This window comes from Microbacterium sp. Cr-K32 (genome assembly GCF_000708345.1).
GTDB classification, from domain to species: domain Bacteria; phylum Actinomycetota; class Actinomycetes; order Actinomycetales; family Microbacteriaceae; genus Microbacterium; species Microbacterium maritypicum_A.
Map to the genome: position 1 here is coordinate 1 of NZ_JARD01000005.1, position 48,026 is coordinate 48,026.

The 48,026-nt window shown below is 68.3% G+C and carries 46 protein-coding genes; 27 read left to right on the top strand and 19 right to left on the bottom strand.

Features of this window, described 5'->3' with window-relative positions:
* Together GZ64_RS19925 and GZ64_RS0100165 are read left to right on the top strand one after the other, a co-directional pair.
* Positions 1 to 565 (top strand): hypothetical protein (locus GZ64_RS19925; RefSeq protein ID WP_197020491.1); only part of this gene is annotated, 565 nt, incomplete at its 5' end.
* 1,407 nt (positions 566 to 1,972) lie between these two features.
* Entirely contained in the window at positions 1,973 to 2,320 is a 348-nt protein-coding gene (locus GZ64_RS0100165) for a hypothetical protein (protein WP_156040305.1), read from the top strand.
* A 519-nt stretch (positions 2,321 to 2,839) separates the two neighbouring features.
* On the opposite strand, the gene GZ64_RS0100175 is transcribed toward GZ64_RS0100165, so the two are convergent.
* A complete protein-coding gene (locus tag GZ64_RS0100175) occupies positions 2,840 to 3,556 on the bottom strand; it encodes a DUF4328 domain-containing protein (protein ID WP_081859621.1) in 717 nt (238 codons plus the stop codon).
* 210 nt (positions 3,557 to 3,766) lie between these two features.
* Between GZ64_RS0100175 and GZ64_RS0100180 the strand changes: the two genes are divergently transcribed.
* The 6 genes from GZ64_RS0100180 to GZ64_RS0100205 all read left to right on the top strand — a co-directional run bounded on the left by GZ64_RS0100180 (position 3,767) and on the right by GZ64_RS0100205 (position 9,035).
* Positions 3,767 to 5,203: a dihydrolipoyl dehydrogenase family protein gene (locus GZ64_RS0100180; RefSeq protein WP_029264714.1), complete on the top strand. Its 1,437-nt coding sequence runs from the start codon at positions 3,767 to 3,769 to the stop codon at positions 5,201 to 5,203.
* A 178-nt stretch (positions 5,204 to 5,381) separates the two neighbouring features.
* The gene (locus tag GZ64_RS0100185; protein ID WP_021200122.1) at positions 5,382 to 5,684 is read left to right on the top strand and encodes a DUF427 domain-containing protein; all 303 of its coding nucleotides are present in this window, start codon (positions 5,382 to 5,384) and stop codon (positions 5,682 to 5,684) included.
* An 80-nt stretch (positions 5,685 to 5,764) separates the two neighbouring features.
* Positions 5,765 to 6,637, top strand: a complete 873-nt coding sequence (locus GZ64_RS0100190; RefSeq protein WP_029264715.1) for an ABC transporter ATP-binding protein — start codon at positions 5,765 to 5,767, stop codon at positions 6,635 to 6,637.
* Complete coding sequence (locus GZ64_RS0100195) at positions 6,634 to 7,317, top strand: ABC transporter permease (RefSeq protein ID WP_021200124.1); 684 nt, start codon at positions 6,634 to 6,636, stop codon at positions 7,315 to 7,317. Before GZ64_RS0100190 ends, GZ64_RS0100195 begins: the two co-directional genes overlap by 4 nt.
* Positions 7,314 to 8,039 (top strand): ABC transporter permease, encoded by a 726-nt coding sequence (locus tag GZ64_RS0100200; RefSeq protein WP_029258814.1) that lies wholly within the window; start codon positions 7,314 to 7,316, stop codon positions 8,037 to 8,039. The genes GZ64_RS0100195 and GZ64_RS0100200 overlap by 4 nt, the downstream gene beginning before the upstream one ends.
* A gap of 81 nt (positions 8,040 to 8,120) precedes the next feature.
* Positions 8,121 to 9,035: an ABC transporter substrate-binding protein gene (locus GZ64_RS0100205; RefSeq protein ID WP_029264716.1), complete on the top strand. Its 915-nt coding sequence runs from the start codon at positions 8,121 to 8,123 to the stop codon at positions 9,033 to 9,035.
* Positions 9,036 to 9,098: 63 nt separating this feature from the next.
* Here GZ64_RS0100205 and GZ64_RS0100210 read toward each other — a convergent pair whose 3' ends face one another.
* Positions 9,099 to 10,316, bottom strand: a complete 1,218-nt coding sequence (locus tag GZ64_RS0100210) for an AI-2E family transporter (RefSeq protein WP_029258816.1) — start codon at positions 10,314 to 10,316, stop codon at positions 9,099 to 9,101.
* A gap of 62 nt (positions 10,317 to 10,378) precedes the next feature.
* On the opposite strand from GZ64_RS0100210, the gene GZ64_RS0100215 reads away from it, so the two are divergent.
* Positions 10,379 to 10,678, top strand: coding sequence for a chorismate mutase (locus GZ64_RS0100215; protein ID WP_021200128.1), 300 nt, complete (start codon positions 10,379 to 10,381; stop codon positions 10,676 to 10,678).
* Positions 10,679 to 10,842: 164 nt separating this feature from the next.
* Positions 10,843 to 12,009, top strand: a complete 1,167-nt coding sequence (locus GZ64_RS0100220) for an ROK family protein (protein WP_029264717.1) — start codon at positions 10,843 to 10,845, stop codon at positions 12,007 to 12,009.
* An 81-nt stretch (positions 12,010 to 12,090) separates the two neighbouring features.
* Here the strand turns inward: GZ64_RS0100220 and GZ64_RS0100225 are convergent, their stop codons facing one another.
* Genes GZ64_RS0100225 through GZ64_RS0100235 form a run of 3 tightly spaced genes read right to left on the bottom strand, consistent with a single transcriptional unit; the run spans position 12,091 to position 15,267 of the window.
* Positions 12,091 to 13,017 (bottom strand): carbohydrate ABC transporter permease, encoded by a 927-nt coding sequence (locus GZ64_RS0100225; RefSeq protein ID WP_021200130.1) that lies wholly within the window; start codon positions 13,015 to 13,017, stop codon positions 12,091 to 12,093.
* A 2-nt stretch (positions 13,018 to 13,019) separates the two neighbouring features.
* Complete coding sequence (locus tag GZ64_RS0100230; protein WP_029264718.1) at positions 13,020 to 13,991, bottom strand: carbohydrate ABC transporter permease; 972 nt, start codon at positions 13,989 to 13,991, stop codon at positions 13,020 to 13,022.
* A 31-nt stretch (positions 13,992 to 14,022) separates the two neighbouring features.
* Positions 14,023 to 15,267 carry an extracellular solute-binding protein gene (locus GZ64_RS0100235; protein WP_021200132.1) on the bottom strand — a complete coding sequence of 415 codons (1,245 nt, stop codon included), beginning with the start codon at positions 15,265 to 15,267 and terminating at the stop codon, positions 14,023 to 14,025.
* Between the two features lie 325 nt (positions 15,268 to 15,592).
* Here GZ64_RS0100235 and GZ64_RS0100240 point away from each other — a divergent pair, with 325 nt between their 5' ends.
* The 5 genes from GZ64_RS0100240 to GZ64_RS0100260 are packed head-to-tail and all read left to right on the top strand — an operon-like array spanning position 15,593 to position 20,074.
* Positions 15,593 to 16,489, top strand: coding sequence for an SIS domain-containing protein (locus GZ64_RS0100240; RefSeq protein ID WP_021200133.1), 897 nt, complete (start codon positions 15,593 to 15,595; stop codon positions 16,487 to 16,489).
* 24 nt (positions 16,490 to 16,513) lie between these two features.
* Positions 16,514 to 17,506, top strand: a complete 993-nt coding sequence (locus tag GZ64_RS0100245) for an ROK family protein (protein ID WP_081859622.1) — start codon at positions 16,514 to 16,516, stop codon at positions 17,504 to 17,506.
* A complete protein-coding gene (locus GZ64_RS0100250; protein WP_021200135.1) occupies positions 17,503 to 18,447 on the top strand; it encodes a 1-phosphofructokinase family hexose kinase in 945 nt (314 codons plus the stop codon). Before GZ64_RS0100245 ends, GZ64_RS0100250 begins: the two co-directional genes overlap by 4 nt.
* On the top strand, positions 18,444 to 19,298 hold the full coding sequence (locus GZ64_RS0100255; protein WP_029264720.1) for a class II fructose-bisphosphate aldolase: 855 nt from the start codon (positions 18,444 to 18,446) through the stop codon (positions 19,296 to 19,298). Before GZ64_RS0100250 ends, GZ64_RS0100255 begins: the two co-directional genes overlap by 4 nt.
* Positions 19,298 to 20,074: a DeoR/GlpR family DNA-binding transcription regulator gene (locus GZ64_RS0100260; RefSeq protein WP_029264721.1), complete on the top strand. Its 777-nt coding sequence runs from the start codon at positions 19,298 to 19,300 to the stop codon at positions 20,072 to 20,074. Before GZ64_RS0100255 ends, GZ64_RS0100260 begins: the two co-directional genes overlap by 1 nt.
* A gap of 253 nt (positions 20,075 to 20,327) precedes the next feature.
* Here the strand turns inward: GZ64_RS0100260 and GZ64_RS0100265 are convergent, their stop codons facing one another.
* The 4 genes from GZ64_RS0100265 to GZ64_RS0100280 form a co-directional block, all read right to left on the bottom strand.
* Positions 20,328 to 22,778 carry a CHAT domain-containing protein gene (locus GZ64_RS0100265; RefSeq protein WP_029264722.1) on the bottom strand — a complete coding sequence of 817 codons (2,451 nt, stop codon included), beginning with the start codon at positions 22,776 to 22,778 and terminating at the stop codon, positions 20,328 to 20,330.
* A gap of 143 nt (positions 22,779 to 22,921) precedes the next feature.
* The gene (locus GZ64_RS0100270) at positions 22,922 to 24,493 is read right to left on the bottom strand and encodes a S8 family peptidase (protein WP_021200139.1); all 1,572 of its coding nucleotides are present in this window, start codon (positions 24,491 to 24,493) and stop codon (positions 22,922 to 22,924) included.
* 57 nt (positions 24,494 to 24,550) lie between these two features.
* Positions 24,551 to 25,006: a hypothetical protein gene (locus tag GZ64_RS0100275; RefSeq protein ID WP_021200140.1), complete on the bottom strand. Its 456-nt coding sequence runs from the start codon at positions 25,004 to 25,006 to the stop codon at positions 24,551 to 24,553.
* The gene (locus GZ64_RS0100280) at positions 25,003 to 25,683 is read right to left on the bottom strand and encodes an RNA polymerase sigma factor (RefSeq protein WP_231479796.1); all 681 of its coding nucleotides are present in this window, start codon (positions 25,681 to 25,683) and stop codon (positions 25,003 to 25,005) included. The genes GZ64_RS0100275 and GZ64_RS0100280 overlap by 4 nt, the downstream gene beginning before the upstream one ends.
* Before the next feature lie 68 nt (positions 25,684 to 25,751).
* On the opposite strand from GZ64_RS0100280, the gene GZ64_RS0100285 reads away from it, so the two are divergent.
* Positions 25,752 to 25,970, top strand: coding sequence for an SCO4848 family membrane protein (locus GZ64_RS0100285; protein WP_029258825.1), 219 nt, complete (start codon positions 25,752 to 25,754; stop codon positions 25,968 to 25,970).
* A 33-nt stretch (positions 25,971 to 26,003) separates the two neighbouring features.
* Here the strand turns inward: GZ64_RS0100285 and GZ64_RS0100290 are convergent, their stop codons facing one another.
* Positions 26,004 to 27,317 (bottom strand): MFS transporter, encoded by a 1,314-nt coding sequence (locus GZ64_RS0100290; RefSeq protein WP_029258826.1) that lies wholly within the window; start codon positions 27,315 to 27,317, stop codon positions 26,004 to 26,006.
* Between the two features lie 74 nt (positions 27,318 to 27,391).
* On the opposite strand from GZ64_RS0100290, the gene GZ64_RS0100295 reads away from it, so the two are divergent.
* Positions 27,392 to 27,982: an ArsR/SmtB family transcription factor gene (locus GZ64_RS0100295; RefSeq protein ID WP_021200144.1), complete on the top strand. Its 591-nt coding sequence runs from the start codon at positions 27,392 to 27,394 to the stop codon at positions 27,980 to 27,982.
* A 14-nt stretch (positions 27,983 to 27,996) separates the two neighbouring features.
* Here GZ64_RS0100295 and GZ64_RS0100300 read toward each other — a convergent pair whose 3' ends face one another.
* The 7 genes from GZ64_RS0100300 to GZ64_RS0100330 all read right to left on the bottom strand — a co-directional run bounded on the left by GZ64_RS0100300 (position 27,997) and on the right by GZ64_RS0100330 (position 34,603).
* Positions 27,997 to 29,106, bottom strand: a complete 1,110-nt coding sequence (locus tag GZ64_RS0100300) for an FUSC family protein (protein ID WP_029264723.1) — start codon at positions 29,104 to 29,106, stop codon at positions 27,997 to 27,999.
* Positions 29,107 to 29,288: 182 nt separating this feature from the next.
* Positions 29,289 to 29,975 carry a hypothetical protein gene (locus GZ64_RS0100305; protein WP_021200146.1) on the bottom strand — a complete coding sequence of 229 codons (687 nt, stop codon included), beginning with the start codon at positions 29,973 to 29,975 and terminating at the stop codon, positions 29,289 to 29,291.
* Positions 29,975 to 30,889 carry an ABC transporter ATP-binding protein gene (locus tag GZ64_RS0100310; protein ID WP_029264724.1) on the bottom strand — a complete coding sequence of 305 codons (915 nt, stop codon included), beginning with the start codon at positions 30,887 to 30,889 and terminating at the stop codon, positions 29,975 to 29,977. Before GZ64_RS0100310 ends, GZ64_RS0100305 begins: the two co-directional genes overlap by 1 nt.
* Positions 30,886 to 31,275: a GntR family transcriptional regulator gene (locus tag GZ64_RS0100315; RefSeq protein WP_029264725.1), complete on the bottom strand. Its 390-nt coding sequence runs from the start codon at positions 31,273 to 31,275 to the stop codon at positions 30,886 to 30,888. Before GZ64_RS0100315 ends, GZ64_RS0100310 begins: the two co-directional genes overlap by 4 nt.
* Positions 31,276 to 31,462: 187 nt before the next feature.
* Entirely contained in the window at positions 31,463 to 31,978 is a 516-nt protein-coding gene (locus GZ64_RS0100320) for a GbsR/MarR family transcriptional regulator (protein ID WP_029264726.1), read from the bottom strand.
* 10 nt (positions 31,979 to 31,988) lie between these two features.
* Positions 31,989 to 33,611: an ABC transporter permease gene (locus GZ64_RS0100325; protein WP_029264727.1), complete on the bottom strand. Its 1,623-nt coding sequence runs from the start codon at positions 33,609 to 33,611 to the stop codon at positions 31,989 to 31,991.
* A complete protein-coding gene (locus GZ64_RS0100330) occupies positions 33,611 to 34,603 on the bottom strand; it encodes an ABC transporter ATP-binding protein (RefSeq protein ID WP_021200151.1) in 993 nt (330 codons plus the stop codon). Before GZ64_RS0100330 ends, GZ64_RS0100325 begins: the two co-directional genes overlap by 1 nt.
* Positions 34,604 to 34,693: 90 nt before the next feature.
* Between GZ64_RS0100330 and GZ64_RS0100335 the strand changes: the two genes are divergently transcribed.
* The 4 genes from GZ64_RS0100335 (at position 34,694) to GZ64_RS0100350 (ending at position 39,516) form a co-directional block, all read left to right on the top strand.
* Complete coding sequence (locus tag GZ64_RS0100335; protein WP_029264728.1) at positions 34,694 to 35,905, top strand: class I SAM-dependent methyltransferase; 1,212 nt, start codon at positions 34,694 to 34,696, stop codon at positions 35,903 to 35,905.
* Positions 35,906 to 36,258: 353 nt separating this feature from the next.
* On the top strand, positions 36,259 to 37,560 hold the full coding sequence (locus tag GZ64_RS0100340) for a quaternary amine ABC transporter ATP-binding protein (RefSeq protein WP_021200153.1): 1,302 nt from the start codon (positions 36,259 to 36,261) through the stop codon (positions 37,558 to 37,560).
* Positions 37,560 to 38,555: an ABC transporter permease gene (locus tag GZ64_RS0100345; RefSeq protein WP_029264729.1), complete on the top strand. Its 996-nt coding sequence runs from the start codon at positions 37,560 to 37,562 to the stop codon at positions 38,553 to 38,555. The genes GZ64_RS0100340 and GZ64_RS0100345 overlap by 1 nt, the downstream gene beginning before the upstream one ends.
* A 52-nt stretch (positions 38,556 to 38,607) precedes the next feature.
* Entirely contained in the window at positions 38,608 to 39,516 is a 909-nt protein-coding gene (locus tag GZ64_RS0100350) for a glycine betaine ABC transporter substrate-binding protein (RefSeq protein ID WP_021200155.1), read from the top strand.
* Between the two features lie 97 nt (positions 39,517 to 39,613).
* Here GZ64_RS0100350 and GZ64_RS0100355 read toward each other — a convergent pair whose 3' ends face one another.
* Entirely contained in the window at positions 39,614 to 40,501 is an 888-nt protein-coding gene (locus GZ64_RS0100355) for a MurR/RpiR family transcriptional regulator (protein ID WP_021200156.1), read from the bottom strand.
* Positions 40,502 to 40,604: 103 nt separating this feature from the next.
* On the opposite strand from GZ64_RS0100355, the gene GZ64_RS0100360 reads away from it, so the two are divergent.
* Genes GZ64_RS0100360 through GZ64_RS0100385 form a run of 6 tightly spaced genes read left to right on the top strand, consistent with a single transcriptional unit; the run spans position 40,605 to position 46,917 of the window.
* The gene (locus GZ64_RS0100360) at positions 40,605 to 41,789 is read left to right on the top strand and encodes a C45 family autoproteolytic acyltransferase/hydolase (protein WP_029264730.1); all 1,185 of its coding nucleotides are present in this window, start codon (positions 40,605 to 40,607) and stop codon (positions 41,787 to 41,789) included.
* A 34-nt stretch (positions 41,790 to 41,823) separates the two neighbouring features.
* On the top strand, positions 41,824 to 43,467 hold the full coding sequence (locus GZ64_RS0100365; RefSeq protein WP_029264731.1) for an ABC transporter substrate-binding protein: 1,644 nt from the start codon (positions 41,824 to 41,826) through the stop codon (positions 43,465 to 43,467).
* 5 nt (positions 43,468 to 43,472) lie between these two features.
* Complete coding sequence (locus GZ64_RS0100370; protein WP_029258835.1) at positions 43,473 to 44,423, top strand: ABC transporter permease; 951 nt, start codon at positions 43,473 to 43,475, stop codon at positions 44,421 to 44,423.
* Complete coding sequence (locus GZ64_RS0100375; protein WP_021200160.1) at positions 44,420 to 45,268, top strand: ABC transporter permease; 849 nt, start codon at positions 44,420 to 44,422, stop codon at positions 45,266 to 45,268. The genes GZ64_RS0100370 and GZ64_RS0100375 overlap by 4 nt, the downstream gene beginning before the upstream one ends.
* A 3-nt stretch (positions 45,269 to 45,271) precedes the next feature.
* Positions 45,272 to 46,066: an ABC transporter ATP-binding protein gene (locus GZ64_RS0100380; protein WP_036330879.1), complete on the top strand. Its 795-nt coding sequence runs from the start codon at positions 45,272 to 45,274 to the stop codon at positions 46,064 to 46,066.
* Positions 46,063 to 46,917 (top strand): ABC transporter ATP-binding protein, encoded by an 855-nt coding sequence (locus GZ64_RS0100385; RefSeq protein ID WP_051667784.1) that lies wholly within the window; start codon positions 46,063 to 46,065, stop codon positions 46,915 to 46,917. Before GZ64_RS0100380 ends, GZ64_RS0100385 begins: the two co-directional genes overlap by 4 nt.
* Before the next feature lie 6 nt (positions 46,918 to 46,923).
* Here GZ64_RS0100385 and GZ64_RS0100390 read toward each other — a convergent pair.
* The coding region (locus GZ64_RS0100390) for a sensor histidine kinase (protein WP_231479797.1) at positions 46,924 to 48,026 on the bottom strand (1,103 nt) is incomplete at its 5' end.

Genomic DNA, 48,026 nt, shown 5'->3' on the forward strand with positions numbered 1-48,026 from the left:
CGACCCGATCGAGGGTGGTGGGGCGAACGATTACTCCTGGCCCACCGACCCCGTCAACGGACACGACCTGACGGGAGAGAAGTGGTCGATCGAGAAGCCTGCGCAAGCCACGACGAAGGTGGCAAATCCGGCATCGAAGCAAAGCCGTCCCGTTCCACGCCCGACTAAACCCCTTCGTTGGGGCTACTTCATCCTGTCGAATTTCGGCGCAGCCATGAATGTGGCTGGTTTTGTGTCCGGGGCGATCAGCACGGGGCTCGCGGTCGCGGCGATAACCGTGAAGGCGCCGCCGCTCGCAGTGCCATTGCTCGGACTGGCATCGCTGGCTGGTTACGCCTCGACAGCATTTACGACAGTCGGTGTTCTGGCAGACTGCATTGCTCACAAATGGGACGCGATTTGTGGTCTTGGAGTTGCAGGCGCGGCAACGGCGGCTATCATCGGAATAGTCGGGGGTCCCGTAGGCGGAATCTTAGGCGGCGGAATATTCGGCACCATCACCGGGGGCGCAATGTTCCTGACCTCGTTACCTGGCGCGGCGAAGAGGCCTGAGATAGATTGGTAGTCTGGCGAGAGTATGAACATTTTGCAGAGTACCCCGTACGGGCCCACGACAACATTCGGACGCAATTTCGCGAGCGTCGGAGCGCTCATCCTAGGTGTGGGTTGCACAGCGCTTCCGGGGCTGCAGGGATCCCCCCTCCCAAGTGTGCTGTTCTTTGGTGCAATTGGGCTCTGCCTCGTTGGGTCGTTTTTCCTTCATGTCTATCGGTGGAGGAACGTCGTCAGGAAGGCTCATACTTCATCCACGGCAGCCGGTGCGCGCGGAGCTTTTGCCTTCATTCAGGCCAGGCGTGAGAGTTCAAGGGGACCGAGCAAGCGCACGCACTCGGGGTGGTTGCTGATTCTAGACGATCGAATTGCGGTTAGATCACAGCGTACGTCGAAGCGAAGTGAGGAGGTCGATATGTGCGCTGATATTCGTTTTAAAGATATTGAGAGCGTTTCCCGCAGTGAAACGACGAGCATCTCCTATACCGAACTTGCGATCACTACACATTCCGGAGATAGATGGCTTTTTATGCTCGCGCCGAGAAGCGGTTCTGGCTGGCACGGTCCGAGCGAAAAGGAAACCGAATTTGCTGCTACTCTTATCATGCAAGCGGTTAAAGCGCAGTAGCTTTTGCCGGAGCTCCGTGAGAGAGTATGCGGTTTATCGGTTCAGGACAAGCGCGTCGCGGATGATGTCGACTGTCGGAGCCGGTTTTCACCCCGGCCTTCAGGTGGTTCGACACAGCTAGAGGACCTCGACAGCTTGCGTCGGTGTCGCATGACGGTTGCACCGATTGCAGGAGGGCGCGCACCCGGGTGGGCCGGCTTTGAGCAGGGCGGGTTTGGCGCGGAGTGTGGGCCTGCAATCCCTGGGTTCCTAGGAGAAATCTAGTTATGGCGCGTGCTTGGGTTGGTACGACTGGAATATCTTCGTATTTTTCACTACCGGTCTTATTGGAGCTCGTGTGGATGGGTACACGCGAGGGTTGCGCTACGTAAGGGTGGTCGATATGAGCGAAATCTCACACAGAGTGGGAAGGATGGGTCGAACACTGCAAAAGTTGGATAGTGAGTCATCGCGATCGAGGACGTAGGTGAGTTTGAATCGCGGTCCATCGTTCGGTTCTTCCTTTAGGCGACGTGGTGGCCGAACATGGCTGCGTCAGATTAGCTTCGCCGTGCGAGCCGTGAACGGGTGGTTGCGGGGCATCGAGTCTCAGAAGGTCAAACGCTGACGATGTATGCAAGCTGCGTCCCCTCGGGGTCCTCCTATCTCTTGGCTTTTGGGTTCGGGGCCGCGCTCATAGTGCTCAGCTCCTGGATGGTTTTACTGATGCGGGCGGTTTATCGGGATGATGCTGGCTTCCGACGCGGCCTCGCGAACGCAGCGCCTCTGTGGGCACCGGGGATCGCCGGTGTCGTGACGCTGTTCAACTTCAAGGATTCGTTGATCGGCTGGGTTCAGACCTGTCTTCCGGTGGATGGGTGGAGCGCTCTGGGCTCGGTGTTCATCGGGCTCGGCGTTGCTGTGGCTCTGACCGCGGTTGGCCGGCTGATCTACAACCGGATCCGTGTCGGCACCACTGGCGACCCCGACAGCAACGAGGAAGAGACCAGGGCGCAGCATTCATCAACAGGTGACGCGACGGTAGAGAAGCGTCCCCGAAACCTGCCTGTGGAGCGCCGACGGGTAATCGTCGAATACGCCATCACCTATGGCGCCGCGGTCCTTCTCCTCGTCATCGGTGCAGGGCTGTCCTGGCTCTGAGAGCGCCCCAAGAGGTAGTCAAAGAATCAATTGGGTGAGACATGGAGAAGATAGCGGGCTCTGCGACGGGTGCTCGAGTGGGCGGCCTCTTCTGGGGCGCCGCCGCGAGCGCGTTGACGGTCGCGGTGAGTTGGGGCACGTCCTCGTGGTGGATTGGCGCATGCGTGTGCTTCTTGGCGGTGGCCGCGGTCGTACGTTCACTCTTCCTCGGGGTGTGGGTGGAGCCAGGTGCGGTTGTCGTGTGCGCCTGGTTTCGTAGACGCCACTTCAGATCAGGAGAGGTCGCAGCTGTCGACAAACAGCTCTACTACGGTGCGGGAGGGGTGGGCGTCGGCTGGCTCCCGTTCGTGGGGTCGGTGCGGATGATCGAGATCGAGTGCGTCGATGGAAAGCGAATTCCGTTGCCATCGACGATCGGTCGCCGAAACCGTGTGCTGCACCTCGCGAGGCGGATGCGTGAGGCTCTGAGTCTTCCTTCGCGCTGAGAGGGTTGATTCCCGGCGCGACGACGGTTTCGGGTTACCGCTGCTGTGGACGGTGGATCACGCCCTGTGTGATTCCACGGATGATGATGAAGGCCATCAAGGCGGCGGCGATGAGGAAGGCCTCGCCCAGAATGCTGGACCACATCGTGGCGCGGATCTGCTCCAGCGCTTCGGTGCGTGAGTCGATCTGGTTCGACCATTTGAACGAGATGAAGCTGGCGATCCAGAGAAGCCACCACACGATCAGCCAGCGTGGGGGAGTGCGGCCGATCGCTCGCCAGAGGTCAGAAATGTCTTGGAAGGGGCGCCAGAGGGCGAGGATGGGGATAAACCAGTCCCCGGCGTGCCAGCCGGCGGCGCGACGGGTGAGCCCGGGGACTTGCAGGGCGACACGGTACTGCCAGGTGGCCCACAGCGCCGCGGCGGCGGTCAGCGAAAGCGTCGCCAGTGCGTTGCCGACGGTCCAGGTCCAGTCGTACAGGTGGAGAGTCTGGACGGCCGAGGTATTCCCAACGAGATAGCTGGTGATGGCCGTGATGCCCATGGCCTCGACGCCAACGAGCACGAGCGCCAGAACACCGCAGACGATGACCATGACCTGGGTCGCGGTGGCGAGCTTGGTGATTGTCCGCAACGTAGCCTGTTCGTTCGGTGGTCGTAGCCAGCTGGCTCCGTTCCACCACCATGTGGCCTGGGTGTCATCCGGTGCCGGGTACCAACCAGGCGGTGGGGGAGTGATGGCGCTGCTCATCGTTGGGCGTCCTCGGAGATCGTGCGGCTAACAGCGCGCGGAGCGGATCTGCGTGCGGGGCCTCCGCCGCCGATCGAAACAACGAACCACACTCTATGGCCTGCCACAGGCGTCCCCCGCGCCACGCCGCCGGGAACAACTCACCCGTGACTCGACGTTGCTCATGAGCGAGACTGGGCCACGTAACCGGCTCACGGAGAGGTGCGACGCATGAACGCTGCGGAGAAGACCGACGAGTACGACCTGATCGTGTTGGGCGGTGGTCCGGTGGGCGAGAATGTCGCCGATCGCGCCGTGCAGGGCGGACTCACCGCGATCATCGTGGAGAGCGAGCTTGTCGGAGGCGAGTGTTCCTACTGGGCGTGCATGCCGTCGAAGGCGCTGCTGCGTTCGGCGCAGGCGCTCAGGGCAGCTCAGCACGTGGGTGGGTCTTCGCAGGCGGTGACCGGAAAGCTCGATGTGCGCGCCGTGTTCGACCGCCGCGACTCGTTCACCAGCAACTGGTCGGACGACGGTCAGGTCAAGTGGCTCGAGTCGGCCGGCATCGACCTGGCCCGCGGCCACGGCCGCATCACGGGCGAACGCGAGGTGACCGTGACCGATGCCGACGGCGCCGAGCGCGTGCTCACGGCCCGGCACGCTGTCGCGATCAGCACCGGATCGGATGCCGTCATCCCGCCCATCGACGGACTCCGCGGGGCCACCCCGTGGACCAGCCGCGAGGCGACGAGCGCAGAAGAGCTGCCCGAGAGCCTGGCCGTCATCGGCGGAGGCGTCGTGGCCGTCGAGATGGCGACTGCCTATGCCGCACTCGGCTCGAAGGTCACCGTGATCGCCCGCAGCGGCCTGCTCGGCGGGATGGAGCCCTTCGCGGGCGAGCGCGTCGCCGCAGGCCTCAAGGAACTCGGCGTCGACGTGCGCACCGGCACGGGCACCACATCCGTGCGCCGCGGCGCGGACGGCGTGACCATCATCCTCGACGGCGGCGAGGAGATCACCGCGACCGAGGTGCTGGCCGCGACGGGTCGCTCGCCCCGAAGCGGTGACATCGGCCTCGACGTCGTGGGACTGGAACCCGGTCGCTGGATCGAGACGGACGACACGCTCCGCGTCCCCGGATCCGACTGGCTCTATGCGGTCGGCGACGTCAACGGGCGCGTGCTCCTCACCCACCAGGGCAAGTACCAGGCGCGCGCTGCCGGCGATGTGATCGTCGCCCGCGCCCAGGGCGAAGATGTCGACGATGCCCCGTGGGGCCGTCACGTCGCCACGGCCGACCAGGCCGCTGTCCCGCAGGTCACGTTCTCGATCCCCGAGGTCGGCTCCGTCGGGCTCACCGAGGGCCAGGCGGTCAAGGCCGGTATCGCGGTGAAGGCCGTCGACTACGACCTGGGCTGGGTCGCCGGCGCGAGCCTCTACGAAGACGGCTTCGAAGGCCAGGCGCGGCTCGTGGTCGACACCGACCGCGACGTCGTGATCGGTGCGACGTTCGTCGGTCCTGAGGTGGCGGAACTGGTGCACGCGGCGACCGTGGCGGTCGTTGGAGAGGTGCCGATCGCCCGCCTCTGGCATGCGGTGCCGTCGTACCCCACGATCAGCGAGATCTGGCTGCGACTGCTCGAGGGGTACGGTCGCGACTCCGCCTGATCGACACTGGGGCGTGACCCGCATCGGGGTCTGATCCCGCCGTCCGTGGCAATCCGTTCTTCCGATCGCATCGAACAGGATCCGGATTGTTTCTCATATTGACGGCCGCGGCGCAACCCTCACCCCCGATGTCCGCACCGTCTTATACGCTCATACCCACATCCGAGGAGGCAGGACCATGAAGGCTGTACTCGCAGGAACCGTCATCGCCGAAGCCGACGAGAGTGATCTCGCCCGCATCGAGGGGAACTGGTACTTCCCACCGGCGTCCATCACGCCCGGAGTGCTCGTCGAGAGCCCCACGCCCTACACCTGTCCGTGGAAGGGGGCCGCTCAGTACTACTCGGTGCAGACCGAGGGCGAGCTCCACACCGACTACGCCTGGTCGTACCCGAACCCCTACCCCTCGGCATTCGACCGCGTCGGCAAGGACTTCTCCGGGTTCGTGGCGTTCGATCCCCGTGTCGAGGTCGGCCCGTAGCCATCTGAAGAGCCCCGTAGCCATCAGAAGAGCCTAGACTCGTCCGCTCACACATCGATCGACCGACTGGAGACCAGCCCATGATCGAGTTCCGCAACGTCACCAAGCGCTTCCCCGGCGGCGCCCTCGCCGTCAATGACTTCAGCCTCGTGTTGCCCTCGCGCAAGACCACGGTGTTCGTCGGCTCGTCCGGCTGCGGTAAGACCACTCTGCTCCGCATGATCAACCGCATGGTCGAGCCGACTTCCGGCGAGGTCGAGATCGACGGCGAGAGCGTGCTCCAGGGTGACCCGGTGGCCCTGCGTCGACGCATCGGCTACGTGATGCAGAACTCCGGCCTCATGCCGCACTTCACGGTCATCGACAACGTGGCCACGGTGCTGCGCCTGACCGGCGTGAAGAAGGCTGCCGCCCATAAGCGCGCACGGGAACTGCTCGACACGGTCGGCCTCGACCAGGCGCTCGCCGACCGCTACCCGAGCCAGCTCTCCGGCGGCCAGCAGCAGCGCGTCGGCGTCGCCCGCGGCCTCGCCGCCGACCCGAACATCCTGCTCATGGACGAGCCCTTCGGTGCGGTCGACCCCATCGTGCGGGCCGACCTGCAGCAGGAGACCCTGCGGCTGCAGCGCGAGCTCGACAAGACGGTCGTGTTCGTCACGCACGACATCGACGAGGCGTTCCTGCTCGGCGACCAGGTCGTCATCCTCGACAAGGGTGCGCGCATCGTTCAGGTGGGCAGCCCCAGCGAGATCATCGAGAACCCTGCGGACGACTTCGTCTCGGCGTTCATCGGCGCCGAACGCGGTCGCCGTGCTCTGCACCTCAAGCAGACGCCGCACGGCACCGTGGTGGTCGACGGCGAGGGTCGCACCCAGGGGGCGATCATCGATGTTCCTGATGCCGTGACCGACGCGCTTCTGAGCGAGGAGAGCGCGACGAAGGGCGCTCCGTGAACTGGATCGGCGACAATCTCGGCCTCATCCTCGAGCTGACCGGGATCCACCTGCAGCAGAGCGCGATCGCCATCGTGCTCGGCTTCGTGCTGTCGCTGCCGCTGGGGTGGGTCGCATGGCGTTATCAGCTGGTGAAGGGGCCGGTCATCGTTCTCACCGGACTCCTCTACACGATCCCCTCGCTCGCGCTCCTGATCCTGCTCCCGTCCGTCGCCGGATATCCCGCCCGCAGCCCCGTGAACCTCATCATCGGCCTCACGATCTACGCGGTCGCGATCCTGGTGCGCGCGGTGTCCGACGGCCTCGACTCGGTCGACCCCGCCATCCGGCAATCCGCGACCGCGATGGGATACGGCGGCTTCCGCCGATTCTGGACCGTCGACTTCCCGCTCGCCGGACCCGTCGTGCTCGCCGGGCTCCGCGTGGCGGCCGTCAGCACCATCTCCCTCGCCACGGTCGGCATCCTGGTCGGCGTGAACAACCTCGGTTACCTGTTCACCAACGGCCTGCAGCGTCGCATCCTCGCCGAGGTGTTCGCCGGCGTCATCGCGGTGGTCGTGATCGCGCTCGTGATCGACCTGCTGCTCCTTCTCCTGGGTCGCGCACTGATGCCGTGGACGCGCGCGGCGAAGACACCGTCGGCCGCACGACAGGCCGCCACCCTGAGGACCGCCGCATGAACGTGTTCACCGACGCCTTCGCCTGGCTCTTCTCCCCTGACCGCTGGGAGGGGCCGTACTCGCTGCCCATCCTGTTCGGCCAGCACATGTACTACACGCTGATCTCGGTGCTCATCGCCGGCATCATTGCGATTCCCCTGGGGTGGCTCATCGGTCACACCGGCAAAGGCCGTGAGATCGCGGTCGCGGTCTCCGGCGCGGCACGTGCCATCCCGTCTTTCGGCCTCATGGTGCTGCTCGTGCTGATCCTGGGCGTGCTCCGGGTTCCCGAAGCCGCGATCATCACGTTCGTGCTCCTGGCCATCCCATCGCTCCTCGCCGGTGCCTACACCGGGCTGGAAGCCATCGACCGTCGGGTGCTCGACTCCGCGCGCTCGATGGGCATGACCGAGTGGCAGGTGTTCTGGAAGGTCGAGGTGCCCCTCGGGCTGCCTCTTCTCGTCGGCGGCATCCGGGCGGCACTCCTGCAGGTGATCGCCACGGTCACCATCGCCGCCTACGTGAATCTCGGCGGACTCGGTTGGCCGATCATCCAGGGCATCCCGCTGCGCAAGTTCGACCAGGTGCTCGGAGGGGCGATCCTCGTCGCGGTGCTCGCCCTGGTCGTCGACCTGATCTTCGCCCTGCTCCAGCACGCCGCCGTCCCCGCGGGGGTGCGCGCACCGACCACCACACGTCGCTCGCGCGCGGCCGCTGCCTCGCCGGCACCGGCCACCGCCTGACGCCCATCATCCGACTCATCCCACAGCCCTCACACCGTCCCACAGCACCAACCCCGTTGTCCCAGAGAAGAGGAAGTCCTCATGTTCACAGCACGTAAGTCACGACTCGCCCTTGCCGGTGGTGCCGCGCTCGCCGCGGTGCTCGTCCTCGGCGGCTGCGCGAACAGCAACCCGCTCGACGCCCCGAGCGAAGGCTCGAGCTCCGGCGGCGACACGATCGTCATCGGCTCGCAGGCGTATTACTCGAACGAGATCATCGCCGAGATCTATGCGCAGGCTCTCGAGGGGGCGGGGTTCAAGGTCGACAAGCAGTTCAACATCGGACAGCGCGACGCCTACATGCCCGATGTCGAGTCCGGCGCGATCGACCTGTTCCCGGAGTACACGGGCAACCTGCTCGAGTACCTCGACAAGGACGCGACCGCCACCAGCCCGGAAGACGTCTACGCCGCGCTGAAGGAGGCGCTGCCCAAGGGCCTGACCGCTCTCGACTACGCCGAGGCGTCTGACCAAGACACCTACACGGTGCTGAAGAGCTTCGCCGAGGAGAACGGCCTCACCACGATCGGCGACCTCTCGAAGGTCACGACCCCGGTGACGATCGGTGCCGCTCCGGAGTTCGAGCAGCGTCCGTACGGTCCGGCTGCGGCCAAGGAGGTCTACGGCGTCGATCTCGGCTTCTCGGCCACCGGCCCGACCACGCTCGAGTCCCTGCTGGCCGGTGAGATCCAGGTCGCCGACATCTACTCGGCAGACCCGGCCTTCCAGACCGAAGACATCGTCGCGCTCGAAGACCCGGAGAACATCATCCTGGCCTCGAACGTCGTGCCGATCGCATCGAGCGACGTCGCCGACGAGATCTCCGACGTGATCAACGCGGTCAGCAAGAAGCTCACCGCCGAGGAGCTGGTGGGGCTGAACGTGCAGAGCACGGTCGACCAGAAGTCGGCAGAGGACATCGCCAAGAAGTGGCTGGCAGACAACGACCTCAGCTGAGTCGTCACCACGCAGAAGCGCCCGGGCCCCTGAGGGTCCGGGCGCTTCTGCGTTGCGGGCGGGTCAGATCCGGGCGTCCTGCTTCGGGACGAGAACCTGTTTGATGATGATGAGGATCGACGCGGTCACCGGCACGGCGACCAGCGCCCCGAGCAGACCGAGCAGCGTGCCGCCGGCGAGAGCACCGATCACGACGAGAGAACCCGGCACCGAGACCGCCTTGTTCATGACGCGAGGGGTGATCACGTAGGCCTCGATCTGCATGTAGACGAGGTAGATCGCCGCGAAGATCAGGGCGGCGATCGGGTTGGTGAACAGCGCCAGGCAGGTGCCGAGGATCCAGAACAGCACCGAGCCGACCAGCGGGATCAACGTGATGCAGAAGGCGATGGCCGCCATCAGCGGGGGGAACGGCAACCCGAGGAAGAGGTAGAGCAGGAACGCGAGCGTCGCGTTGCAGAACGCGAGCACGACCATGCCCATCACGTAGCCGCCGACCGAGTCGGTGATCTGGTCGGTGATGTCGCCGGCACGAGCGCGGTCGCGGGCGGGGGCGAGACGCAGCAGACCCTGCTTCATCGACGGCAGCGACGCGAGGAAGTACAACGTCAGCACGAGCACGACGATGGCTCCGGAGATGCTGGTGGCGATCGAAGCGCCCACGGCCAGGGCGCCGCCGCCGATCGTCGCGAGGTTGCCGAAGTCGGTGAGGAAGGACTGCACCTGGGCGACCAGTTCTTGGAACTGGTCGCCGAACTGGGCTTCGAGGGTCGCGTAGATGTCGCTGTGTGTGAAGTCCTTGATCATGCCGGGCACGGACTGCACGAAGCTCACGATCTGATCGATCACGACGGGAACGATCATCCAGAGCACGAGGGCGAACACCACGATGAGTGCGAGGATCGTGATGACCACCGAGATCACACGCGAGAGGCCACGGCGTTCCAGGAACCGTACGGCGGGGTCGAGTCCGAGCGCACCGAACAGGGCGAGGGCGATGTAGATGAGCACGGTCGACAGGTTCGACAGCGCGAGGCCGATCACGATCGCCCCGAGTCCACCCAGCGTCACGAGGAAGCCGAACACGAACGGGCGGTCGATGCGCGTCCAGAACGAACGGCTCGGCGTCGTCGGCTCGATCACGACCGGGATCGGAGCGTCTGCGACGGCCGGCACGGATGCGGGTGCGGCCTTGCGACGGCCGGTCGCCGGCGCGGCGGGAGTCGCGGCGGATGCGTCGTCGTCGTGGGGCGCGGATTCCGGCGGCTCTTCGTTGCTCATGTGCTCACGATAGCGGTGCCATGGATCGAAACCAGGATGTCACGCGGCTCTAGAGTAGGGGCATGACCGCCGCCGAGGACCCGAAGGCCGAACTGCTCCGGCTTCGCGCCACCATCGACAACATCGACGCCGCACTGATCTTCATGCTGGCCGAGCGCTTCCGCGCGACTCAGCAGGTCGGGCATCTGAAAGCGGAGCATGAGATGCCGGCATCGGACCCGAATCGGGAGGAACAGCAGGTCGCCCGGCTGCGTGCTCTCGCCGAGGAAGCGCACCTCGACCCGGAGTTCGCGGAGAAGTGGTTCAACTTCGTGGTGGCAGAGGTCATCCGTCACCACACCGAAGCGGCCGAGAGCCGCTGAGGAGGAGGAGCCGGACGGGCGACGGTGTGTGCAGCACTCGCCCGTCCGGAGCTTTGTGAGATTCATTGACCAACTAAGTTCAATGAATAAACTTAGGGAGAGACTACGGATCGCGCCACGATCTGTCAACAGCTCGCGACGGGCGAGCGTCGGAACGGGAACACATGCTCAGCACGGATGACGGCCTCGACACCCAGGCGTCTGTTCGGCGTGCGAACCTGCGCCGGGCTCTGCAGCTGGTCTTCCGGAATCCGGGCACGCAGACGCGCGCGGGCATCGCGAGGTCGAGCGGGCTGACCGCCGCCACCGCGTCATCGCTGGTCGCCGAACTCATCGAGAACCGGCTGATCGTCGAAGGGGAGCAGGCGGCGAGCACCGGTGGCAAACGGGCGACCACTCTGAGCGTCGATGCGGACCATCACCTGATCCTGGTGCTGGTGATCCAGCCCCTGCACGCCGACATCGCTCTCGTGGCGCTCGACGGCACCGAGGTCGACCTCCGTCGCGTGAGCTACACCGCCGAGAACCGCGACCGCACCCTCGACGAGGCGGTGTCGGCCGTGGCGGAGGAGTTCGGCGGACGGCTCCTGGCCGCCGGCGTGCAGCTGCCGGGCACGACCGATGGGCGATCGGTGCTCGAGAGCGTGCAGCTCAAGTGGCAGAACGTCCCCCTCGCCGACCGGTTCGAGCGTGTGCTGGGAGCGCCCGTGCTGCTGATCAACGACGTCGACGCCGAAGCCATCGCCGAGGCGGGTATGGAGGAGTCGCCGTCCGGCTACCGCCTCTTCATCCATCTCGGCGGCGGTGTCGGCGCGGCCGTCACGCTCGACGGCGAGCTGGCTCCCGGCCCCCGAGACCGCGCGGGTGAGATCGGACATGTGCAGGTCGTGTTCGGCGACGCCGCGCGCGCCTGCCGATGCGGGCAGCGCGGCTGCCTGGAATCGGCCGCCGCTCTCGGGGCGATGCTCGGCGACGAGTTCTCCGACGCCATGGATGCCCCGGAGATCCGCGCGCTCGCGGCTCAGGCCGACGAGGAGCAACTCGATGAGGGGGCTCGCGCGCTGGCCAGAGCCGTCAAGCTCATCGGCGCGCTGCTCGACCCGATCGAGGTCGTCATCGGCGGCCCGGCAACCGAGCTCGGACCGCGCTTCCTCGATCGCGTGCGCCGTGAGACCGAGTACCCCGCCCGCGGCACGGCGCAGGTTCCGGTGCGCTACGCCGATCCTCGTGTGTCGCTCGCCGCCGGAGCCGCCCAGGCCGCACTGACGTCGGCGCTCGGCGTGCGCTGGAATCCCGAGCAGCTGCGCGCGGCATCGACGTCGCGCTCCTGACCGGCAGACGCACATCCGCCCGACGGGTGCTCCCATCGGGCGGATGTCGTCAAGCGGATGTCGACGCGCGGATGCGGAGGGCTACTTGACGCTGCCCGCCGTCAAGCCACCGACGAGACGCTTCTCGATGAGCATGAACAGGATGACCACGGGCAGGATCGCGACGATCGAGACGCCGAACACGTACTGCCAGCTCGTCTCGTACTGACCGACGAACTTGGTCAGAGCGACCGACAACGGCTGGTTCTTGTCGGTCGACAGGATCACGAGCGACGCCGCGAACTCGTTCCAGCAGGCGACGAAGGTGAACACGATCGCCGTGACGATGCCCGGCCACACGAGCGGCAGGTTGATCTTGAACAGCACGGTGAAGCGCCCGGCGCCGTCGATCTGGGCGGCCTCGTCGACCTCTTTGGGGATGCCGGCGAAGAACGAGTGCATGATCCACACCGCGAACGACAGGTTGAAGGCCGCGTTGATGAAGATCATCGCGATCCAGGTGTCGCCGAGTCCGAGCACGGTGAACTGGCGGAACAGACCCGAGGTGAGCACGGCCGGCTGCAGCATCTGCGTGACGATGACCAGGAACAGGAACACCATGCGGCCGGGGAACTTGAAGCGCGCCGTGTAGTACGCCGCCGGAAGCGAGACCAGCAGGACCAGCAGCGTCGCGAACACGGCGATGACGATGGTCGAGATCAGGTTGTACGGCAGGGGCGTCTCGGGGGTGGACCACATCGAGATGTAGTTCTCCCAGTGCCACTCGATCGGGAGGTAGGTCGGATCGACCGACCGGATCTGCGACTTGGTCTTCACCGAGCCGAAGAACATGATCAGGTAGGGCAGCACGAAGATGGCGAGCACCAGGAGACCGGCGACGGTGCGCAGGATCACCCGGGGCAGCGTGACCTGGTCTTCGGTGTAGCGGCGCTTGCGGCCGGGCGTCGGCGGCGTGCGACGACCGCGGCCTCCGGCGGTGGTCACGAGCTCGGTCTCGGTCATGGTCATGATCAGACCTCCTTCATGGGCTTGACGATCTTCACGTACGCCGCGACGATCACGATGACGATGAGGAACGCGACCACCGACAGGGCGCTCGCGACATCGACCTTCTTCTGCAGCTCGATGTATTTGAAGATCAGGGTCATGATCGTGTCGGCGCCGTAGCCGGGGATCGACCCGGTCATCACCTTCAGGATCGGCAGCGAGTTGAAGACGTTGATGATGTTGATGAGGATGGCCACGGCCAGAGCGCTGCGCAGCTGCGGCAGCACGATCGACCAGTAGGTGCGGGCAGGGCCGGCGCCGTCCATCTTCGCCGCCTCGATCGCGTCGGCCGGGACCGACTGGAGTCCGGCGAGGATCGTGTAGGTCGTGAAGGGGAGCGACACGAAGATCGCGATCACGATCGACCAGGTGAAGGCCGTCGCGGGGTTCTTCGTCCAGCCGTAGCCCACCGCGTCATCGGAGAGCCCGATGTCGTAGAGGAACTTGTTGAAGATGCCGAAGTACGGCTCGAGGCTGTAGTAGAACACCATGGTCGTCATCACGACGGATGCGGCCCACGGCACGATCACGGCCATGCGCACGAGCTGGCGCCCGGGGAAGGCCTTGTTCAGGATCTGCGCCAGACCGAGCGAGATCACGACCGTGAGGGTCACGACCGCGACCACCCACACGATCGTGCGGAAGAAGATCGGCCAGAACTCGGTGAACGTGAAGACCGTGACGAAGTTGTCGAAGCCCACGGACCCCTTGTCGAGGCCCGACAGGGAGATGTCACGCGTCGAGTTGAAGAACATCACCCCGGCGGGGAACAGCACGACGCCGATGATGAGCAGCAGCGCCGGTGCGATCCACGGCAGCGCTTGGAGAAGATCCTTTCCGCCCGGCCTGCCACGCGTGGCATCCGGGGTCTTCGGAGTGCGGGGGCGGCTCTTCGCCGCCCCCGCGAGGTTCGAGGACTCTGTCTTCTGGCTCATTCGGGTACCCGAACCTCTCCGATCAGCGGGCTCAGCCCGCGTCGACCTGTGCCTGGATCTCGGTCAGCACGTCCTGTGCCGGCTTCGACTGGATCTGACCGAACAGCGACTTGAACGCACCGTCGGCAGCGGACCACTTCGGGTTCGTCGACGGGTAGAACTGCGCGTCGGGCAGCACGTCGAGGAACGGCTTGAGGGCCTCTTCGCCGGAGAGCTGCTCGGCGCCGGACTTGGTGACCGGCAGGAAGCCCTCGGCCTGCACCCACGGCACGTAGACGTCGGCGGAGTAGTAGTAGTCGAAGAACTTGGTGATCGCCTCCTGCTTGTCACCATCGTTCTGGAACGCCATCAGCTGGTCCATGACGCCGAGGGTGAAGGGCGAGCCGTCCTTCGTCGGGATCGGAACGATGGAGTAGTCCAGGTCGGGGTTGTTCTCCTTGATCTGGCCGACCGTCGGCGGGAGGCCGACCTGCATGCCGATCTTGCCCTGGATGAAGATGTCCATCAGGGGGGAGCGCTGCGTGGAACCCGGGTCGGCCTGCGTCGCACCGGCGTCGATCATCTTCTTGATCTGCTCGGCACCGGGGAGGTTCTCCGGGGTGTCGATCGTGATCTCGGAGGCATCGCCGAACGATCCGCCGCCGCCCCACAGCCACACGGCCGCTTCTGCCTGCGCCTCTTCCGATCCGAGCGGCATGCCGTAGCCGGCGACACCGCCGCCGAGTGCGGACACCTTGGTGGCGGCATCCAGCAGCTCATCCCAGTTGGTCGGCGCCTCGACGCCGGCCTGGTCGAGCAGCGCGTTGTTGACGAACAGGGCGCGCGCCGAGGCGATCATCGGCAGCGCGTAGGCGGTCCCGTCGACCTCGGCGTTCTTGAGGAACGACTCCTGGAAGTCGGAGTAGGTGTCGTCGGAGACGACGTCCTTCGTCGGGTAGAGCAGCTCATCGCCGACGAAGCCCGCGAAGGGTCCGCCGTTGTAGATGTCCGGTGCCTCGCCGGCCTGGATCTTGGTGGAGACGACCTTCTCGAGGTTGTCCCACGACTGCACCTCGAGCTTGACCTTGATGTCGGGGTTGGCCTTCTCGAACCCGTCGATCACCGTCTCCCAGTTGGCCTTGGTGCCGTCGGAGTAGCTGGGGACGAGGAGGTCGAGGGTGGTCGAGCCGTCCCCGCCTCCGCTGTCGCCGGACGAACCGCCGAACCCGCACGAAGCGAGCGAGAGCGTGGCGACGGCCGCAATGGCGGCGGCGCCGAACCGCAGTGACTTCTTCATGTGTATTGCATTCCTCACTGTGATGTCCGAACCCTCGGCGGCAGGGCCGCTTCGGGAGGGGGTGTGGTGCACAGTCGCAAGCACATCACGCGACAGTGCGTGGGTGATCGTTTCGCCGTGAGGCAGCCGCGATCGTTCAAGCCGGGGCTCGGGGCTCTCGACTTCGGCCGGGGTCGACGTCGAGGGTGGAACTCGTCTGATTATTTGTCAGGAGAACAAACAAATCAAGGTAAAGCTGTTGGTGTTGTGATTCGACGCCATACTATGATCGAATTAGGCTTCAAACGATCACAAGTCTGCAACTTATCGCCAGAAAGGCACCTCGATGTCCGAATCGCTGCCCGGCGCACACATGCGCGAAGAACTCAATTCCCAGCCGGAGATGTGGGCGCGGGCGGCCGATCTGAAGGCCGAGCAGGCACTGCTCCCCGCATCGGGGGCCCGCATCGCCGTCGTCGGATGCGGTACGTCGTGGTTCATGGCGCAGTCGTACGCCGCGTTGCGCGAGTCCGCCGGTCAGGGTGAGACCGACGCCTACGCGGCGTCCGAGGCCTTCCTCGACCGCGGATACGACGCCGTCGTCGCCCTCACCCGTTCCGGGACCACGAGCGAGGTGCTCGAGCTCGTCGACCGCATCAAGGGGCGCATCCCGACCATCGGAGTGATCGGCGATCCGGATTCGCCGCTCGTCTCGCTCGCCGACGAGGCGGTGCTGCTCCCGTTCGCCGATGAGCAGTCGGTCGTGCAGACGCGATTCGCGACCACCGCGCTGGCGCTCTTCCGGGCGTCGCTCGGCGAAGACCTCTCCGGCGCCATCGCCGATGCCGAGGCCGTGCTCGCCGAGGACGGCGACGACGAGCTGCGCGACGCGGAGCAGTACACGTTCCTCGGACGCGGATGGACGATCGGCCTCGCCCACGAGGCCGCGCTGAAGCTGCGCGAGTCCTCGCAGTCGTGGACCGAGGCGTACCCCTCGATGGACTACCGGCACGGTCCGATCGCGATCGCGGCCCCTGGCCGCGTCACCTGGCAGTTCGGCGAGGCTCCCGAGGGACTCGCTGCGCAGGTCGAGGCCACCGGCGCTCGCTTCGAGCAGCGGTCGATCGACCCGCTCGCCGACCTCGTGCGCCTGCACCGCACCGCGCTCGACCGCGCCGTCGCCCGCGGCCTCGACCCCGACCAGCCCCGCAACCTCACGCGATCCGTCATCCTGGATGCATGACGCAACCCGCCGCCGGAGCTGACCATGACCCGAGCTGACGGGACGGATGCCGTTCCCGACGTCGAGCGAGACGCGACCGGTGAGAAGCTCGCCGCCGTGCGCACGCTCGGCGTCGGTGCCCCCGTGCTGGCGTTCGACGTGGGCGGCACCGACATCAAGTCGGCCCTGTTCGACGCCGACGGCACCGCCCTCGGACTGCGCCGCACGCCCACGCCGATCGCCGAGGGCGACCGCACGCAGGTGCTGCTCGAGCGTCTCGAGGTGCTGGCCGAGGAGCTCCGCGCCGCGCACCCCTCTGTCGTGCCGCAGGCGGTGGGACTCGTCGTGCCCGGGATCGTCGATGCGGATGCCGGCTTGGGCGTCTTCGCGAGCAACCTCGGCTGGCACGACTCGCCCTTGCGCGACCTCGCCGCTGAACGCCTCGGGCTGCCCGTGGCCTTCGACCACGATGTCCGTGCCGCCAGCTGGGCGGAACGCCGACTCGGTGGCGCGCGCGACTACGCCGATTCGGTGGTGCTCGTGATCGGCACGGGGATCGCCGGTGCGCTGCTGGTCGGGGGCGTCCCGTACACCGCCGGCGGTTACGCGGGTGAGATCGGGCACTCCCCGATCGCGGACGGGCCGATCTGCGCGTGCGGCGCACGCGGTTGCCTCGAAGCCGTCGCCTCGGCCGGTGCCATCGCCCGGCGGTATCGCGAGGCGACCGGGATCGCTCCGGACGGAGCGAAGGACGTGATCGCCCGCGCGGCGGCCGGCGACGAGGTGGCCGGGGACATCTGGAATTCCGCGCTCGACGCGCTCACGATGTCTCTGGCTCAGCTCACCGCCGTCGTGGCGCCGGAAGCAGTGGTCATCGGCGGCGGACTCTCCCGCGCCGGCGGCGCCCTGTTCGATGAGCTGCGCACGCGCCTGGCCGCCCGGCTCAGCTTCCATCGCATCCCGGCGCTGGTCCCCGCCGAGCTCTCCGGCAACGCAGGGCTGCTGGGCGCCGCTCTCCGCGCACGGGAGCTCACATGATCCTCACCGTCACTCCGAACCCCGCCCTCGACCTCACCTGGCGCGTCGATCGGCTCGTCGAGGGCGGAACGCACCGGGCGGATGCCGGGGCCGCTCGTGCCGGCGGCAAAGGACTCAACGTCGCGCGGGTGGCGCACGCCGAGGGTGCGGACGTGCTCGCGGTCACCACCGTGGGCGGTCGGGTCGGCGAGGAGTTCGCCGCGGAGCTGCGCACGAGCGGTGTGCCGAACGCGCTGGTGGCGGTCGCCGCGGAGACCCGCCGCAGCATCGCGGTGGTCGATGAGGCGCTCGGCGACACCACGATCATCAACGAGCGGGGTGCGAATCCGACCGATGCCGAATGGGCGGCGCTGCTCGCCGAGGTCGTCGAACGGTTGTCGGGTGCGCGAGTGCTGGTCGTGTCCGGCAGTGTGCCGCCTGGCGCGCCGGAGTCGTTGCTCCCCATGCTCATCGCGGTGGGGAAGGACGCCGGAGTGCCGGTGATCGTCGACACCTCCGGACCCGCTCTGCTGCGCGCGGCGGAGGCCGGAGCCACAGTGCTCAAGCCCAACGCGGCCGAGCTGGTCGAGGCCACAGGCATCGCCGACCCTGTCGAAGGGGCCCGATCGCTGATCGCCCGGGGCACCGAACTCGTGCTGCTCTCGCTGGGGGCCGAGGGCATGCTCGCGGTCACGGCATCCGCACTCGTGCACGCTCGCCTCGACGAACCCCTCGCGGGCAACCCGACGGGCGCCGGTGATGCCGGGGTCGCCGCCTGCGCCGTGCTGTACGCCGAGGGGGTGCGCGATCCCGAGCAGATCCTTCGCCGGGCCACCGCCTGGTCCGCCGCCGCGGTGCTGACCCCGCTGGCCGGCGACATCTCGTCGCGCTGGACGGAGCTCGAGCAACAGCTCCGCATCTCGCATCCCCATCCTGAATCGTTCCGGAAGGACCCTTCGTGACCCTCGTCTCCGCTCGCGACCTCGTCTCCGCCGCTGCCGCCGAAGGCACCGGCATCGGCGCCTTCAACGTGATCCACCTCGAGACCGCCGAGGGGCTGGTGCGGGCCGCCGCCCTCGCGCACCTGCCCGTCATCCTGCAGATCTCGCAGAACTGCGCCGACTATCACGGCGGGCTCGAGCCCATCGCGCTGGCCACGCTCGCGGTGGCCAGGCGTGCACAGACGCCCGTGGCGGTGCACCTCGATCACGCCGAGCGGCCCGAACTGGTCGACGAGGCCATCGCGCTGGGCTTCGGCTCGGTCATGTTCGACGGCGGCGCCCTGCCCTACGACGACAACGTGGCTCTCACGGCGGCGGTCGCCGCCCGTGCCCACGAGGCGGGAGTCTACGTCGAGGGCGAGCTCGGCGAGGTGGGGGGCAAGGACGGGGCGCACGCTCCGGGTGTGCGCACCGACCCCGACGAGGCGCGTGCGTTCGTCGCGGCCACCGGCGTCGATGCGCTCGCGGTCGCGGTGGGTTCCTCGCACGCGATGACCGACCGCACGGCGTCCCTCGACCTCGACCTGATCGCACGACTGCACGAGGCCCTGCCGGTGCCGCTGGTGCTGCACGGGTCCTCCGGCGTCGCGGATGCCGTGATCGCCGACGCCGTGCGGGCGGGCATGACGAAGATCAACGTCTCCACGCACCTGAACGGGTTCTTCACGCGGGCGGTGCGCGAGAAGCTCGACGCCGATGAGCGTCTCGTCGACTCCCGCAAGTACCTCGCCCCCGCCCGCGACGCCCTCGCCGGTGAAGCGGCGCGGATGCTGCGGCTGTTCGCGCTGCAGCCGGCGGAATCGGTCGCCTGATGAAGCGGGCGGCTCGGCTGAACGCGATCCTCGACCTCCTGGCAGCGAAGGGCGAGGTCACGGTCGAAGAGCTGGTCGACCGGTTCGAGGCCTCGTCGGCGACCATGCGCCGAGACCTCGACACCCTCGCCGAGCAGCGCCTGCTCACCCGGACCCACGGCGGCGCGGTGGCGCAGACCGTCGCCTATGAGCTGCCCATCCGCTACAAGAGCCACCTGCGCACGCACGAGAAGGCCAGCATCGCGCAGACTGCCGCCGGCCTGGTCGCGCCCGGCATGGTGGTCGGGCTCTCCGGCGGGACCACCACGACCGCCATCGCCGCCGCGCTCGCCGCCCGCGACGACCTCGCAGGGAACGGCGGCATCACCGTCGTCACAAATGCCGTGAACATCGCCGCCCAGCTCGCCACGCGGCCCGACATCAAGGTCGTCGTCACCGGCGGCGTCATCCACTCGCGCAGCTACGAACTGGTCGGTCCGTTCGTGGAGCAGCTGCTGCGCGGGGTGCGGCTCGACATCGCCTTCATCGGCGTGAACGGGATGGATGCCGTCGCCGGTGCGACCACGCAGGACGAGCGCGAAGCCGCGGTCAACCGGATGATGGCCGAGCGAGCCCGCCGTGCGGTCGTGGTGACCGACGGCAGCAAGCTCGGCGTCGAGGCGTTCTCGACGGTCGGTGGTGTCGAGCTCTTCCCGACCGTCATCACGGACGCCGGAGCGGATCCCGAGGTGCTCGCCGCCCTCCGCGCGGCCGGATACGCGGTGCTGGTCGCCTGAGCCCGGACGCTGTCGGACACCCCAAGGGCCCCGACGTCCCCAGATCGTCGAGGCCCTCTGAGGGTGTCGCGGCTGCATGCCGCGACGCCCCCGAGCAGATGGTGTCCGTGTCGTACTCGCGCTCCCCAGTGCGCCTGATCCCCAGATCCGACTGCGCCTCCCTCGCGCCTCACCCTTCGAGGCCCTTCGCATGGCACCTTCCGAAGAACAGGAGCGTGCGGCATCGGTTCTGATACACCGAATGGAGGAAAAGTCAGAATCCGTTTCCATGACACTGGAACGGCGCGTTCACGCCGGTGTCGACCGCGGCCCTCGCGAGCGCGACGGCCGGTGCGGCACCCGCGGAGAGACCGGTGTGCACAGCGCTGAGCAGATCGCCGGCCACATCATCGGGGACCGCGACGGGGGCGGCGATCACGCAGTCGGCACCGGCGTGCAGCCACACCCGCGTCATGCCCAATGCCTCCTCGCCCCAGCGCACCGACGAGCGTCCGAGCTCACAGGCCGAGAGGATCACCGTCGCCGGGACCCGCGGAATGAGATCGACGTCATAGCCGAAGAGGATGCCGTCGGCGAGCTCGAATCCGGAGAACAGCGGGTTGTCCACCGCGTGCCTGCCGTGCGCGGCGATGTGCAGCACATCGGTGGCTGCGGCGAGTTCTGTGACCGCGGCGACCGTCGCCTCCCCGGTCAGCAGGGTCTGCGGTGCCACCCCGGCGCGTCGCCAGGCCGCCGCTGCCCGTTCGACCTCGTCACCGGCGCGAGCGACACGCGGACCGGCGGCGAATCCGACCGAGGCCGGCCGCGTGATCGTGCGGGAGGGGCCGGCCAGCAGGCGCGAGACGGATGTCGCGAGCGTGAACGGGGTGCCCGACATGCCGGAGAGCATCGCCCACGGAACTCCACCGAGCGCTCCGGGTACCGTGATGGCCAGTCTCGCTGCGGACGGCGCGGCGAGCAGCGGCGGCGCGAGGAGCTCGGCGTCGAGGATCGCCAGGCGCGAGGCGAGCGCCCGTTCGGTGACCTCGCCCATCAGGCCGCCACGGGTCAGGGCGGCCATGTCGAGGTCGGCGCGGAGGCCGTCGAGCGCCGACTGCACCCGCGACCAGGACAGATCGACGACGGTCGCACCCGCGGTGGTCACCAGGACCGCATGCAGATCGGTGCCGGTGAACACGTATGACAGGACGGCCAGGTCGGGATCGAGCAGCGCCATCGCCTCCGTGAGTCCGAGCCGTTCGCGCGTGCCGCCTGAGCCGGTCGCCGCCCACTGTCGTTCGCGCACCCGATCACGGAGGGCGCGCACCCTCGCATCCGTCGTCCAGTCGGCGCCGGCCAGCTCGGCACGGAGCATGCGCAGTTCCGCCAGATCGACCGCGAGGGATTCGTCGTGCGGGGGGCGCACCGGGGCGACCTGCTGGCTGAGGTGCCGCGCACGCTCCGACCACTCGAACAGGAGGGCGGGGTCGCGCCGTCGAGCGGCCGCGGAGAGTCCGGCGAACATCAGGTCGCTGCCGTGCATCGCGACCGACGCCTGCAGGTCGAGAGCGCCGAACGACTGCTGCCAGGCGGTGAGCAGATCGAGGCCATCGGCGGCTGCCCGGAGGGCATCGCGGTCGCGACCGGCGGCTGCGGCGCGAGCGGCGCGCACCTCGTGTGCACGCAGGCGCAGGGGCGTCGGGGCCGCATCGTCCAGCCGTGGCAGCCGGCCGGAACCGTCACGCCGAGCGCTCAGGCGGAGTCCTGTCGCCTCGGTGCGGAAGCCGCCCTGGTCGAGCGCCTTCGCGGTGCGCGCGAAATCGTCGCCGTCGATGGGGCGGTGCGGCTTCGCCCGCTGCTGCGCCTCGAGGCGCACCGCTTCGGCACGCGCCGCCCACCCGTGATTCCCGAGTGCGGTGAAACGTCGGGCGGCGCTGCGGGCCGCCCGCTCTGCGGCGGCGGGATCATGTCGCAGCAGCGAGCGGGCGAGGTGGAATTCGGCCTCGCCCCTGGCTTGCCGCATCCGCTGCGCGCCGAACTGGGCGGCGACCTGTTCGAGCAGTGCCTCGGCCTCGGTCGTGAGGCCCGCGTCGCGCAGCACCTCCGCCCGATCGAGGTCGCTGATCGCCGCGGCGAGGTCGCTGATCGCGGCGAGCTTCGGACGGGAACGGGTCATCAGGGTGAGCGCGGTGACGAGGTCGCCCCCGAGCAGCGCCGCATAGCCGAGATTGTGCCGCGCCTCGGCCAGGGGCTCGTCATCGTCGTTCGCCTCGTACACGGCCACCGCGCGCCGCAGATCCTCGACGCAGGTCTCGAGCTCGCGCTGCTGCATCCGCACCACCGAACGGTTCATCAGACAGTTCGCGAGCTCGGTGGTCTCGTCTCCGATCGCCGTGAGCGTGTCGATGGCGCGGGTCAGTTCGACTTCCGCCTCGGCCAGCCGTCCGCCGTGCATGAGAAGTGTGCCGAGCTGGCCGCTGAGCACCGTGATCGTCTCCGCACGGAGGCCCGTTCGGCCGAGGGCCTCGCGGCACAGCTGCTCGGCGGCCGCGGGCTCTCCGGTCTGCGCGAGCACGTAGGCGACCGTGCCGTCGATGCGCGCGCGGAGGTCGGGGTCGTCGGTGCGGGTGGATGCCGTGTCGAGCGCGCGTCGTGCCTGCGTGAATCGTCGGGCGTTCGCCGCTTCGACGCCGCGCCGGTGCAGCTCGATCGCGGACAGGGGCATCCCTCCAGAATGCCGTGCGTCGGGTCTGCAAGGGAAGAGCCCGGATTCCGCGGAGCACCCCGCGCACCAGGACGGGCCGCCCGCATCGGTACGGACGGCTCGTCCCGGGGGTACATCAGGCCGGGTGCATCAGGCGCGATCGATCAGGCGGAGTCCACGGGATCCGGAAGCGACTTCAGCACCGCGGCGACGGCTTTCGCCGCGGCTCCGGGGCTGACACCGCCGACCGGCACGGTGCCGAGCTGCGCGGCGACGCGCGCGGCCACGTACGGGGCGGAGAAGGAGGTGCCGCTCCAGATCGCGAATCCGCCGCGATAGTCGTCGGGGTCGATCGTCTCGCGGCGGAGGCCGTCGACGTCGGCCCTCGTCACCGCCTGGGTGCCGCCCACGAACGCGGGTGACGTGCTCACCACGGCCGCGCCCGGTGCATAGACCCGGACCCAGGGGCCGATGTTCGAGAAGAGGGCGACCGACTGCGCCGACGGATTGAGAGCTCCGACCGACACGAGCGGCGCGTCCTTATCGGGGCGGATGCCGTTGTCGGCACCAGGCCAGGGCCAGAGCGACGCGGGGAAGGAGGGGCGGTCGATCGCGTCGTTCCCGGCCGAGCACACCACCACGCATCCGAGCTCGCGCGCCTTGGCGAGCAGCTGGTACAGCGTGAGACTGAAGAGTCCGTCGGTCGGTGTCTCGTGGTAGTAGCTGAGCGACAGGTTCAGCACATCGATCGGGAAGCCCGTGTTCGGATCCTCCCGGTGGCGGGCGAGCAGCGTCACGACCTGGGCGACGGTCTCGAGCAGGGTGCTCTCGTCGACCACTCCGAGGGCTCCGGCCACCCGGATCGAGAGGATGTCCGCATCCGGGGCCGCCTGTCGGACGAGCCCGGCGATGAAGGTGCCGTGCCCGGCGACCGCGTCGATCTCGCCGTCGAGCTGCCCGTACAGGTCGGGGTAGCGCTCCGGGTCGGCGTCGTCGGTCAGCCCCACCGGCACACCGTCGAGGTCGACCGTGCGGGTGACGATGTCGGCGGGCAGCCAGGCGTGTTCGCCGCAGCCGGTGTCGAGCACCGCGACGACGGGCCGCCGTCCGCGCTTCGGAGCGGGCCCGCGCACCGGAGCGGGGCCCAACCAGGTGACGGGCTGTCGCGCGCCGCGTCCGGGCTCGAGGTAGTCGTCGCTGCCGCCCGCGCCCCCTCCGGCGCCGCGCACCGGGTTGGTGCGCGTGAACGGGTTGGTGCGGGTGAACGGGTTCGTCCGGGTGAACGGATTGAGCCCGACCGGGTCGATGGACAGCACGTGGTCGAGGCTCGTGCGCGGCATCGTGGAGCGGGACATGCGGCGGGCGCGCTGGAGCACGCGCCAGGCGTCGGGTGCGACGGGCGATTCGCCGCGGACCGGTTCGTCGGGGGTGCGCAGCCGTGCGCGCAGGAAGCCGGGGACTCCCGGAACCAGCTCGCCGTCGAGTGCCGAGCGGGTGCCGTCCTCGATCTCGAGCTGCCATCCGAAGGTGTCGGCTGCATCACGCAGGGTGCGCACCTCGCGGTCGTAGGCCTCTTCGTCGCCGAGGGCGCGGGTGATCAGCAGCCGCTCCGGCAGGTACGCCGTCGGAAACGCGCGGATGCCGTCCACCGGTTCCGTGCTCGGGTCGAGTGCCGTGCCCCGGCGGATCGATCCCTCCGCGCGGTCCTGCCAGGTCCATCCCTTGGGCTGATCCATGCGTCATCCTCTCCGTGCGGGTCACCCCGCGTCCTCATCGACGGGCGGTGCCCGCGATCACAGCTCGAACTGCGGGGTCGCGAGGGTGCGCGTCTCGTCCCCGATCACGGTCGTCAGGCTCACGCGTGTGAGGCCGGGAGGCACATCGTCGAACACGAAGCGTCCTGTCTCCTCCGGCGAGACCGACCGTGTCTTCTCGCCCTGCGTCAGCACGATCTCCGCGGCAGCGGTGTCGACCCAGCCGTCGACACGGCGGTGACCGGACGCGGTGGTCGTCACGTGCAGCAGGATGCTCGTGGAGCCGTCGCTGAACTGCAGGGTGAGCGCATCCGCTTCGCCCCGCACCGCGCCGAACTGTCCCTCCACGAGGGTCAGAAGCGCGTACTCGCGGTTCAGGCCGTCGGCGGCGACCGCGGCGACCATGCGATCGATCAGGCCGGCGGGCATCGGATCGACCTCGCTCCACAGGGAGCGGAGCCGGGCGAACATCTGGGCATCCTCATGCTCGGTCATGCGAGTCCCCCTGTCTGCGCTGTCGGCGGCGCGTCCAGCAGGGCGCGCAGCTTGGCGAGGCACCGATTGCGTGTGGGGCCGATGCTTCCGATGGGCATGGCGAGGTCGCTGGCGATGCGCGCGTAGTCGGGGCGATCCTCGAAAGCGATCACACGCAGCAGCTTCTGGCAGCGTTCGTTGAGGCGGCGCACGGCCGACCACAGGCGACGGTTCTCGTCGCCGAGCGCCGCGTGCTCCTCAGCCGAGGCCTGCTCGGGAAGAAGCGTGTCGAGGTCGTCTGCTTCGGCCGTGTCGACCTTGCCATGCGCCTTCGCGACCTTCCAGGCCTCGCGGCGCGCGGTGGTCGTGAGCCAGGCGGACACGGCGCGAGGATCGCTGATCGACCCGTGACCGCGGACGAGCTGCAGCCACGTGGTCTGCACGACGTCTTCGGCGAGCGTGCGTTCGAGCCCGTACGCGCGCACGACGTGCCAGAGCACGGGCGTCATCAGCCGTACGAGCTCGTCCATCGCGCGGCCGTCGCTCTCGCGCCATGCACCGAACAGATCCGCGGCGCGCTCCCAGCGTGCGCGCCCGTCGTCCGAGGCAGGATCGTGAGCGGTGCCGGGTGCACCGTCGATCATGAAGCCCATTGTGATCACACCTACCAGGAGCGCGGCAAGGGCTTTCTGATACATGTCTGCATCCAAGAATCCCGCGGCTCCCGGTGGGTCGCGCGCATAGGTGACGCCGATAGCGTGGAGGGGTGATCCCCCTCGCAGTCGTGCTCTTCCTCAATGCCGTCTTCAACGCTCTCGTCTGGCCGCAGTTCTACAAGCGCGTCGCCAAGGATCCGCGGGCGCGGGATGAGAACGGCAGGGCCACCGCGTTCCTCAAGGTGCACGCGGTGCTCATCGGGATCGCGCTCGTGCTCGCCCTGGTCTCCCTGCTCGCCGGTATCGCGGCGCTGACCGGCGTTCTCTAGGCCGGAAGAGTCGGGCCTCGCCGCCGCGCGGCGTCAAACCGTCTCGTACTGTTTCGCGTGCGCGGCCCAGCCTGACTCGACCGGGAGCGCCCGCAGCGCACGGTTGCTCACGGCGAGCACGACCGAGATCAGGCACAGTGCGGCGCAGATCAGGATGGTCCACTCCCTCCCGATCCACGCGAGCCCGAAGCCCGCGATGAGCGGTGCGAGCGGCATCGCACCCATGCCGAGGACTCCGGCGGCGCTGTTGGCGCGACCGAGCAGATGGCTCGGGGTGGCGACCATGAAGTAGCCCATCATCCCGGCGTTGAGCGCGGGGATCAGGAGGACCGAGGCGCCGAGCACCACCGCGATGGCCCAGGGATCGGTCACCATCGAGAGGGCGATCGCGCCGATCGAGACGACCGTGAGTCCGGCGATGGTCAGGACGCCGGCCTTGATCCTCGGCACGAGCAGCGGTGCACAGACCGCGCCCACGAGCATCACGGCTCCGATCGACGCGCTCAGGGTGCCGATCAGCAGCTCGGAGTAGCCGTCCTGCTGGAGGGCGTAGATGATGGTCGTGATCGTGGCGTTGAAGCCGAGGTTGATGACCGTCGTGATGAGCAGCACTCCGCCGAGGTCGGGGCGGGAGAGCAGCCAGCCGAATCCCTCGCGCAGTTCCGCCCAGGCGTTCGGCTTCACGGCCACACCGGGCTCGACGACGGTACTCGGCTCGGCGACGTCATCCGCACCCGTGTCGATCATCCCAGCACGGCGCACCTGACGCCCCAGCATCCACGCGGTCAGGGCCGCGATCGCGTGACACAGCGTCATGACCACGCCGACGAGCCATCCGCCCACGCCCAGCAGCAGGCCGCCGAGCGGACCGCCTGCGAGCTGGAGAGCGGCATCGCGTCCCTGGTTCGCGGCTTGGGCACGGCCCATCGCGTCGTCGGGCACGATCTCCTTGATCGCACTCTCGCCCGCGACGTCGAAGAGTCCACTGCGCGCGGCGAGCAGCACGTCGATCACCAGCAGCGACCCGAACGTCATCGCATCGCCGAGGGCGAGAAGGGTGAAGCCGCCCGCGAGCACGATGCCGATGAGGGAGCCGAGGAGCATCAACGCGATGCGGCGGTGGCGGTCGGCCAGCACGCCGCCGGCCAGGGTCATGAGGAGTCGGGCGACCATGCCGGCACCGCCGATGATGCCGGCCTGGGCGGGATCGTTCGTCACGATCAGTGCGAGCAGGGGGATGGCGAAGCCGAACAGCGAGGCCGCGAGACCCTTGCTGGTGTCGCTCACCAGCCAGGTGAGGTATCGGGTGTTGCGCCACAGGCGGTGGGGCGCGGTGACGGTGGTCATGTCCTGAGAATAGATGCGCAAGAACTATTGCGCAACTCTTATTGCGCAATTCTGGGTGCGGGTAGGATCGGCACATGACGGAGGACACCGCGAAGAGCACCAGCGACGATCCCGTCTGGATGACCTCGGCCATGCTCAAGGCCTACTCGCACCCACTGCGGCGCCAGATGATCCGGCTGTTCTCGCGGCGGGAGTTCCTCCGCGCCGCCGATATCGCCGCCGAGCTCGGTGTGCCGGCGAACAGTGCGAGCTTCCATCTGCGCGCGCTCGCCGACGCCGGGCTCATCGAAGAGGCGCCCGACAAGGCCCGCGATCGGCGCGATCGTGTCTGGACCGGACACAAGGGTGCGCTCAACGTCGGAGGGCCCGAGAGCCCCGTCGCCGACGAGGCTCTCGGCTCTGCGGTGATCGCCGCCCTCGTCGAGGACCATCAGGATCTGATCCGCCGGGTGATGGCCTGGACCCCGGAGTACGTGGCCGGGCGCACGGCCGAGGTGCACGCCGCCTTCACCCAGCGCACGATCCGGCTCACCGAGTCGGAGTTCGACGACGTGATGGTGAAGATCAACGACGTCTTGAGCGCTGCCGACGATGCCCACGACAGCTCCGACTCCGAGGGCCGGTACTGGCAACTGGATCTGATCGCCGCCGACGACACCATCTGACGCCGCTCAGGCTGCTACTCCTCCGCCGGGGCGGACGCACCGCTCAGGATCAGGATGCGCCGCAGATGCATGGCGGTGAGCACGCCGGGTCCCATCGACCGCCGGACATCGATGGTGCGGTCGTCGACGGTCTCGAGAAGCAGTCGGATCGCACGGGCCGCCTCGCCGCGAGCGCGGTGATCGTCACTGGAGGAGGCGTCACCGCGAGCGATCACGTCGGCGACCGCGTGACAGGCCGCGGACAGGGGATCCGGCAGGGCGGGGTCGAGCGCCAGGCCGGCCGGCCGATCCCAGATGGTGTCGGCGATCTCGTCGGAGATGTCGCGGATGAGGTGCGCGATGCGGTCGAGGGCGGCGAGTTCATCGTGGCTCTGCTGGATCCGGGTGCGATGGCCCATGGCGCGAGGGTTGCCGCGTCTGCTCTCGTCCGCCTCCGTCAGAGCCGAGCGCAGCGCGGAGGACGTGTCGGCGAGCGAGGCCGCATCGTCGGCCCATTGCTCGTGCTCCGGAGGCCACGACTCCGAGACCGCGGAGCCGATGTCGTGCAGGTGCGCGGCCAGTTGCTCCCGGAAGGCCGCCACCCGCCCGGCTGCCGCGACGGTCAGGGGTGCCGGCGCGATGATGAGGTTCACCAGCAACCCGACGATCACCCCGACGGCAGTCTGGGTCAGGTAGCCGAGCGAGTAGTCATCGGCGTCCTGCCCGCCGATGATCAGCACGAACAGCGCGGCCATCGGCACGTACTCGCGACCGACACCGAACCAGCCCGTACCGGAGAGCAGCACTCCGACCCCGACCACCAGCGGGATGCTCCACCAGGTCGGGCCGATCGTCAGCACCACGATCGTGGCGAGCCCGATGCCCGTGGCGAGGCCGAGCAGCGTCTGCAGACTCGACTTCGCCGAACCCATCAGCGTCGGGTACATGCTCAACAGGGCCCCGAGCGGAGCGTAGTAGGGGTACTCGTCGGTGACCCCGGGCATGTGCGGGGCGATCATCCAGGCCAGTCCGACCGCGAGTGTCGTCTTGGCCACGAGCAGGAGGCGGGCGGGGCGGACGGCGTCGTGGAGTGCGCGTTGGACTCCTGCTCGTCGTACCCGGAGCCGGGTGCGGGTCTGGGGCACGGCGTCCTCTCGGTCGGGGGCGGCGCGGTCGGGGTGGGCGCTGTCGGGGCGGGTGGTTCCGCGAGCCTATGCGTCCTGTGCGTCGGGGGCGAGCGGGTTGCGTCCTCGGGCGCTTACGGGTAGCGCGCACACGCGACGCCGGCCGCCCAGGAGGGCGACCGGCGTCGACGAGGCGGTCGGGTCTACGGGATGGCTCTGCGGAATGCGAGGAACGAGACGCCCATGAGGGCCGCGGTGACCACGAGGCCCCACAGCGCGAGGCCGAGGGCCCCCAGATCGCCGATCCCGGTCCAGACCTGTCCCCACAGCTCGAGCCTGGTCACGAGGTACACGATTCCGACGAGGATCAGTGCCAGCGCGATCCACGTGATCGTCAGGACCGTCAGCCCCCAGCTCTTGTAGATCGTGGCGCCCGTGAAGCCGACCACGAAGAAGAACAGCGCGAGCGTGAAGTAGACGATGAAGGCCCCGAGCGGACCCGCCTCCCACAGCCACGGAAGATAGAACACCCAGCCGTTCACGCCGTAGCCGTTCGTGGCGACCTCGATGCCTCCACCGACCAGGAAGAGTGCGCCCATGAACGTGCTGGCGAGCACCGCGGTCAGCATCGTGCCGAAGAAGAACTCGCGACGTGTGATGCTCATCGCCTGGGAGAACGGGAACGTGAGCGTCATCGCCGACAGCCCGATGGCGAAGAAGTACCAGAGGGGCGCCTGGCCGCCGCCGCCGTATTTAGGGGAGTCCCCCGGGATCATCGCGTAGATCAGCACCGAGATCAGTGTTGCTCCGGCGAGGACGATCAGCGGGACCCAGATGAACGTCTGTCGATTGATCATCTGCAGGCGGATGACGTTGAGCGTGCGTCGCATCAGCGCACCTCCTCTTTCGTGATGGTCGATCTCGTGGAGTCGGCCTCGGCCTTCTGGGTGAGGCGCACGATCAGCTGCTGCAGCGAGACCGGCGCGAGGTCGAGCCCGGAGGCCGTGATCTCCGCTCGCTCCGCCGGGGACACGGCACCGAGGACGGTGACGGAGGCCACGCGGCCGAGCGCCTCACGGTGCAGCACCTCGCGGGCTCCCACCCAGGCGTCGACCTTCGCGGCGTCACCCACCACGGTCACGGCGCGGTCACGCACCGCATCCGTGTCCTCGTTCAGGAGGATCCGGCCGTTGTCGATCACGATGACCTTCTCGATGAGGTTGGACACCTCGTCGATCAGGTGCGACGAGAGGATGACGGTGCGCGGGTGCTCGGCGTAGTCCTCGACCAGACGGTCGTAGAAGATCTGCCTGGCGACGGCGTCGAGGCCGAGGTAGGGCTCGTCGAAGAACGTGATCTCGGCGCGCGAGGCGAGTCCGATGATGACGCCGACCGCGGAGAGCTGTCCGCGGGAGAGCTTCTTGATGGTCTGCTTCATCGGCAGCTGGAACTCGGCGATGAGCTCGTCGGCGAGCGACTGGTCCCAGTTCGGGAAGAACAGGCTCGCAGCCTTGAAGGCGTGCTTGGGGTACGCGTCGTCGGGGTACTTCTGGCTCTCGCGGACGAAGCAGATCCGGCTGAGCACGTGCGCATTCTCATACGGGTGCTCGCCGAACACCTTCACGGTGCCGGACGATTCGAAGTTCTGGGCCGTGAGGATCGACATGAGTGTCGTCTTCCCTGCCCCGTTGCGACCGAGGAGGCCGTAGATGGCGCCACCCTCGATGGCGAGCGACACGTTGTCGAGGGCTCGCTTCTCCTTGTAGCGCTTGCTGAGGTTCTGCACCTCGATGACGGTGGTCATGCGGGGTTCTTCCCTTCTGCGTCGGTGGTCAGTGCGGCGCGCTGCCGGAGCAGGGCCGCGAGGTCTTCGGCGCCGAGCCCGAGCGTGCGGGCCTCGGCGAGGAGCGGGTCGATGTAGCGGTCGGCGAAGGCGGCACGGCGCTCGCCGAGGAGCAGCTCCCTGGCGCCGTCGGCGACGAACATGCCGATGCCTCGGCGCTTGTAGAGCACTCCCTTGTCGGTGAGCATGGCGACTCCCTTGGCTGCGGTGGCGGGGTTGATGCGATAGAACGCGGCCAGCTCGTTCGTGGAAGGGGCCTGCGCCTCCTCGGCGAGCGAGCCGTCGACGATCGAGTCCTCGATCTGCTCGGCGATCTGGAGGAAGAGCGGCTTGCCTTCTTCGATCACGAGTCCTCCGCTGGGTTAGTGGGTTACTTACTTGACTAAGTAACCATGCAACCCGCGCGGGTGTCAACCCCTCGTCGTCTCGCGTGCGAAAACCCAGAGCATTCGTCTCGGGCTCGGCGCGTCGACGCGCGGCACGCCGGAGCGCACGCGGATGGTCTCCGTTTCGGCCGACGGGTGGATGTTGCGGTCAGTCGGCGTCGCGGCGGTGCTCGCGCCAGTCCTCGACGATCTGCAGCATGCGCACGGAGAGGAAGCGGAAGAATTCGGCCAGTTCGACGGCCCGGTCATGCGCGCCCCGGTCGTCGTCGTGCGCGGCGGCGATGTCGTCGATGTACTCCGACAGGCGCGAGTACACCGGCATGTTCCCGACGATCGAGCTGTAGAACGGATCGTGCACGAACTCGTAGCGGTCGCGCCGGTCGCCGGGTCGTGAGCGGCGCTGGATGAAGTGCAGCTGCTGCAGGTAGCGCACCGCACCGGAGACGGCGGCTGCCGAGACCCCGAGGCGCTCGCCGAGCTGGGCGGCGGTGTATCCGCTCTCGGGGGCGGCGATCAGCGCCATCATCACGCGGGCGGGCATGCGTGGCATCCCGGCCGCGGTCATCATGGCCGCGGCCTGCTCAGCGGGTTCCATCCCGCGGTGGGAGTCGCTGTGGCGAATCGACGCCTCGGGGTCGAGGTCGTCGGTGCTGTCGTCGGCCATCGGAGTCCTCCTATGCTCCGGGGGCGAGTTCGCGCCGCCTCATCAGGGCCAGGGATCCTGCAGCTCCAGCGGCCAGCGCGAGCATCAGCCACCACAGGCCGCGCACGTCCACGCCGCTGCCGTCCACCACGGGGGTCACGGCGAAGGGCGAGAGGTTCGCACTCCATTCCGGCAGGCCGAACAGGGGGCCGAACATGCCGAGCAGGGCCGCGAGCAGCACGAGGCTCCACGCCACCGCTGTCGTCGCCCGGGGGAGGAGCACGAACACCAGCGCCGTGAGCACCGCGAAGATCGAGGCCGCGACCGCCTGGCCGAGCCCGGCCACCGCGACGATGCGGTAGAGCGACGCGTCGCCGCCGTTCGACCAGACACCCGCCCAGCCGGCGAGCACCGCGGCGGCGACCACGATCAGCACCGCGACGATCCCGACGATCACGAAGTCGGCGAGCCAGCGCACGCGACCGACCGGGGTGGCGAGCACGGCCTCGGCGGTGCCATGGGCCTCCTCCTGTCGCGCGCGCACCACCGTCTGTACGGCACAGCACGCGGCCAGGATCCCGAGCAGGGTGAAGAACACCGTGACGACGACCTCGTCGAGTCCGCCCGTCGCGCCTCCGATCTTCTTCAGAATGTCGGCGACGGCCGGATTCTCGCCCGAGATCTGGTCGACCAGCCCGCTCAGCGTGGTGGCGAGGATACCCGTGATGGCGCCTCCGATCGCCCAGCCCACGATCGAGCCGGAGGTGAGCCGCCACACCAGGGCGTGGGGCGAGGCGAGGGTCGGTCGTGCCGAGACCCGGCCGAGGCGCTCCGCGACGAAACCGGCATCGATGTCGCGCAGCGACTGCAGGGCGACGGCGGCACCGGCGAGCACGAACCCGAAACCGAGCCCGAGCAGCATCGGCCAGACGATATCGGTGTCGTACGGGCGGGTCTGCTCGACCCAGCCGAAGGGGGAGAGCCAGGCGGGCCAGGCGCTCGTCATGCTCGTGAGGTCATCGCTCGGGGTTCCTGCCGCGTTGCCGATGCCGCGGATCAGGAACGTCGCCACGAGCACCCAGACCGTCAGGGAGTTCGCCCCGCGCGAGGTGCGCATGAACTGTGCGGCCAGCAGGCCGATGCCGAGGAATGCGATGCCGCACGACGCGGCCGCAGCTCCGGTGAGGAGCGATCCTCCCGCCGGGAGTCCGGTGGCGACCAGCGCGAGCGTTGTGAGCGCGGCCAGCACGACGTTCGCCAGGATGCCGTGCACGATGGTGGCGATCGTCGGCAGGCGGCGTCCGGCCGGAGTCGCCCACACGAGCTCGGCGCGCCCGGCCTCCTCATCGCCGCGGGTGTGCCGCACGGCGAGGAACGTGCTCATGAGCGCGGCGAGCAGTGCCAGCCACGGCAGCACCTCGAAGGCGAGGAACGCGCCCTCGGATGTGCCGGAGGGGAGGCCGCGGAACATCAGGATCACCGGGTTCGCGAGCGCCGCGGCCAGGATGTTCTGCCGGTCGGCGAGGGTGGCGTACGACTGGCTGACACCGGCGTACCCCGCGAACGCCATCAGCGCCGTGCCGACGATCCACAGGGTCAGCTGCAGCCGGTCACGCCGCAGCCGCTGTCGGAGCAGCACTCCGAAGGCGCTCATCACGCACGCTCCTTCTGCGCACGCCGCTCGCGGCGGGTGGAGGGGCTCGCGTCGTCCGTCCGACCGTCCTCCGCGGCCTCGAGCGTCGCGAGGTCATCGCCGTAGTGGCGCAGGAACAGCTCCTCGAGCGAAGGCGGCGCGACGCGCAGGTCGCTGATGCCGAGGGCCGCGAGCGCGGGGAGCACGGTGGCCGTGCGGTCGCTGTCGACGGCGAGGCGGATGCGGTCGCCCTGCTGCTCCGGGCTGTGCACATCCGGGATGCGGGCGACCTGCTCGAGGGTGGCTCCGGAGGGGGTGAACGACACGTCACTGCGCGTGAGGTGCCGCAGCTCCGTGAGCGTGCCGGTCTCGACGATGCGGCCGGCGCGGATGATCGACACCCGGTCGCACAACTGCTCGACCTCACTCATGATGTGGCTCGACAGCAGCACGGTCGCACCGTTCGCATGCGCACGGGCGACCTCGCGCTGGAAGATGACCGCCATCAGGGGATCGAGGCCGCTGGTGGGCTCGTCGAGGATGTAGAGGTCGGCGGGCACCGCGAACGCCGCGATGAGGGCGACCTTCTGCCGGTTTCCCTTCGAGTAGGCGCGGCCCTTCTTGCGCGGATCGAACTGGAACGCGTCCATCAGCCGCTTCTTCTCGTGCTGGTAGGCGGGGTCCTTGGTGTGCGCTCCCCGCAGCCGGGCGAGCAGATCGACGGCCTCACCTCCCGACAGGTTGGGCCAGACGCTGACGTCACCGGGAACGTACGCGATGCGTCGATGCAGCTCGACCGCGCGATTCCAGGGGTCCTCACCGAACACGGTCGTCTCGCCCCCGGTGCGCCGCGCGAGGCCGAGGAGGACGCGGATGGTGGTCGACTTGCCCGCACCGTTCGGGCCGAGGAAGCCGTGCACCTGGCCGTGTTCGACCGTGAGGTCGAGGCCGTCGAGAGCGTGCACGTGGCCGTAGTGCTTGGTGAGGTTCCGGGTGGTGATGACGGTGGTCATGCGCGGGAGCGTACGCCCGATTCACAAACTTGTGAATCGGGCGAAAACAACGCATGCGAAATCCTTACGGCCGCCGCGTACAGTGGGCTGGTGCCGGAGTTCCCCTACAGCCGCCTGCGCCGCTGGCCCGACGTCGAGGCGGACAACCTCCAGGCTCATGACGCGACCGATCTGCTGCTCGTGGAACGGGCGCTCGCGCTCGATGTCGCCGGCTCCGAGACCGTGGTGATCGGCGACGAGTACGGTGCGATCACCCTCGCTCTCGTCGCCGCCGGGAGACACGGCATCCGCGTGCATCAGGACCTCGCGACCGGTCGGCGGGCTCTGCTGCGCAACTCCGAGGAGCTCGGACTCGCCGTCGCGGACGGCCGAAACGGAGACGAGGGCGCCCCGGTGCGGCGCGTCGCCCCGCAACACGCCGAGGGTAAGTCGGATGGTCTGGGTTTCGACGAACCGTTCCGCCTCCGCGAGCTCGATGCCGAACTGCTCACCGGCGCGAAACTGGTGCTGCTGCAGCTGCCGAAGGCGCTCGCGGAGCTCGAGGAGATCGCGGATGCGGTCGCCCGCTGGGCGGCTCCCGACGTGGTGCTCGTCGCCGGAGGGCGGGTGAAGCACATGACCCTCACGCAGAACGAGGTGCTGGGACGCAGCTTCGCGCGGGTTCAGCCCCAACGCGCCGAGCGGAAGTCGCGTCTGATCGTGGCGTCGGAAGCCCTGCCGGTCCCGGTCGATCCGCCGTACCCCGTGACCGCGCAGCATGACGGGCTGACCTTGGTCGCCCATGGCGGAGCCTTCGCGGGCGCGCGCCTCGACATCGGCACGCGTGTGCTGCTCGACGCGCTCCGTGCTCAGCCGCCGGCCGCCGCGCCACGCGTGCTCGATCTCGGCTGCGGCACGGGAGCGCTCGCCGTCTCGTACGCGCTCGCTCACCCCGATGCACGTGTGACGGCGACCGACCGATCCGCCGCCGCTGTGGCATCCGCGCAGGCGACGGTCGCCGCGAACGGCGTCGCCGACCGGGTCACGGTCACCCATGACGACGCGGCCTCCGAGCTGCCGGACGCCTCCTTCGACGTGATCCTGCTGAACCCGCCGTTCCACCTCGGCGCGAGCATCCACACGGGGGCGGCGACCCGCCTGTTCGAGGCCGCGGCACGCCTGCTCCGACCGGGCGGCGAACTCTTCACCGTCTACAACTCTTCGCTCGCGTACCGCCCCGAACTCACCCGGCTGGTCGGTGCGACCGTGCAGGTGGAACGCACACCGAAGTTCACCGTGACACGCAGCATCCGCGGCTCCTGAGAGGGCGATTCCGGCCTGCCGCCAGCCGCGCGGAGGGATTGTTGAATACCCGTGCAATTCCCCGGTCAGCGACGGAAACCCGAGCGTGCCGCGGACCCAGGATTTGCCCCTGATCGGCCATTTCGTTACGTTGGAACGTGGGCCTGACGGCCCGAAGACCAGTCCGCGACCACGTCCTTCTTTCGATGAGCTGTGCTGCGAAGAGGCGTGGACGTACGGTCGATGCTCTATCGCGGCGGATCCGAAATCCGCCGTCTGTGCCGCCACAGCGAACACGTCGAACGGCCCCGAGAGCCTCACCCGGGCGTAACCGAAGCAGGCTCAGCCACCCGAAGGCGAGCCGCGGGGGAAACGTGTCCGAAATCGCTCTCGAAGCGCGCCATCTGTACAAGGTTTTCGGTAAGAATCCGAACACCGCCGTCCGTCGATTGAAAGCCGGTGAGAGCCGTGCCGCCGTCGCGGATGCCGGTACCGCGGCGGTCATCGACGCCAGCTTCACCGTCAACCGCGGTGAGATCTTCGTCATCATGGGGCTGTCCGGATCGGGCAAGTCCACCATCATCCGCATGCTCAACGGTCTGCACGACGTCACCGACGGCACCGTCACCGTCAACGGCGACCCGATCACCGGCATCCCGTCATCGAGGCTCCGCGAGATCCGTCGCGACCGCATCTCGATGGTGTTCCAGCACTTCGCCCTGCTGCCGCACCGCTCGGTCGCCGCGAACGTCGCCTACCCGCTCGAGCTCAAGGGCACTCCCAAGGCCGAGCGTCTGGCCAAGGCGGAGGAGATCCTCTCCCTGGTCGGCCTCGAGGGCCAGGGCGAGAAGCTCCCCTCCGAACTCTCCGGCGGAATGCAGCAGCGCGTGGGCATCGCCCGTGCGCTCGCCGCCGACAGCGACATCCTGTTGATGGACGAGGCGTTCAGTGCCCTCGACCCGCTGATCCGCCGCGAGATGCAGGAGCAGCTGCTCGAACTGCAGCAGAAGCTGCAGAAGACGATCGTCTTCATCACCCACGACCTGAACGAGGCCATGTTCCTGGGCGACCGCATCGCGGTCATGCGCGACGGCCGTATCGTGCAGATCGGCACGCCGGAGGACATCCTGATGGACCCGGCCAACGACTACGTCGAGCAGTTCGTGCAGGACGTCGACCGCGCTCGCGTGCTCACCGCCGCGAACGTGATGGAGCGCCCGCGCCCCGTCGTGCCGCACACCGCCGGCCCCCGCACGGCGCTGCGGCAGATGCGCGACGCGTACATGTCGGCCACCTACGTCGTCGGCCGCGACCGGCAGCTCGTGGGCGTCGTGACCGACCGGGATGCGGTCAAGCTCGTGCGCAACGGCGCGACCACCCTCGATTCGATCATCAAGCCCGTGCTGCAGAGCGTGCGCGAGGACGACGTGCTGATGAACCTCTTCGTTCCCGCCGTCGAGTCTCCGCTGCCGCTCGCCGTGATCGACGCCGACGGCCGTCTCGTGGGTGTGATCCCGCGCGTCACCCTGCTCGCCGCCCTCGGCCCCGGGCCCGGCGCGACCGAGGAGATCACCCTGCCGATGATGCCGATGCCCCAGGCCGAGATCGATGCCGTGCTCGATGACGGGTGGACCGCCGACCCGGTCGACGCCCCGACCACGGAGGAGGTGCGCTGATGGATGGCTTCCGCATTCCCATCGGAACCTGGATCGAGTCCGCTGTCGACTGGATCAAGGACAACCTCGACGGCCTGCTCGATGTGATCTCGTTCGTAATGAGCTTCCTCGTCGACGGTCTCACCCGAGCGCTCCTCGCCCCGAACTTCGTGGTCATCATCGTGATCGCCGCACTCATCGCCTGGGTCGTGCGCTCGTGGCAGCTCGCGATCGGCACGATCGTGTCGTTCGCGCTGATCGTGGGGATGGACCTCTGGGTCCCCGCCATGCAGACTCTCGCCTTGGTGCTCGTCGCCGCCGTGATCGCGGTAATGATCGCCGTGCCGCTCGGCATCTGGTCGGCGCGCAACGCCACGGTGCGCGCGGTGCTCAAGCCCGTGCTCGACTTCATGCAGACCATGCCGGCGTTCGTGTACCTGATCCCCGCGATCGTGTTCTTCGGCATCGGCGTGGTGCCGGGCCTGGTGGCCACCGTGATCTTCGCGCTGCCTCCGGGCGTGCGCCTGACCGAACTCGGCATCCGTGGCGTCGACTCCGAGACCGTCGAGGCGGGACAGGCCTTCGGTGCGAAGCCCGGCCAGATCCTGCGCGGTATCCAGCTGCCGCTCGCGATGCCGACCATCATGGCCGGCGTCAACCAGGTCATCATGCTCGCCCTGTCGATGGCGGTCATCGCCGGTATGGCCGGCGCGGACGGTCTCGGGAAGATGGTCGTCGAGGCGATCTCGACGATCAACATCCCGAAGGGCGTGGAGGCCGGCCTCGGCGTCGTGCTGATCGCGGTCTTCCTCGACCGCGTCACCGCGGCGCTGGGCGCGCCGGGCGAGAACCGGTCGTCGCTGCTCGGCATGATCGAGCGTCGACGCACTCCGAACGGTGGCGGAACAGCATCCGCTCCCGCTCCCGAGGTCATCGAGCAGCAGGATGCCGCGGCTGCGGCGGAACGTGCCGAAGTCGCTCCGCGACGCAACGCCGTCGGTGGCGGAGTGCACTGACTCACACCCCTACGAAACAACACCCATACGGAACGCAAGAGAGAGAAATCACATGAAGAAGAAGATCCTCGCAATCACAGCGCTCGGTGCCGCAGCGGCGCTCACCCTCGCCGGATGCAGCGGCGACGGTGCGGGCGGCACGGGCGGCGGCGACGGCTCGGCCGACGACAAGGGCACGATCACGCTGGGCTTCCTGCCCTCGTGGACCGACGGCCTCAGCACCGCATACCTGCTGCAGGACCAGCTCGAGAAGATCGGCTACACGGTCGAGATGAAGACGCTCACCGAGGCGGGACCGCTCTACACCGGACTCGCGCAGGGTGACGTCGACATGTACCCGTCGGCGTGGCCCGAACTCACCCACGCCTCGTACATGGAGAAGTACGGCGACGACATCGAGGATCTGGGCAAGTACTACGAGAACGCCAAGCTCACGCTCGCCGTGCCCGAGTACTCCGAGCTCACCTCGATCGAGGACCTCGTGGGCAAGGGTGCCGAGTTCGACGGCAAGATCTACGGCATCGAGCCGGGCGCGGGTCTCACCGCCCAGACCCAGAAGATGATGCCCGAGTACGGACTCGACAGCGAGTACGAACTCGTGACCTCGTCGACCGCGGCCATGCTCACCGAGCTGAAGACCGCGACCGACAAGCAGGAGGACATCGTCGTGACGCTGTGGCGTCCGTTCTGGGCCAACGATGCCTTCCCCGTGAAGGACCTCGAAGACCCGAAGGGCGCCATGGGCAAGGCCGAGGGCCTGCACTTCCTGGGCACCAAGGGCTTCGCGGAGGAGTTCCCCGAGGCCGCTGAGCTGATCGAGAAGATCAAGCTCGACGACGCGCAGTACGGCGCACTCGAAGACCTCGTGGTGAACGAGTACGGCGAGGGCAAGGAAGCCGACGCGGTCGACGCGTGGCTGAAGGAGTACGGCGACCAGTTCGACTGGGCCGTCACCAGCTGACGCGAACCCGTCTCAGAGGTGTGCTCCGGTCGCACTTCCTGCCGCTTCCCGGTCCGCCGGGCGACAGGAAGGGCGACCGGAGCTTCTGCGTGGGGGCTCAGTAGCCCAGTCGTGCCCGAACGTCGTTGAGCAGTTGTGACGAACGCAGTGCCGCATCGGGGGCGACGGCGGAGATGCCCTGCACCAGCACGTCTGAGATCAGGATCGCCGAGAGGCTCTCGGAGGTCAGCCCTGTGGGGGTGTGCGGTGCGGTCAGGATCGCGTCGACACGGGAGGAGAGCCTCTCGTGGAGCTCGTCGGTCACGAGGATGACGCCGGCGCCCATCAACTGCGCGTGGTCCAGGAGCACATCGATGTCGCGGGTGACCCGTCCAGGCGCGAAGATGACGAGGACGTCCTTCGCCCCGAGGTTCAGGACCTCGTCTGCGAGGCGGAATCCGTCGGTGCTGAGCCGTCGAGTGGAGAGTCCCGTGCGTCGTAGGCGCAGTGCGAGGTTCTCGGCGGCGATCCCGGAGGCGCCGAGGCCGTAGCAATAGATGCTCTCGGCGCGCATGAGCAGCGTGATGGCGGCGGAATACGCGTCGTCGTCGTTCGAGCTGCGGGCGAGTTCGATGAGCGACGCCGCCTCATCCCAGGTCTCCTGCTGGATGCGGGCGAGATCCTGGCCGATGTGCTCGATGCGGGTCTTGAGGCGCACCTCGGGCGAGACGCTGCTCGAGAACGGAGCGGCCACCTCCTGCTTCAGATGTGAGAGGCCCGAGTATCCGAGCTTCTGCAGGGTGCGCACGACGGAGGCGTTCGAGGTGCCGCTCTGGGTGCCCAGTTCGGCGGCGCTCGCATAGAGGATGTGCTCGGCTGACGTCGATGAGAGCACGCGGCAGACGGCACGTTCGGATTTCGAGAGATCGTTCCACGTCCTGGCGATGCGCGCGCGGAGGCCGGAGAGCGCGGGGTTCTCTGTATCGCTTGTTACAAACGGTTCCATTGCTGTATCATTCTGTTCGAGAGGCGCATCATCCGTAACGGATGATTCAATCATCTCGGGTGCAACCACATTGCGCAACAGGCGCACCTGACAGGGAGGTCACATGGCGGCCATGACACCGATCCGCACGATCGAGATCAGTGGGGCGCCCCGCGAGCGCGGGCGCCGATACGGCGAGGCCGCCGCCGACCTCATCGCCGGCTCGATCGAGTACTACACGGAAGCGCTGACCCAGCAGACCGGCATGAGCTGGGCCGCGATCACGGATTCCGTCTCGCGATGGGTTCCGATCAGCGAGCAGATCGCGCCGCACCTCGTCGAGGAGATGCGGGGGATCGCGGAGGGGGCGGGTGTCGCCTTCGCCGAGATCGTCACGCTGAACGTGCGCGGCGAGTTCGTCTACGACCACCAGGGACCGTCGCGAGTCACGAGCACCACGGTCCGTGCCGCCGACGACGAGCGCGACGACGCCGTCGACGGATGCACGTCGTTCTTCCTGACGGGTGAGGGCAGCGGCACCGGGCACACGCTCGTCGGGCAGAACTGGGACTGGCGCACGCGCACCGCGGGAACGACCCTCATCGTCCGCGTCGTGCAGGATCCGCTTCCCACGGTGATCATGCAGGTGGAAGCCGGGCAGGTGGGGCGCCACGGTGCCAACTCCGCCGGCATCTCGTTGAACGCCAACGGGCTCGGGGGGAGCTTCGGAGCGGCGGTCGGCGTGCCGCAGACCCTGATCCGCCGACTCGTGCTCGATCAGGGCGATATCGCGAGCGCGCTCAGGATGCTGGTCAAGACCCGTCCCCATATCGCGAGCAATGCGCTCCTCGCCGACCGCAGCGGATTCGGCATCGACCTCGAGACCACGCCGAGCGGCGTGGACTGGATCTATCCCGAACGCGGCGTGATCGCGCACACCAACCACTTCCAGGCGTCCGTGCCGCCGCAGCTCGCCGGGTCCTACCTTCCGGTGGCAGCGGATTCGCTGCTTCGTCTGCCGCGTGCCCAGGCCGGGCTGGCGGCGGTCGCGCGTGCGGAGAACCCCGAACAGAGCTACGCGCTCGTGCGTGAGGCGATGTCGGATCACCTCGGCTTCCCCGAGGGCGTCTGCACGCATCCGCATCCCGACTCCCCCTCGGTGAAGCAGTGGTCGACGCTCCTCTCGAGCTGTGTCGACCTCACCACCGGCGAGTACCGCGTCGCGAACGGATTCCCCTGCGAGACCGAGTACGAGGTGCTGCCCTGGAACCTCTACGACGGCCCGCACGTCGAACTCCCCTCCCCCTGACCGACAGATTGAGAACCCGAGGAGATAGCGTTCAATGAAGAAGCAGCATCACCCCATCACCGTGACGATCGGCGTGCTCGCCGCCTCGGCATTCGTGCTCGCCGGATGCAGTTCGGGCTCGAAGGGCGAAGACGGCGACGCCGCGCTCGACGTGCCTTTCGGCGCGACGACACCCGCCGCCTCCGGCCCGCTCGAGAGCGTGACGTGGATGCTCGGCGGAGAGCCGACGACACTCGATGCCGACATCGATGCGACCACCGCCGACGACACGGTTCTCGCGAACGTCTGCGACCGGCTCATGCAGGTGCAGCCCGACCTGACCCTCGGCCCCGGGCTGGCATCGGACGCCGAGTGGACCGACGACACCCATCTCGTCTTCACCATCAGGCAGGGGGCGCTGTTCCACGACGGCAGCCCCGTGAGCACGGCGGACGTCGTGTGGAGCATGCAGCGCCACTCCGAGGACGGTGCCGCCGAATCCGACGAGTACCGGAACGTGGTCTCGATCGAGCAGACCGGCGCCGACCAGATCACCGTCACGACAGCCCAGCCGGATGCGATCCTGCTCCAGGCGATGGCGGGCGACGGCGGTATCGTCTGGAACCCGCGTGTGATCGAAGCCGAAGGAGAGGATTTCGGCAGCCCCGGTTCGGCCTCCGCGTGCAGCGGGCCGTACCAGGTGACGTCGTGGGACGCGGGGTCGCAGCTCACCATCACCAGGTTCCCCGACTACTGGGACTCCGACGTCGAAGCCCTCACGGACGAGGTCGTCTTCCGATGGGCCGACGAGACCGCGATAGCCAACTCGGTCACGACCGGTGAGGCCCAGGGGTCGTTCCTCGAGAACGCCGGCGCCGCCCGGAGTTTCATCGGCAGCGCCGACGTGTCCGTCTATCAAGGACCCTCGACGAACGCATGGGTGCTCGAAGCGACCGATCGCGGCGCACTGACGGATGAGCGCATCCGTCAGGCCCTCTCGCTCGCCCTCGACCGGACCGGTGTCGCCACGGCTGCCTTCGGCGGTCTCGCCCAGCCATGGAAGACACCCGTCGGCTCGGGAGCATGGGGATACGAGGTCGACACCTTCGAACAGGCCTACGACGCCCTCGAGGGCGCGCCCGCGAAGCCGAGCGAGGCCGATCTCGCGGCGGCCAAGGACCTGATCGCCGAGGCCGGCGCCCCTTCCGCCCCGATCGTCGTCGCCTCGAACGGCTCCTCGACACACAACGTGATCGCGAATGCGCTGGTCGCCGCGGCGCAATCGATCGGGCTCGAGGCGGAGATCACCGTGATCCCGCAGGTGCAGTACGGCGACTTCTACTCCGACCCCGACCTCCGAGGCCAGGCCGATCTGTGGCCCGACGAGTACTACATCTCGAAGAACGACCCCCTCGGCTTCTACAAGAACGGCGCGTCCGATGCGAGCGTGAACTTCGGCGTCTTCTCCGACCCGGAATACGATGCGCTGGTGGACGAGGGCTACGCCGCGACCGATGACGTCGAGCGCGCCGAGATCACGACAGAGCTGCAGAAGCGCTGGGTGGAGCACGCGGTGTGGATCCCGGTCGTCGCGACGCCGTCGACGCTCATCATGTCGAAGACGGTGACGGGTGTCCCCGCCTCTGCGGCGTTCATCTACTACCCGTGGGCCGTCGATCTCGGCAGCGCGAAGGGGTAGTCACGATGCCATTCGCGCTCCGCAAGCTCGCCGGCATGGTCTTCACGCTGGTGATCGCCTCCTTCATCATCTTCGCTGCGATGTACGCAGCGCCGGGTGACCCGGTCACGTTCCTCATCGGCAACCCCGAGAACCTGACCCCGGAGCGGATCGCGAGCGTCCGGGCCCAGTACCACCTGGACGAGCCGATGCTCGTCCAGTACTGGCACTGGGCCTCCGGAGTCCTCACCGGCGACTTCGGACAGTCGTTCCAGTACCACCAGCCCGTGAGCGCGCTCCTGGCGGCGAGGGTGCCCATCACCCTGTCGCTCGTCGCCTACGCGGCCGTCGTGCTCACCGTCGTCGGCATCGGCCTCGGCATCGTCGCGGCCGTGCGCCGAGGAAAGGCGGCCGATACCGCCATCATCGGATTCACGACTCTCGCCGCGAGCATCCCCTCCTTCGTGCTGGGAATCGCCTTCGTCGCGTTCTTCGCCGTGGAACTGCGATGGTTCCCCGTGGCAGGTGCGGGTTCCGCTGGACTCGATCGTCTGTATGCGCTCACGCTCCCGGCACTCACCCTCGCCATCACCGCGCTCGCCATCGTGAGCCGAGTGACACGACAGTCCATGATCGAGCAGTTCTCCTCGGAGCACGTCGAGGCCGCCCGTGCCTCGGGTCTCCGCGAGCGGTACATCGTGCGCGATCACGTCCTGCGCGGGGCCTGGGGACCCATCATCACCATGGTCGCGCTCGTCATCGCGAGCATGATCGCCGGAACGGTCGCGGTCGAGACGGTGTTCGGGATCTCCGGCGTCGGCTCGCTCCTCGTCGACGCGATCAACACGCACGACTTCCCGGTGGTGCAGGCGGTGCTCCTGTTCATGGTCGTGGCCTACATGATCGTCACGACGATCGTCGATCTGCTCCTTCCCGTGCTCGACCCCCGTATCCGACGAAGGACGGTGTCCGCATGACCTCCGTGATCCTCCCGCGGGTGCGCCGCCGTCGGCGGTCCGGATCCGACCTCGGTTTCTGGATCTCCTGCGGCCTCCTCGCACTCATCGCGGCGGCGGCCGCGTTCGCCCCGCTCCTCGCCCCCTACCAGGCCGACAGCGTCGACTTCGCCGCTATCTGGGAAGGGCCGAGCGCACAGCACCTGCTCGGCACGGACCAGCTCGGACGCGACCTCTTCTCCCGGCTCCTCATCGGAGCGGGTGAAACGCTCGTCGGGCCGGTGGTGCTGCTCGCGCTCGCCACCGTGCTCGGAGTGGCGATCGGTGTCCTGGCGGCGTGGCGGGGCGGATGGATCGATACGGTCCTGGCCCGCGCGACCGACGTGATGTTCGCGTTCCCCGGGCTGCTCTTCGTCGTGCTCGTCATCGCCGTGTTCGGCAAGGGGCCGGCCACGGCGATCGTGGCGCTCGCGCTCGCATACGCGCCGGTCATCGCGAAGTACACGCGCAGCCTGGCCCTGAGCGAGATGACGCGGCCCTACATCGACGCGTACCGGGTTCAGGGGCTCGGCGGCCTGACGATCTGCGTGCGCGGAGTCATCCCGAACCTGCTCCCTCCGCTCGTCGGGTATCTCGTCGTCCTCTTCGGCGAAGCCCTCATGAGTCTCGCGACGCTCAGCTTTCTCGGGTTCGGGGCGCAGCCTCCGAGCTCGGAGTGGGGCCTGATGGTCCAGGAGGGGCAACCCGGAATCATCCAGGGGGAGTTCCTTCCCACGCTCGTCCCCGGTGCCGCCATCGCCATCGTCGTCATCGCGGTGAACGTCGCCGGGGTGCGCGTGGCCGACCGACTGCTTGCGAAGGGATGAAAGATGCTCCTCGACATCCAGGACCTTGACCTGGCCTTCGGCGAAGGAGACGACGCGGTTCGGATCCTCGCCGGTGTCAGCCTCACGGTGGACCGCGGTGAGCTCGTCGGACTCGTGGGAGAGTCGGGCTCGGGCAAGTCCACGACGGCTCGCGCCGTCCTCGCGCTCCACGGCGATGAGGCGTCGATCGAGGGGAGCATCCGCGTCGACGGCACCCAGATGGTCGCCGCCGATGGGAGCACCCGGCGCCGAGTGCGCTCCGATTCCGTCTCGCTGGTGCAGCAGGATCCGCGCGCCGCGCTCAATCCGGTGCGCCGCATCGGGGACTCGCTCACCGAACGACTCGTCCGCGTGCACGGCTGGCGACGAGGTCGCGCCGAGACGCATGTCGTCGAGCTCCTCGCCGCGGTGGGACTCACCCACCCGGAGCGGAGAATGCGACAGTACCCGCATGAGCTCTCGGGCGGCATGCTCCAGCGCGTGGTCATCGCTTCCGCACTGAGCACCGATCCCGCGCTCCTGCTCGCCGATGAGGCGACGAGTGCGCTCGACGTGACGACGCAGGCCGAGATCATCGCGATCTTCCAACGGCAGATCCGCGACCGTGGTCTCGGCATGCTCTTCATCACCCACGACCTGGCGCTCGCCGGAGCGATCTGCGATCGGATCCATGTGCTCCGGCAGGGCGAGATCGTCGAGACGCTGACGACACCGGGGCTGTTCGCGGACGCCGTCCATCCGTACACGCTCTCGCTGATCGCCGCGGCCCCGGTGCTCGACACGAAGGAGGCGTCATGAGTCTGGTGGAGGTCTCCGAGCTGTATCGGGCCTTTCGGATGGGTCCGGGAGCCGAGCGCGTCGTCGCGGTGAACAACGTGAGCTTCGCCATCGAATCGGGCGAGGCGCTCGGCCTCGTCGGTGAATCGGGTTCGGGCAAGTCGACGATCGCTCGGATCCTCGTCGGTCTGGAACGCGCCGACGCGGGGTCGGCGGTGATCGACGGTGTCGACCGCCTGAGCAGGCCGCGCGGCAGAGCCGAGCGCCGTGCGAGGGCTCGTGCGGTGCAGATGGTGTTCCAGGACCCGAACGGTTCGCTCGATCGACGGCTGACCGTGCGCGAGGCGTTGCGGCGCACCCTGCGTCTGCGGGAACAGGGGGCGGGCGCGCACATCGACCGCACGATCGGAGAGCTGCTGGATCGCGTGCGGCTGACCGAGCGGCACGCCGACGCGAAGCCGCATGAGCTGTCGGGCGGTCAGCGGCAGCGCGTCGCGATCGCGCGCGCACTGGCGGTGTCTCCGCGCCTCGTCGTGCTCGACGAGGCCGTGTCCGCACTCGATGTCTCCGTGCAGGCGCAGGTGCTCGAACTCCTCGCCGAGATCCAGCGCGAGTCGGGGGTGAGCTATCTGTTCGTCAGTCACGACCTCGCCGTCATCCGCGAGCTCTGCTCCCGCGTGCTCGTGCTGTTCCGCGGCACGGTGGTCGAACAGGGAGAGACCGGCCAGGTGCTGCGAAGCCCGCAACACCCGTACTCGCAGCTCCTCATCGCCTCGACGCCCGGCCCGGGGTGGGACCCGGAGCGGGTCGTGCAGGACCGGATGACCTTCACGCAACGCATGGAGGTCGTCGGTCGGGGCGACCGGAGGTAGGTCGGGTCAGAGCGGGAGGACGATCGCGGCGATCAGGCCGCCGCCCTTGCGGGCGCGCAGACGCACCTCGCCGCCATGGGTCTTGGCGATGCTCTGCACGATCGCGAGTCCCAGCCCGGTGCCGTCCGGGCCGGCCGAGGTGCGACTCGCATCGCCACGGTAGAACGGCTCGGTGAGCAGCTGCACGGTGGCAGGGGTGATCGGCGTCCCGGTGTTCTCGACCTCGATGACGGCTCGTCCGCGTTCCCTCCGGCAGCGCACCCACAGCTCACCGCCGGGCACGTTGTGGCGGATGCCGTTCTCGAGCAGGTTGCGCACGGCCCTGGCCAGCAGCACCGCATCGCCTTCGACCGTGAGCTCGCGCAGGTTCGCGTGCACCTCGATCTCCTGGGCGTCGAGGTCGTCGACCTGGTCCTCGATGAGCGTGCGCAGCTGCACCGGTTCGACCTCGTCCAGCCCGGTGCGGGCGCGGGCGAGGGCGAGCAGGGCCGTGATGAGACGCTCGCTCTGCTCGGTGGCCCGCAGCGCGCGCTGCATGTTGGCCTGCAGGTCCGCCGGCACCGCCCCCTGTTCGAGCGGGATCTCCAGGGCGGTCCTGGTCGTGGTCAGCGGGGTGCGCAGCTCGTGCGAGGCGTTGGCCACGAAGCGATCCTGCGCGGTGAACGCCGACTGCAGCCGGTCGAGCATCCCGTCGATCGTGTCGCCCAGCTCCTTGATCTCGTCGTCGGGGCCCGGCAGATCGAGGCGGCGCCCGAGGTCGCGCTCCGAGATGTCGCGGGCTGCGGCGGTGACTTCGCCGATGCGGTCAAGTGAGCGCCGTGCGAGCCAGAACGCGATCGCGGCGGCGACACCGGTGAAGGCGACGAGCACCACGATCGACCACAGGAGGAGCCCGCTGCCGACCTCGTCCGCGAGGAACGTCGACTGCTGCAGCACCGCTCCTTCCACGGCGTCGAGTGCGACGGTCTGCATCGGCGTGGCCACCGCGAAGCCGGTGACATCGGTGGTCTCGGCGAAGTAGGCGCATCCGGTGCCGGTCGTGCCGTAGAGGAGATCGCCGCTCTCGGTGAGCGGGGAGATGCTGCTCATGTCGGTGCTGTCCGCGGCCG

Excerpts from the sequence above, each read along its gene's own strand:
- GZ64_RS0100175 (WP_081859621.1), bottom strand. The coding sequence starts at position 3,556 with ATGAGCAGCGCCATCACTCCCCCACCGCCTGGTTGGTACCCGGCACCG.
- GZ64_RS0100180 (WP_029264714.1), top strand. The coding sequence starts at position 3,767 with ATGAACGCTGCGGAGAAGACCGACGAGTACGACCTGATCGTGTTGGGC.
- GZ64_RS0100185 (WP_021200122.1), top strand. The coding sequence starts at position 5,382 with ATGAAGGCTGTACTCGCAGGAACCGTCATCGCCGAAGCCGACGAGAGT.
- GZ64_RS0100190 (WP_029264715.1), top strand. The coding sequence starts at position 5,765 with ATGATCGAGTTCCGCAACGTCACCAAGCGCTTCCCCGGCGGCGCCCTC.
- GZ64_RS0100200 (WP_029258814.1), top strand. The coding sequence starts at position 7,314 with ATGAACGTGTTCACCGACGCCTTCGCCTGGCTCTTCTCCCCTGACCGC.
- GZ64_RS0100205 (WP_029264716.1), top strand. The coding sequence starts at position 8,121 with ATGTTCACAGCACGTAAGTCACGACTCGCCCTTGCCGGTGGTGCCGCG.
- GZ64_RS0100210 (WP_029258816.1), bottom strand. The coding sequence starts at position 10,316 with ATGAGCAACGAAGAGCCGCCGGAATCCGCGCCCCACGACGACGACGCA.
- GZ64_RS0100215 (WP_021200128.1), top strand. The coding sequence starts at position 10,379 with ATGACCGCCGCCGAGGACCCGAAGGCCGAACTGCTCCGGCTTCGCGCC.
- GZ64_RS0100220 (WP_029264717.1), top strand. The coding sequence starts at position 10,843 with ATGCTCAGCACGGATGACGGCCTCGACACCCAGGCGTCTGTTCGGCGT.
- GZ64_RS0100225 (WP_021200130.1), bottom strand. The coding sequence starts at position 13,017 with ATGACCATGACCGAGACCGAGCTCGTGACCACCGCCGGAGGCCGCGGT.
- GZ64_RS0100230 (WP_029264718.1), bottom strand. The coding sequence starts at position 13,991 with ATGAGCCAGAAGACAGAGTCCTCGAACCTCGCGGGGGCGGCGAAGAGC.
- GZ64_RS0100235 (WP_021200132.1), bottom strand. The coding sequence starts at position 15,267 with ATGAAGAAGTCACTGCGGTTCGGCGCCGCCGCCATTGCGGCCGTCGCC.
- GZ64_RS0100240 (WP_021200133.1), top strand. The coding sequence starts at position 15,593 with ATGTCCGAATCGCTGCCCGGCGCACACATGCGCGAAGAACTCAATTCC.
- GZ64_RS0100245 (WP_081859622.1), top strand. The coding sequence starts at position 16,514 with ATGACCCGAGCTGACGGGACGGATGCCGTTCCCGACGTCGAGCGAGAC.
- GZ64_RS0100250 (WP_021200135.1), top strand. The coding sequence starts at position 17,503 with ATGATCCTCACCGTCACTCCGAACCCCGCCCTCGACCTCACCTGGCGC.
- GZ64_RS0100260 (WP_029264721.1), top strand. The coding sequence starts at position 19,298 with ATGAAGCGGGCGGCTCGGCTGAACGCGATCCTCGACCTCCTGGCAGCG.
- GZ64_RS0100265 (WP_029264722.1), bottom strand. The coding sequence starts at position 22,778 with ATGCCCCTGTCCGCGATCGAGCTGCACCGGCGCGGCGTCGAAGCGGCG.
- GZ64_RS0100270 (WP_021200139.1), bottom strand. The coding sequence starts at position 24,493 with ATGGATCAGCCCAAGGGATGGACCTGGCAGGACCGCGCGGAGGGATCG.
- GZ64_RS0100275 (WP_021200140.1), bottom strand. The coding sequence starts at position 25,006 with ATGACCGAGCATGAGGATGCCCAGATGTTCGCCCGGCTCCGCTCCCTG.
- GZ64_RS0100280 (WP_231479796.1), bottom strand. The coding sequence starts at position 25,683 with ATGTATCAGAAAGCCCTTGCCGCGCTCCTGGTAGGTGTGATCACAATG.
- GZ64_RS0100290 (WP_029258826.1), bottom strand. The coding sequence starts at position 27,317 with ATGACCACCGTCACCGCGCCCCACCGCCTGTGGCGCAACACCCGATAC.
- GZ64_RS0100295 (WP_021200144.1), top strand. The coding sequence starts at position 27,392 with ATGACGGAGGACACCGCGAAGAGCACCAGCGACGATCCCGTCTGGATG.
- GZ64_RS0100305 (WP_021200146.1), bottom strand. The coding sequence starts at position 29,975 with ATGCGACGCACGCTCAACGTCATCCGCCTGCAGATGATCAATCGACAG.
- GZ64_RS0100310 (WP_029264724.1), bottom strand. The coding sequence starts at position 30,889 with ATGACCACCGTCATCGAGGTGCAGAACCTCAGCAAGCGCTACAAGGAG.
- GZ64_RS0100320 (WP_029264726.1), bottom strand. The coding sequence starts at position 31,978 with ATGGCCGACGACAGCACCGACGACCTCGACCCCGAGGCGTCGATTCGC.
- GZ64_RS0100325 (WP_029264727.1), bottom strand. The coding sequence starts at position 33,611 with ATGAGCGCCTTCGGAGTGCTGCTCCGACAGCGGCTGCGGCGTGACCGG.
- GZ64_RS0100330 (WP_021200151.1), bottom strand. The coding sequence starts at position 34,603 with ATGACCACCGTCATCACCACCCGGAACCTCACCAAGCACTACGGCCAC.
- GZ64_RS0100345 (WP_029264729.1), top strand. The coding sequence starts at position 37,560 with ATGGATGGCTTCCGCATTCCCATCGGAACCTGGATCGAGTCCGCTGTC.
- GZ64_RS0100350 (WP_021200155.1), top strand. The coding sequence starts at position 38,608 with ATGAAGAAGAAGATCCTCGCAATCACAGCGCTCGGTGCCGCAGCGGCG.
- GZ64_RS0100355 (WP_021200156.1), bottom strand. The coding sequence starts at position 40,501 with ATGGAACCGTTTGTAACAAGCGATACAGAGAACCCCGCGCTCTCCGGC.
- GZ64_RS0100360 (WP_029264730.1), top strand. The coding sequence starts at position 40,605 with ATGGCGGCCATGACACCGATCCGCACGATCGAGATCAGTGGGGCGCCC.
- GZ64_RS0100365 (WP_029264731.1), top strand. The coding sequence starts at position 41,824 with ATGAAGAAGCAGCATCACCCCATCACCGTGACGATCGGCGTGCTCGCC.
- GZ64_RS0100370 (WP_029258835.1), top strand. The coding sequence starts at position 43,473 with ATGCCATTCGCGCTCCGCAAGCTCGCCGGCATGGTCTTCACGCTGGTG.
- GZ64_RS0100375 (WP_021200160.1), top strand. The coding sequence starts at position 44,420 with ATGACCTCCGTGATCCTCCCGCGGGTGCGCCGCCGTCGGCGGTCCGGA.
- GZ64_RS0100380 (WP_036330879.1), top strand. The coding sequence starts at position 45,272 with ATGCTCCTCGACATCCAGGACCTTGACCTGGCCTTCGGCGAAGGAGAC.
- GZ64_RS0100385 (WP_051667784.1), top strand. The coding sequence starts at position 46,063 with ATGAGTCTGGTGGAGGTCTCCGAGCTGTATCGGGCCTTTCGGATGGGT.